Genomic DNA, 55,595 nt, shown 5'->3' with positions numbered 1-55,595 from the left:
CCCCTCCTCCTACCCGACCGCCCGGAGCCCCCTTTGCGTACCGCCGAGATCCGCACCCGCTTCCTCGACTTCTTCGCCGAACGCGGCCACACCGTCGTCCCCAGCGCGCCGCTGCCGACGCCGGACCCGACGCTGCTGTTCGTCAACGCGGGCATGGTGCCCTTCAAGCCGTACCTGACCGGCGAGGTGGCGGCGCCCTGGCCGCGGGCGACCAGCGTGCAGAAGTGCGTACGCACCCTGGACATCGAGGAGGTCGGGCGCACCACCCGGCACGGCTCCTTCTTCCAGATGAACGGCAACTTCTCCCTCGGCGACTACTTCAAGGAAGACGCCATTCGCTTCGCGTGGGAGCTGTCCACCTCGCCCGTCGCCGACGGCGGATACGGCCTGGACCCCGAGCGCATCTGGGTCACCGTGCACCACACCGACGACGAGGCCCGCACCCTGTGGCGGCAGATCGCCGGCCTGCCCGACGAGCGGATCGTCTCGCGCGGCGACGAGGACAACTTCTGGTCGATGGGTGTCCCGGGGCCGTGCGGGCCCTGCTCGGAGCTGTACTACGACCGGGGGCCGAAGTTCGGCCGGGCGGGTGGTCCGGAGGCCGACGAGGACCGGTACATGGAGTTCTGGAACCTCGTCTTCATGCAGTACGAGCGCGGCGAGGGCACCGGCAAGACCGGCTACCCGATCCTCGGCGAACTCCCCCGCCAGAACATCGACACCGGCATGGGCCTGGAGCGGATGGCCACCCTCCTCCAGGGCGTCGACAACCTCTACGAGATCGACGAGACCCGCCCGGTCCTGGACCGTGCCGCCGCGCTCGCCGGCGTCCGTTACGGCGACGACGAACAGAACGACGTACGGCTGCGTGTGGTCGCCGACCACGTCCGTACCGCCCTCATGCTGCTCGCCGACGGCACCACCCCCGGCAACGAGGGCCGCGGCTACGTCCTGCGCCGCATCCTGCGCCGCGCCGTCCGCTCCATGCGCCAGCTCGGCTACGAGGACCGGGCCCTGCCGGAGCTCCTCGCGGTCGCCCGCGACTGCATGGCCCCCAGCTACCCGGAGGTCGCCGAGTCCTACGACCGGATCGCCGACCAGGCGGCGGGCGAGGAGGACGCCTTCCGTGCGACGCTGCGCCAGGGCACCGCGGTCCTGGACACCGCCGTAACCAAGGTCAAGGCCGAGGGCAGCCGCTCCCTCCCGGGGAAGCAGGCCTTCCTCCTCCACGACACCTACGGCTTCCCCATCGACCTCACCCTGGAGATGGCCGCCGAACAGGGCGTCGAGGTGGACCGCGAGGGCTTCGCGGCCCTCATGCGCGAACAGCGCGAACGGGCCCGCGCCGATGCTCGCGCCCGCAAGTCGGGCGGCGCCGTGGACACTTCGGCTCTCCGCACCGTCCTGGACGAACACGGCCCCACCGACTGGCGCGCCTGGGACACCCTGGAGACCGACTCCAAGGTGCTGGCCGTACTCGGCGCCCAAGGGCCCGTTCCCGTGGCCCGTGAAGGCGAAATCGCCACCGTCATCCTTGACCGCACCCCCTTCTACGCCGAATCCGGCGGCCAGGACAGCGACGCCGGCCGTCTGTCCGGCACCTCGGTCGAGGCCGAGGTCCTGGACGTACAGCGCCCGCTCCCCGGCCTGGTCGGCCACCAGGTACGCGTCACCGCCGGCGAACTCGCCCTCGGCGACTCCCTCCACGCGGCCGTCGACCCCGAGTGGCGCCTCGGCGCGCGCCAGGCCCACTCCGGCACCCACGTCCTCCACGCCGCCCTGCGCGAAATCCTCGGCCCGACGGCCCTCCAGTCCGGCTCGTACAACCGCCCCGGCTACCTGCGCCTCGACTTCCCCTGGCGCGGCGGCCTGTCCACCACCGCCCGCAGTGAGATCGAGGAGGCCGCCAACCGGGCGCTCCGCCGCGACCTTCCGGTGGGCGTGAAGTGGATGACGCTCCCGGAGGCCAAGGAGCTGGGCGCGCTCGCCCTCTTCGACGAGACGTACGGCGAGAAGGTACGGGTCGTCGAGATCGGCGGCGCCTGGTCGCGCGAACTGTGCGGCGGTACGCACGTCAGCCACGCGTCCCAGGTGGGCGTCGTCGCCCTGACCGCCGAATCCTCCGTCGGCGCCGGAATGCGCCGCCTGGAGGCCTCCGTCGGCATCGAGGGCTTCGGCTACCTCGCCCGCGAGCGCGACCTGGTCACCCAGCTCGCCGAACAGCTCCAGGGCCCGCGCGCCGAACTCCCGGACCGGGTCGCCGGTTTGCTGGAGCGCTTGAAGGCGAGCGACCGCGAGAACCAGCGGTTGCGGCAGCAGGCCACCGTGGCGCGCGCTGCCGGGCTCGCCGATGCCGCCGCACAGGCAGGGGCCTTCCGCGTGGTCACGGCCACCGCAGACGGCGGCACCGACGCAGCCCGCGCGCTGGCCATGGCCGTACGCGACCGGCTGCCGGCCGGGCAGCCCGCCGCGGTGGCCGTCGGCTCGGCGGCGGACGGCAAGGCGGCCCTGGTGGTCGCCCTGAACAAGGCCGGCCGCGAGGCGGGCAGCTCCGCGTCCGACCTGGTCAAGCGCCTGCTGAACGGACGCGGTGGCGGATCGCCGGAACTGGCACAGGGCGGCGGGCTCCCGGCCGAACAGCTGCCGCAGACGCTGGCTGCGCTGCCGGGGCTGCTCGGGGAGTGACCCCGAGGGGGCGGCCCCTGCCCGGGGCCGCCCACCGCCGCCCCGGCTAGGGAACGTCCCCGTCCCGCCCCTCCCTGTCGAGCACGAACCACACGCCCTTACGGGAGCGGGTTTCGGTGTTGGGCCGGTAGATGCCCCACCGCGACGCCAGGCACTCGACAAGGAACAGCCCCCGCCCCGAGTCCCCCTCGGAAAGGGCGGGCAGGCCGAGGAGCCGGCTGCGCGGGGCGTCGTCCCACACGGCCACGCGTACGTAATCGGGGTTCACGGCCACATCGAGGCGTACGACGGCCGCCCGGGTGTGCCGGTACACGTTCGTGACCAGCTCGCTGACCAACACCCGGGCGTCATCGGCCAGTCCGCCGTTCCCGGACAGGGTCAACAGGTCGGCCACGACGGCCCGGGCGATTATCGGTGCGGTGACACCGTTGGGCAGCTCGAACCGGAACGAGCGACGTGCTCCGGCGAATGCGGGGGTTCGTTCCGGGGATGCGAGAGTCATGGCTACGTCTCCCAACGCGGTGTTACGCGCTACCCGCCGCCGTGGCTCTGACCTCCCGTACACATGCCCGAAGTCACGTGTGAGCGGCTGCACTTCGGTGACCCGGCGTGCGGCGCGGTGCTGCCAGGAACATAGGGTGAAACCCTGCACCGGTACAACCCTGTACCCCGAATATTGACCCTGAAGGTGGACCCGTACCGCCGTTCCCGGCACACTCATCGATGACAAGGGGAAGGGTCACATGCCACCGAGGGATAATCCGACCGCCCGCCAGGTCCGGCTCGGTGTCGAGCTTCGGAAGCTGCGCGAGCGGGCCGGCAGAACGGCGCGCGAGTCCGGCGGCCTGCTCTCTACCGATGCGGCCCGGATCAGCAACATCGAAGCCGGTCGCCTCGGGATCAGCGCAGAACGCATTCGTCGCTTGGCCACCTTCTACCAGTGCGATGACGAACCGCTCATCAGCGCCCTGTGCGGGATTGCCGCCGAGCGCAGGGGAACGCACTGGTTCGACGATTACCGGGGCATCCTTGCGCCCGGTTGGCTGGACATCGCCGAACTGGAGTTGCACGCGACGGCAGTCCGCACGTTGCAGTCGACCACCATGCCCGGACCGTTCCAGACGGAAACCTATGCGCGAGCCTTGTTCGAAGGCGTGACGCCGACATTGCCAGCGGACGAGGTAGCGGCTCGCGTCGAACATCGACTCAAGCGAAGAGCGACGTTCGAAGGCTCGACGCCGACCCGATACGCGGCAACCCTGCACGAGGCTGCCCTACGAATGCGGTTCGGCGGACGCAAGGTCGCACGCGAGCAGCTCGAATACCTCATCGAGGTCTCACACATGCCCGCCGTTACCGTACGGGTGATCCCGTTCACGAACGAGAGATTCATCGAGGTCACTCAGCCGGTCATGTACGCACACGGCACCGTCCCTCAGCTGGACACCGTACAGATCGACTCGGCCTCCGGCGGACGGTTCCTCGACGCGGAGGCCGAGTTGAAGAAGTACCACGGCCTGTTTGCCATCGCCGAACGCGCATCTCTCGATGAAACGAAGTCACGGCAGCTCATCCACCACATCGCACAAGAAATGTGAGACGAACAGCATGAGTGCAAGCGTCCCGGTCGCCTGGCGGAAATCTTCCTTCTCCGGCGGCGAAGGAGAGAACTGCGTCGAAGTGGCGCTACATGACGGCCATGTCATGATGCGCGAAAGCGACGAACCCGCCAGCACAATATCGACCACACGTACGGAGATGGCCTCGTTCCTCAAGGGTGTGAAGAACGGCGAGTTCGACCACTTCGGCGACTAGCTTCACCCACCGCACATCTGTGCGCTGCGAGCACACCCCCGCCCAGTCAGGTGGGGGTTTTTGCATATGCCGCTCTGCATGTTTGTACCGGTACACACTTGCAAGCCATATCCGTGCGGCGCTACGTTCACCGTGCGACGCCACCCCGACACCGCATTCATTGGGTGAGCGTCGATTTATGCCCCATCGCCGTACGGCATGAGGGACCCGCCCAGTTCCCGTGGATCGACCGGGAGCGGGCAACGCCATTCGCACGAAAGGCAGCACTGTGCCGCAAAGTCAGGTAACTCCCTGGGGCATGTCGCAACTTGCCCCGTACCCGAACACGACCCATCTCCCCCACAGTCGCATCGACATCGATCCTGCTACGCAGACCAGCCGATATTTCACGGCCGACGGTCACCGGCTCGACATGGCCAAGCACGGCACCGGCACGGATACCGCGAGCCGGACGCAGACCGGCGGGGACAGCGGCGGAAAGAACCCTGCGGCGCCCCAGGATGATGACCTGGTCCACGACACCGATTCCGACTGACGTGGGCGCGCCGCCCGTACTCGTCGTGACCGCCCTCGGCGACGTCACCGCGGACCTGGTGGTAACCGAACTGCACCGGCGCGGAGCGCCTGTTGTGCGGCTCGACCCGAGCGTCGACTTTCCGGCCGGCGCCCGCATGGCCGCGGCGTTCACCGACACCGGAACCAGAACCGGCGCCGCCCTGCACGGCACCGTCGAGACGTCCACGCGCAGGCTGGACCTGGCGTCCGTACGGTCCGTCTACTGGCGGCGCCCCACCCCGTACGGCAGTACCGGCCCCGGCGGACCCACCGCCACACGCTTCGCCAACTCGCAGTCCGGCGCCGGATACACCGGCGTCCTCGCCTCGCTCCCCACGGCCCGGTACGTCAACCACCCGTGGCGGAACCGCGACGCCGAATACAAACCCGCCCAACTCGCCTCCGCCGCCCGAACCGGCCTCACCGCCCCGCCCACCCTGGTCACCAACGACCCTCGTGCCGCCCGCCGCTTCGTCAGCGACCACTCCGCCGCCGTCTACAAACCCGTACGCGGCGTACATCTCCCCGCCGAGGACGGCACCGGCCGGACCATCTGGGTCAAGACCGTCGACCCGGACGAGATCGACGACCGGGTGAGCGCCTGCCCGCACCTCTTCCAGGCGTGCGTACCGAAGGTCGCCGACATCCGCCTCGCGGCCGTCGGCCACGAGGCCTTCGCCACCCGCATCGACACCACCGGCGAACACCTCGACTGGCGCCAACACCAGGACCTGCTGACCTTCACCCCCGTACCCACGCCCCCTGCCATCCGTACCGCCGTACGCGCCTACCTCGACACCTTCGGCCTGTCCTTCGGCGCCTTCGACTTCGCCCTGACCGCGGACGGGCAATGGGTCTGGCTGGAGACGAACCCGAACGGCCAATGGGCCTTTGTCGATCCCCCCACCTGCGCGGCCATCACGGCTGCCCTTGCCGACTGCCTCCAGAAAGGCACCACCCCATGAACGACCCCGGCGCCCAACGGCGCGCCCTCGCCGAGCGGCTCGTCGCTGACGAGTGGCTGCGTACGCCCGCGTGGCGTACGGCAGTTGAGGCCGTACCGCGTGAGGCGTTTCTCGGGCCCGCCATCTACCGGCCCAGTCAGCCTCCCGGCCCGACCACATGGACCCCGGCCCGCCGGAACCAGGCCGACCCCGCCCAGTGGTCGACCTGGGCGAACCAGAACACCACGTGGGTGACGCAGATCGACGGTGTCCTCGCCGAAGACGCCACCGCCCCCGTGCAGGGCGCACCCACCTCATCCTCGACGCTGCCCGGGCTCGTCGTGCAGATGATCGAGCAGGTCGGCGCCGAACCCGGCGACCGGGTGCTGGAAATCGGCACCGGCACCGGGTACTCCACGGCCCTCCTGTGTGCCGTGCTCGGCGCGCAGGACGTGACGTCCGTCGAGGTCGATCCCCGCGTCGCCGAGCGGGCCCGCAAAGCCCTCGCCACCCTCGACCAGCATCCGCACCTCATCGTCGGCGACGGCCTGCTCGGCCACCCCGGGCACGGCCCGTACGACAGACTCGTAGCGGCCTGCTCGGTCCGCCACATCCCCCACCGCTGGCTACAGCAGGTACGCCCCGGCGGCACCGTCCTGGTCACCTTGGGCGGCTGGATGAGCGGGCACGGCCTGGTGCGGCTCACCGTGGACGACGAGGGCGGCGCGTCCGGCAGGTTCCTGCCCGGGTACACCTCCTTCATGATCGCGCGTCCGCACGATCACCCACCGCACGGCACCATCGAGCTGCTGCCCGGCAGCGAACGCGAAACCCGCGTCTCCCCCGCGCTGCTCGACGACTGGACCGGACGGTTCGTCGCACAGCTCGCCGCCCCCTCCGCACACCGTCTCGGGGCCGGCGATGAGCAGCTTCTGATCGACGTGGCCACCGGATCGCAGGCACGCACCCGGCGCAGTCCCGACGGCGAGGGGTGGACCGTCGTCCAACGTGGCCCGCTCGCCTTGTGGGACCTGGTCGAGGCCGCCGTCGAAGCGTGGCAGGCCGCCGGCGCTCCGCATCAGTCCGGCTTCGGTATCACCGTCACCCCGGGCTGCCAACGCGTATGGCTCGGCTCCGCGGAAGGGCCGGGATGGAGGCTTCCCATCTGAGAACAGGCCCCCGTCTCCGAACGGTTCGACTCACGCACGGTGCGACTCCCGCCCCGATGGGAACGCTGCGGACCCCACCCCGCCCCCATCGCTGTACCTACTGGTATGTACAGTCGGCGTGATACGTCGCCGAACCCTCTGGAGGCCCCATGCCACTCGTCCGTATCGACGCCATGGGGTGTGACGCCCAGCGGCTGAAGGCACTGGGGCGGGCCGTCCAAGAGGCCCTGGGGGAGGCGATGGGGTTTCCGGAGGACGATCGTTTCCAGATCTTGAGCGGGCACGACGGGGAGCGCGGCGTGCTGCGGCACGGCACCTATCTCGGCGTGCAGCGGGACGACGGGATCGTGTACGTGGCGATCACCTTGCGGGGTGGCCGGCCGGCCGCGCAGAAGCGGGTGCTGTACCGGCGTATCGCCGAGCTTGCCCAGGAGTACGCGGGCACGGAACCGCGCAACGTGTTCGTCGTCCTGACCGAGAACAGCGACGCCGACTGGTCGCTCGGCAACGGGGAGGCCCAGTACCTCGACTGAGCGGGCGGGGCGGCGTCCCGGCGTGCGGATCTTTCCCGAGGTCCGGGTAGTGCAGCGGCCCGCGGGCCCTGTATGTCTTACCCGTATCTTTCGAATTATCCGAGGCAGTTCAACGGAGGGAACCCACCATGACCGCAATGCCCGCACCCAGCAGACGCACCCTGCTGGCCGCCGCGACGGCCACCGCCGCGGCACCCTTTCTCGCCGGGCTCGCCGCGCCGGACGCGTACGCCGCGACAGCCGCCGCGAGTGATGTGGAGATAGCGTCCAACACCGTCCTGTACGCGGACCCCTCGTTCGTCGAGGGCACGGACTACGCCCGCCGCCACCGCCGCCACGCGATGTTCGACGACAGCCACGCCGAGCGCCACGGGTTCGCCAAGTCGGTGATCCTCGCCCCGCACGGCGGCGGCATCGAGATCGGCACGTCCGAACTGTGCCTCGCCATCGCCGGATACGACCCCAAGGACAACGCGCCCAGGCCGGCCCAGGGCCCGGTCTACGACTACTGGATGTTCGAGGGCCTTCTCAAAGAGGACAACGGCAAGCTCCACATCACCTCCTCCAACTGCGACGACCACGTCGCCCGCGCACTGTGCGCCGGGAGCCTGAACGCCCTGAGCCTGCACGGCTGCAAGCCCGAGCAGGCCCAGCTGCCGAGCGGGACCCCGGCCGTGCTCGTCGGCGGCCGCAACGCCACGCTGCGGTCGTACCTGGTCGCCGAGTTCAAGGCGGTGGGCATCCGCGCCCAGGACGCCACCGGCATCCCCGCCCTCGCCGGCACCGACCCGGAGAACATCGTCAACCGCACGATGCCCGGCATGGGCGCCCAGCTGGAGATCACCACGGACCTGCGCAAGTCGATGTTCGTGCACAACACCGCCGACGGACGGAAGCTGGAACAGAAGCCGGTCTTCTGGGACTTCGTGAACGCCGCCCGCGCCGCCCTCAGGCGCCTGGAAGCGGGGCAGAAGATTCTCTGAGCCGCCCTCAGTCCGTCGCCGTCAGCGGCCCGTACGCGTCCGGGCGGCGGGTGGTGAGGAACGGGAACAGTTCCAGCCAGTCGCGGCGGGCGTCCAGGTCGAGGTCGGCCACCAGGACGGCGGGTTCGTCGCGGGGGGCCTGGGCCAGGACGCGGCCGTACGGGTCGATGATGAAGGAGCTGCCGTAGAAGGTCAGCGGGCCTTCGGTGCCGATGCGGTTCGGGACGATCATGAAGGTGGCGTTGGCGATGGCGTTGCCGGTGATCACCTTCTGCCACAGCGGCTGGGTGTCGAAGCCGGGGTGGCCGGGCTCGGAGCCGATGGCGGTGGGGTAGACCAGGACGTCGGCGCCGGCCAGCGAGTAGGCGCGGGCCAGTTCCGGGAACCACTGGTCCCAGCAGGTGGGCAGGCCGAAGGTGGCGTTCGCGACGGGGACGGTGGGGAAGGCGTCGGGGCCGGCCGGGCCGGGGCGGAACCAGTGGTCCTCGTAGTAGCCCTCGGAGACGGGGATGTGGGTCTTGCGCGTACGGGCCACGAGGGTGCCGTCCGGGGCGACGAGGACGGCGGTGTTGTAGCCGAGGCCGTCGGGGGCGGGGGCCGGGTCCGCGCGTTCGTAGAGGGAGGCGTGTACGTGGACGCCGTACTCGCGGGCCGCCTCGGTGGCGAAGGTGACGGTGGGGCCGGTGCGCAGGTCCTCCGGTTCGACGGGGGCCGGGTGGTCGGCCTTTCGGAGGACCGCGAAGTACGGGGAAAGGGTCAGTTCCTGGAGGCAGACGACGCGGGTGCCCTCGGCGGCGGCCAGTCGGATGCCTTCCTTGAGGGCTGCGCGGTGTTCGTCCGGGTCTTGGTGCCAGCGCTGCTGGACGAGGGCGACGCGCAGCGGGGTGCGCTCGGCCGGGCGGGTGCGGGTCGGCGAGGCGGGCGGGGTGAGGGCCGTGATCACACGCATGGGGGCTCCCGGGGAGGGGTGCGGAGGGGGCTGGGAGGCAGGTGCCGGAACGTTCCGGCAGGGGCAATGTAGGGCTTGCCGGAACGTTCCGGCAAGGGGGTGGGTGGAGGGCGGAGCTGGTGGCCCGGCGGCGTACGCGCGGCTTGGGGCCCGTACCCGTACGTCTAGACTTGCGCCCCGTGACCAGCCGCCGCACCGTGACCCTGCTCGACGTCGCGCGGGCCGCCGGGGTCTCCAAGAGCACCGTCTCCGACGCGCTCCAGGGCTCCGGCCGGGTGGCGGAGGACACCCGCCGCCGGGTACGCGACACCGCCGACCGGCTGGGCTACCGCCCCAACAGCGCCGCCCAGCGGCTGCGCCGCGCCAGCACCGGCGCGATCGGACTGCACCTGCCGCGCACCGCGACCCGGCTGGACTACTACATGACCCTCGCCTTCGGGGCGGTGCACCGCGCCCAGGAGGACGGCCTGGACGTGGTTCTGCTGGCCCCGGACGGCGGGGGCGCCGGGCGGCTCGCCTCGCGTGTGGACGGGCTGCTCGTGATCGACCCGGAGGCCGCCGACGCGACCGTGCCCGGGCTGCTCGACGCGGGCGTCCCGGTCGTCACCGGCGAGCGCTACCTGGGCACGGGCACCGCCCCGGCGGGCGCCGTGGTCTGCGACAACGCCGCCTCGCTGACCGCGCTGCTGGACCACGTACGGGAATCCGGCGCCCGGCGCCCCGCGCTGCTCGCACCTGCGGGCACCTCCGCGTGGGCCACCGCACTGCGCGAGGCGGCGGACGCCTGGGGGCGCGCGCAGGGGGCTCCTGGGACTTCCGGGGCTACTGAGATTCCTGGAGCCGCCGGGACCTCCGGGGCCGGGGCCGAAGTCGCCGTACGGACCGTGCCGTTCGCCGCCACTCCCGACGAGGCCGCGCAGGCCACCGCCGACCTGCTGACGGCCGACCCTTCCGTCGACGCGGTGGTCTGCGCGGCCGACGGAGCCGCCACCGGCGTCCTGCGGGCCGCCTCCGCACTCGGCCGTACGGTCGGGCGGGACCTGCTCGTCGCCTCCTGCGTGGACGGCGCGGCCCTGCGCGCCTGCGCACCGCCCGTGACGGCGATCGACCTGCGCCCCGACGCGTACGGGCGGGCCTGCGCCGCCCTGCTCTGCGACATCCTGGCCGGCCGCGCCGCGCCGCAGACCGTCCGCCACCACGGCTGGTCCCTGCGGGTACGGGCGTCCAGCCGCCCGTAGAGGGCGGTGGAGGGGCCGGGCCGTACGCCTGTCGTGAGGGACGCGCGAGACGGCGGCCGACGCCCGTGACGCGCCGCCGATCGCGATCCGTTCCGGTCTTCAACCGGTCGTACGAAGACATACTTCGATTACGTCCCGGTCGCGTCCCGCCATCATCCAGCTGATCACGCGCCCGGTGTGATCCCGGCACGCCCGCCCCGAAGACGCCGCCTTACCTTGGCATCCTCGCATGGACGGTGATGCACATGGCGTTCGGCTCCGCCCGGCCACCCCGCGGGAAACTGCCCGCCGAACTGACGAGCTTCGTCGGGCGGGCGGGTGAACTGGCCGCCGCTGAACACCTGTTGGCCACGGCACGCCTGGTGACCGTGCTGGGCCCCGGCGGCGTCGGCAAGACCCGGCTGGCACTGCGGGCCGCTGCGCGGGCGGCGGGAAACCACGCGCACGGCGCCCGCTTCGTCGAACTGTCGGGCCTGCGGGACCCCGGCCTGCTGCCGGAGGCCGTCGCCGGCACACTCGGAGTGGCCGGGCGGGCGTCGTGCCCGCCCGTGGACGCGCTGACCGCGTACCTGGCCGAGTGCGAGCTGCTGCTGATCCTGGACACCTGTGAGCACTTGCGCGACGCCTGCGCGACACTGACCGGCCTGCTGCTGGCCCAGTGCCCCGGCCTGACGGTCCTGGCCACCAGCCGGCAAGCGCTCGACGCGCCCGGTGAACATGTCCTGCTCGTACCGCCCTTGCCCCTCGGGGACACCGGTGGTGCGAGCGGTACGGGCGGTACGGGCGGTACGGGCGGTACGGGCGGTACGGGCGGTACGGGCGGTACGGGCGACAGTGACGCGCTGACGCTGCTCGTCCAGCGGGCCGCCGCCGTCGCGCCCGGATTCGCCCTGACCGACGGCAACCGCGCGCAGGCCGCCGCGCTCTGCCGCCGTCTGGACGGCCTGCCGCTCGCCATCGAGCTGGCCGCCCTGCGGCTGCGGGCCCTGCCGCTCGACCGGCTCCCGGCGCTGCCCGGCGACACCTTCGCGCTGCTCGGCCCCGGCCGGCCGGCATGCCTGCCACGGCACCGGACACTGCGCGCGTCCGTGGACTGGAGCCACGGACTGTGCACGCCCGCCGAACGCCTGCTGTGGGCGCGGCTGTCCGTCTTCGCCGGGCCCTTCGGCCTCGCCGCCGTCGAAGCGGTCGCCACGGACGCGGAACTGCCCGCGCGCGGCGTCCTGACGCACCTGGCCGGGCTCACCGAGAAGTCGGTCGTGCTGCGCCTGGACGAGCGCGGTGACCGGTATCGGCTGCCTGTCCATCTGCGCGAGTACGGTGCCGAGCAGCTGCGGGAACGGGAGCGGGGAACGGGCGGCAACAGGAGCGGCGGCAGGAAGTTCCGGCGTCGGCTCGTCGCCCACTACCGGGCGCAGTTGGGCGACTTCACCTCCGACTTCGCGTCCCCTGAGCAGCTCAGCCGCTACCGCACGCTGGCGGCCGAGCGGGAGAACCTGCTTGCCGCGCTCGCTTACGCCCGGGACGACGGCGGCCTGCTGGGCCTGACCGCCGTCATGTGGGCGTACTGGCTCTGCGCCGGGCAGCCCGCCGAGGCCACCGCCTGGATGACCACAGCCCTGCGACAGCATCAGCGGCAACGGCGACCACCCCGGCAGCCGACGCAGGAACGGGTCATGACGCTCGCCTGGTGCTCGATGTTCACCGGCAACCAGGGCGACCGGGCAGGCGCCGCCGCCCTCGCCGCCGAGGCGGCCGGCGCCGCGGACCGGCTGGGCGACGCGCGCGCCTCCGGGTGGGCCGCGCTCGCCGCCGCGGCGGCCCGCTTCCACGACGGCGGACCGGCCCACGGGCCCGTACTCGTCCGTGCCGCCGGTTCACTGCTGCACGAGGCCGGGGACCGTACGGGCCGGCGGATCGCCGCCCTGCACCTGAGCTTCGCCCACCTCCTCGCCGGACAGCCCGCGGCGACGCTCGGCACCGCGCGCACCACCCTGGACCTGCTCGGCGAGGGCAGCGAGGAGTGCTACGTACAGGGTTCGCAGCTGTCCACCTGCGGACTCGCGCACATGATGCTCGGCGCGCCGGACGAAGCCGCGCACGCCCTGCGCCGCGCCGTACAGCTCAAGGGCTGCCTGGAGGACCTGCTCGGCGTCGCGTCCGCGGCGGAACTGCTCGCCTGGCTGGCGGCCGACGAGGGACGGGCCCGGCGCGCGGCCCGGCTCTTCGGGGCCACCGCCGTGCTGTGGCAGCGGATCGGGCCGCATCCGATGGTCGGCAACACCCAGTTGCAGGCCCTGCACGACCAGTACGAGCAGCAGGCCCGTACCGCACTGGGCGTCCGGCGGTTCGCCGCGCTGTTCGCGGAGGGCGCGGCGTTCTCGCTCGCGCAGGCCGTCCGGTACGCCGCCGAGGACGAGCGGCAGCCACCCGGCACGGACCGCCACCGAGCCCTGACGGCCCGCGCCGACCCCGCATCCGGCGCCCTGACCCGGCGCGAACGCGAGGTCGCCGAACTGGTGGCCGCCGGACTGTCGAACCGGGAGATCGCCGAACGCCTCGTCATCTCCAAACGCACCGTCGACGCCCATGTCGAGCACATCCTCGGCAAGCTGGGGTACGCGTCACGGGCCCAGATCAGGGCCCTGCTGACGGGGGGCGGGAGAGGAGAGGGAGAGGGGGAGGGCAAGGGAGCGGGACGTGGTTGAGCGCCGGGGCGCGCGGCGCGCTCCCCGAGCGGGCGTGCGCCGCACCTAGGTATACCGATTCCGCAGGGCTACCGATGCCCGCACGGCACCGGTCGTTCCAGGCTTGCGGTCCCTCGCGTACCGACGTACGCCGGACCCCACCGCGGAGGCACGGCCCCATGCAGAAGTCCCGGTTCCACCGGCCGGCCAAGCTGCCCGGCCGGGACGCCGCGGCCGGCGAACTCGAAGCGCTGCTGCGGGCCGAACGCCTGGTCACGGTGACCGGCCCGGGCGGCGTGGGCAAAAGCGTCCTGGCCGCCGAGGTCGCGCACCGCATGGCGGACGGCCGGTGGGCCGCCACCGGGTCCGGCGACCTGGCCGCGCTGGACGACCCCGGCCTGGTGCCGCACCACCTCGCGCGCGCCCTCCGGGTCAACGGCGACCCCGCCCGCCCGCAACTCGACGCGTTCGCCCGCGCGGTGGGCAGCCGGCCGGTGCTGCTCGTCGTGGACACCTGCGAGCGGCTCGCCGGTCCCTGCGCCGAGGTCTTCGCGCGGCTGGTGGCGGAGTGCCCCGGCCTACACGTTCTGGCCACCAGCCGCAGCACACTGACCGGGCCGGGCGCCGCGTTCCCGCTGCGCCCGCTCCCGCTCGGCGCGGCCACCGCCCTGTTCCGGACGAGCGCCCGGCAGACCGGCGCCGAGGACATCGGCTCCGGGCCCGCCCGGGAGATCTGCCGTCTGCTGGACGGGCTGCCGCTCGCCGTACGGACCGCGGCCGCACAGCTGGGCCGACGGACCGCGGCGGACCTGCTGACCCGCCTGTCCCACCCGGAATACGTCCTCGACGTACCCGCCCCGATGCCCGGTCTGCCCGAACGCCTGCGCACCCTGCGCGGTTCGCTGCGCTGGAGCCTCCAGCTCTGTACGCCGCTGGAACGGCTGCTGTGGGCCCGGTGCAGCGTCTTCCCGTCCGCCTTCACGCCACACGACGCGGACGTGGTGTGCGGGGACGAGCGGCTGCCGGCCGAACCCCTGGCCGCCGCCTTCGCGGGGCTGGCGCGGCAGTCGCTGATTCTGCGGGAGGGGGGTACGGGGCAGGAGGCGGGTTCGGGGGCGGGGGCTGGGCCGGAGCCAGCGTCCGACGTGCCCTTTTACATGCCGCGCAGCACCCGGGCGTACGGCAGGCAGTGGCTCGTGGAGCTGGGCGAGGAGCGGGAGTTGCTGCGGCGCTGTCTGGCGTGGTCGCTCAGCAGCGAGTGAGCGAGTGATGGAGGCGGTCTGGTGGGCTCTTGCTGGGCCCTTGCCGGCCCCCTGCTGAATCGGCCTCCCGGAGTCCTGGCCCCCTCCTCCCCCTCACTCCGCCCAGTCGGACCCCCGAATCACCTCCACGAAGTCACCGCGCTCGAAGCCGGGGACGAAGTGGGCGAGGACATCGGCCTTCACATTGCCGAAGGTGGTGCCGGGGCGGTCCTTGATGCCGTCGGTGAAGGCGGCCAGGATGCGGTTCTTGAAGTCGGGCCGGGGGTGCGCCGCGACCACGGCGGCCCGCTGCTCGTCGGAGACGGCGTGGTAGCCGATGCCCAGGACGTCCAGTTCCACGCCCCGGGTGACCAGGGCCACCTCGGGCGCCATGCGCAGCGGGATCTCCGGGGTGGTGTGCAGGGCGATCGCCGTCCAGACCAGGTCGGCCTGGTCGCCGGTGATGCCGTGCCGGTGCAGGAAGCCGCGTGCTTCGTCGGCGCCGTCCATCTCGAAGCGCTGGTCGGTGCGGCGGTAGCGTGCGGTCAGTCCGAGGTCGTGGAACATCGCGCCGACGTAGAGCAGTTCCGGGTCGAATTCCAGCTTCTGCTCCCGGCCACGCAGCGCCCCGAACAGGAACACCCGGCGGGAGTGGTCGAACAGCAGCGGCGACGCGGCCTCGCGTACCAGTTCGGTCGCTTCCCGCGCCAGGGCGCTGTCCGGGATGCGCACATCGGCGATCACCTCGCTCATGACGTCCTCCTCTGTCTCGCTTCCACCTTCGCCCGGCGGCCCGTCCGGCACCACCCTGTCAGGTACGTTTCCGCCGTTACGCCTCACGCTGCGTCGCGACCCGGCTACGCTGGTGCGCTTCACGTGTCGCCACGCGAGCGGGGCCCCCGATGCCGCAGCTCCCCGTGGCCGGGACGGACGCCGCGCGCCGCGCCCCGGCCACCATCCCCCTCGGCCGCTTCCCCCGGCCGCCGCGCGGAACGTTTCCGCTCGATGTCGTGGCGCTCGCCGCCGTGGCGCTCTGCGTCGCCCTCGGCCACCTGCTCGGCCGCCCCCTCGCCTTCCTCTACCTGCTGCCCGCGGCCGCCGCCCTCCCCGCGCTCCGCCGCTCCAGCGCGCCGCAGGTCTACGCGGCGGGAGCCGCCGCGGTCGCGGGCGTGCCGGCCCTCGGCTGGGGCCGTCCGGCGCCGCTGATGCTGGCCGCGGCGACCGGGGTGCTCGCGGCCACCGCGCTGACCGGCCGGGCGGCCTCCCGTAACCGCTGCCAGGCCGCCCGCATCGACGACCTCGGGCAGCTGGCCCGGGTGACCCAGGCGGCGGTGCTGCCCCGGCCGCCCGCGTCGGTCGACGGGGTGCGGCTGGACGCCCGGTTCCTCGCCGCGGCGCCCGGGGCGACGGTCGGCGGTGACATCTGCGGCGCCGAGCGCACCCGTTTCGGTGTACGGCTGCTGATCGGCGATGTCTCCGGCAAGGGCCTGGACGTCGTCTCGGCGGCTGCCGAGACCCTGCACATCTGGCGCGAACTGGCGCACCACGAGACCAGCCTGGCGGGCATCGCGCTACGGCTGGACACGGCCGTCACCCGCATCCACCGCAGCGACGGCTTCGTGACCGCGCTGCTGCTGAACATCGGCGCGGACGGCCGCGTGGAGGTGCTCAACTGCGGCCATCCGCCGCCGCTGCTCGTGCGCCGGGGCCGGGCCTCGTGGCCGGCCGGGCCCGAGCCGGTACCGCCGCTCGGTCTGCTGCGGCTGGCCGACGATCACTGCCCGACCGCGGTGGTGCGGCCGCAGGCGGGCGACTGGCTGGTGCTGTGCACGGACGGAGTGGCCGAGTGCCGCAACGGGAACGGGGAGTTCTTCCCCCTCGCCGAACGGGTGACGGCCCTGTCCGTACTCGCACCGGAAGTGGTGCTCGACACCCTGGAGGACGACCTCGCCCGGCACCGCGGCGCCTCGGTGCGCGACGACGCGATGCTGCTCCTCATCCGGCCGCCCGCCCCCGGGGATCCGTCCGGCTGACGGGTCCCGCCCGGTGGCGCTGCGTCGCGTACGGAGCGAGCGCCGCCGTCACGGTCGCCTCCAGCACCTCGAAAGGGGCCCCCGTACGGGAACGGAGGTTGACCCCGTACGCGAGCAGGGCCAGCAGTTCGGCGGTGGCGTCCAGGTCCGTATCCGGAGTGAGCTGCCCGCGCCCTTCGGCCGTACGGAGCACTGCGCGCAGGGCGCCCACCAGCAGCCCGTGGTGGTCCTCCAGCAACCGCCGCACGTCCGGCTCGGCGCTGGACGGGCCGGTGTGCGCGTTGGCGACCAGGCAGCCCCACCGGGCGTACGGGCCGCGGCAGCGCAGGCGGATCAGCTCGGTGAAGAACTCGGTGACGGCGGGCAGGCCGCGCGGGTCCGCCGCCAGCCGCTCGAAGGCGGGCCGCGACCACTGTTCGACGTACCGGCGCAGGGCGGCGAGGTAGAGGTCCTGCTTGCCGCCGAAGGTCGCGTACAGGCTGGAGCGGCTGACGCCGGTCCGGTCGACCACGTCCTGGATGCCGGTCGCGGCGACGCCGCGCTCCCAGAACAGCCGGACCACGGCCTCCAGGGCCGCGTCCGGGTCGAAGTGCTTGATGTCCGGCATGGTTCCGGGCCCGCCGCCTCTCCTCGCCTGCTCTCGAACCTTCTTGAATCAGCCGTTCCAAGATAACGCCGCCCACCCCTTGGCAACGGGTCCGGCACCCGCGTAACTTGAAACGACCGTTCCAAGTTCCACGCGCCCAGATACCCGTACGGCCGCACGCCCGTATCACCCGCACGCCTTCAAGGACAGGTGGACGAACCCATGAGCCTCAGCGCCGAGTTGCACGCCTTCTTCGCATCCCGCTACCCGGAGATCCCGGCCGCCGCCCGGGCGGTCATGGAGCGCGCCGGACGCGAACTCGCCGAGTCCGGCCGGGCCGATGCGGCGCCGGGTCCCGGCGCGACGGCGCCCGACTTCACCCTGCCCGCGGCGGACGGGCGGAAGGTTTCCCTGAGCGCCCTCCTGGCCGACGGCCCGGTCGTGCTCACCTTCTACCGCGGCGCGTGGTGCCCGTACTGCAACCTCACCCTGCGGGCCCTCCAGCAGCACCACGACGCCATCACCGCGCGCGGCGCCCGCCTGATGGCCGTCTCACCCCAGATCCCGGACGAGTCCCTGAGCCTCACCGAGAAGCACGAGCTGGCCTTCGAAGTGCTGAGCGACGTGGGGTCCGAGGTCGCCGAGCGGTACGGCATCGCCTTCGACCTGCCCGAGGACCTGGCCGCCGTGTACGACTCGTTCGGCTTCGAGATGCAGCGCGTCAACGGCGGGCATCCGCGCACCCTGCCGCTCCCCGCCACCTTCGTCATCGACCGTACGGGGACGGTCCGCTGGACCTTCGCCGACCCGGACTACGTCAAGCGCGCCGAGCCGGCGGACATCCTGGCCGCCCTCGACGCGCTCCAGGACTCCTGACTCACCCCTCACCCGCCCCTCCCCCACAGGGACAAACCGTAAAATAAGTGGCAAACCAGGCCCCTGTCTGTCACCATCCCCCCCATGACCACACGCAGCTTCGACGACCTGGCGGCCGAGGCGGATTCCGTATCCGTCGAGGGCTGGGACTTCTCCTGGCTGGACGGCCGGGCCACCGAGCAGCGCCCCTCCTGGGGGTACCAGCGGTGCCTGGGCGAGCGGCTGGCGCGCGCCGCCGCCGCGCTGGACATCCAGACCGGCGGCGGCGAAGTCCTCGCGGGCGCCGGGCCGTTGGCGCCCGTCATGGCCGCCACCGAGTCCTGGCCGCCGAACGTCGCGAAGGCGACCGCGCTGCTGCATCCGCTCGGCGCGGTCGTCGTCGCCGACCCGGACGAGCCGCCGCTGCCCTTCGCCGACGGCGCCTTCGACCTCGTCACCAGCCGCCACCCGGCCACCGTGTGGTGGACGGAGATCGCCCGCGTGCTGCGCCCCGGCGGCACGTACTTCGCCCAGCACGTGGGCCCGGCCAGCGTCTTCGAGCTGGTCGAGTACTTCCTCGGCCCGCAGCCCGAGGAGGTACGGCGCCGACGCCACCCCGACGACGAGAGCCGGGACGCCGAGGCCGCCGGCCTGGAGATCGCCGATCTGCGCGCCGAATCGCTGCGTACGGAGTTCCATGACATCGGCGCGGTGATCTACTTCCTGCGCAAGGTGATCTGGATGGTGCCGGGCTTCACCGTGGACCGTCACCGCGACCGGCTGCGGGAACTGGACGCGAGGATCCGGGCGGAGGGCCCGTTCGTGGCCCACTCCACCCGGTTCCTCATCGAGGCCCGCAAACCGGCCTGACGAAGGCCGGGGCCCTCACGCCAGATCCACCAACTCCTCGTACTCCCGCCCCCACAGGTCCTCCGTACCGTCCGGCAGCACGAGCACCCGGTCGGGCCGGAGCGCCTCGACGGCGCCCGGGTCGTGGCTGACCATCACGATCGCGCCGGGATAGGTGCCGACCGCGCCCAGCACCTCGTCGCGGGAGGCAGGGTCGAGGTGGTTGGTCGGCTCGTCCAGGAGCAGGACGTTGGCGCGCGAGTGGACCAGACCGGCCAGCGCCAGCCGGGTCTTCTCACCGCCGGACAGCACCCGTACCGGCTTGTCGGCGTCGTCCCCGGAGAACAGGAACGAGCCGAGGACGTGCCGGGCCTCGCCGTCGCTCAGGTGCGGCGCCGCCGCGGCCAGGTTCTCCCGGACCGTACGCGCCGGGTCCAGCGTGTCGTGTTCCTGCGCGAAGTAGCCCAGCCGCAGGCCGTGCCCGGCGACGACCCGGCCCGCGTCCGGCGTCTCCCGGCCGGCCAGCAGCCGCAGGAGCGTCGTCTTGCCCGCCCCGTTGAGGCCGAGCACGACCAGCCGGCTCCCCCGGTCGACGGCCAGGTCCACGCCGTCCAGCACCCGGTGCTCCCCGTACGCCTTGGCCAGACTCACGGCGCCCAGCGGCACCCGGCCGCACGGCGCGGGCTCGGGCAGCCGGATGCGCGCGGTCTTCTCGCCGCGCCGGGCCGGTTCGAGCGCGGCCAGCATGCGGTTCGCGCGGCGGGCCATGTTCTTCGCGGAGACGGCCGTCGCGACGTTCGCACGCATCTTGTCCGCCTGGGTGTGCAGCGCCGACGCCTTCCGTTCGGCGTTGGCACGCTCCCGCGCCCGGCGCCGGTCGTCCGCGGCGCGCTGGGCGAGATAGGTGTGCCAGCCGGTGTTGTGCACGTCGAGGGCGGCCCGCGCCGGGTCCACGTGGAACACCCGGTTGACGGTGTCGGCCAGCAGCCCGGTGTCGTGGCTGATCATCACCAGTCCGCCCCGGTGAGCGGCCAGGAATCCGCGCAGCCAGGCGACCGAGTCGGCGTCGAGGTGGTTGGTGGGCTCGTCCAGCAGCAGTGTGCCGTGCCCGGCGAACAGGATGCGGGCCAGTTCCACCCGCCGCCGCTGCCCGCCCGAGAGCCCGCCCACCGGCTGGTGCAGCACCCGCTCGGGCAGCCCCAGCCCGTCGGCGACCCGCGCCGCCTCGGCCTCGGCCGCGTACCCGCCGAGCGCCTGGAAGGCGTCCTCGGCCCGCACGTACGCGGCCATCGCCTTCTCCTGCGCGCCCGCGCCCACGGCCCCGGCCAGCGCTTCCCCGGCCCGGTGCAGTTCCGCCGCGGCCCGGTCCAGGCCACGCGCGGACAGGATGCGGTCGGTGACGGTGACGGCCGGATCGGCCGCCCGGGAGTCCTGCGGGAGATACCCGAGGCTCCCCGTACGCACAATCTCCCCGGCGGCGGGCCGTACCCGCCCGGCCAGGGTGTCGAGCAGGGTCGTCTTCCCCGCCCCGTTACGGCCCACCAGGCCGACACGGTCGCCAGGGGCGACGTGAAAGGACACATCGGACAGCAGAAGCCGGGCCCCGACGCGCACGTCGGCACCACGAACGGTAATCATGATTTGACACTCCGGAACAGCTCAAGGACACACGGGTGGCGCGAAAGCGAGTGTCCGAGCTAGGAAATGCGGGGTGTCGACATGAACCCGAGGGTAGGCGGCGGGTCGGCGGAATGCATCCGGATTTCCGCGGGGCGCCGGGAGGAGCCGACGGATACGGGCCTGACGGCACCCCGGACCAGCGGCTAGAGGATGTCCGACGGGCCAGGGTCGGGCCCCTGATGCTTCCGGGGAAGAGCCCTCCCCCGCCCGGGCAGCTGCCCTCCCGGCGGCACGTACCGGAGCTTTCCGTCGGCGTCGGTCATTGCCGTGAACCCGGCCGCCCGGAGCATGGTGGCGTTCCGTTCCTTGGCGAGAGCGGAGAACTCGGGTCGTTTTGGACCCGGACGTCCGGAGGTCGTGCCGCGTCCGGAACATCCGGACATCCGCTGGTCCCGGCGCCTCCCGAAACACCTGATACGGGGCTAAGGTTCGCGGCGTACACACTGAGTTGTGCTGCATCGCAGGTCACCACGTAGCAGCCTGCCGGGTGTGCCCGTGCCCCTGGATGCGGCGGCATTTGTGGGGGCTCCATGCACGAGATGGTCAAGGGTGGCAACGTCGGACTCGCGGCCCTGAGCGAGGACACCGGTTCACTGATGGTGAGCCTGAGCTGGAGCAGCGCGTCGGGAGACGGCGACGCGGATGTCTCCGTACTGCTGCTGGGCGCCGGCGGCAAGGTGCGCGGCGACGCGGACTTCTTCTTCTACAACAACCCGGCCGCCGCCGACGGCAGCGTGCAGTTGCTGGGCAAGACGCCGACGGCCAACGGCAGCGAGGACCGCGTCAGCATCGACCTGACGGCGGTGCCGGACGAGGTCGAGCGCCTGGTGGTGGCGGCCAGCCAGTACGGCACGGGCCGCTTCGGGCAGCTGGACGACCTGCGGGTGACGGTCGCCGACCGGACGGGCGAGGTGCTGCTGGGCTTCTCGATCGCCGACGCCGGGGAGGAGAGCGCGTTCATCTTCGGTGAGCTGTACCGGCGGGGCGGTGAGTGGAAGTTCCGTGCGGTCGGGCAGGGCTACGAGACGGGGCTGGCGGGCCTGGCCACGGACTTCGGCATCTCCGTGGACGAGGAGGAGGAACCGGCCGCCCCGGTGGACGAGGAGGAGCCGGCCGCCCCCGGGGGCGCGGTGGGCGGGGCGGAGACGCCGGTGTCCGCCGGTCCGGTGGTGATTCCCGCGCCGGCGGGGGAGATATCGGTGGCCACCGAGGCGGATGCGGCGCCGGTCGCCGCGCCCGCCCAGTCGGCCGGGCCGGACCCGGCCACCGAGCGGCGGTCCCGCGGTCCGCGTACGGCGAAGAAGAAGATCACGCTGCCCAAGGTGGCGAAGAAGTCCCTTGCCGAGAACGACAACTGGCGGCAGGCCCGGCTGTTCCCGGCGCCCACGCTCAAGAGCGACCGGGAGCGCGAGATGCGCGCGACGTCGGTGCTGCTGGCCGTGCTGGCGCAGGTCCCGGAGTTCGGGCGGCGGCTGACCGCGGGCTTCGGCGCCCCGGCCGGCCGGATGCAGACGTTCACCGAGGTCACCCTGCCGAACGGGGACACGCCCCGGCGCCCCGACGGGGTGATCCGGGTGGAGCGGGCGGGCAAGCTGTGGACCGCGCTGGTCGAGACGAAGACCAACGGCAATCCCCTGAAGTCCGAGCAGGTCCAGGACTACATGGACATCGCGGCCCGGCGCGGCTACGAAGCGGTGATCACGCTCTCCAACGACGTGGCGCTGGAGGGCAGTCCGCTGGTCGAGGTGAAGACCGACGGGCGCCGCAAGCACAAGGTGTCGCTGTGGCACCTGTCGTGGGCGGAGGTGGCGCACCAGGCGCAGTTGCTGATCCGCCACGAGGGCGTGGGCAACGCGGCGCACGCCTGGCTGCTCCAGGAACTGCTGCACTACCTCCAGCACGAGAACTCCGGCTGCCACGGCTTCCAGAACATGGGCCCGGCATGGGTGCCGGTACGCAACGGCATCGACACGGAGACCCTCTGCCAGGGCGACGAGCGCGCCGTGGCCGTCGTCGAGAGCTGGGAGCGGCTCATCCGCCAGGTCTGCCTGCGGCTGGGCGGTGAGCTGGGGCAGAAGGTGCTGCCCGTACAGCGGGCCAAGCGCGGTACGGATCAGGTCAGCCGTCGCGCCGCGCTCGCCGACCGGCTCTGCGAGGAGGGCCGGCTGAGCGCCGAGCTGCGTATCGACACCACGCCCGGCATCCTCGCGATCACCGCGGACCTGCGGACCGGGAAGCTGCGTACGTCCATCGAGGTGCCGGCGCCCGAGCAGGGGTACCCGCTCAGCTGGGTCAAGCGCCTGGTCCGGCAGCTCGCCGAGGCACCGGCGGACCTGCACGTGGAGACGCTGGTGGAGGGCAACCGGGGACCGCGCGGCACGCTGGAGCGGCTGCGCCCGGAGCCGGGTGACCTGCTGCCCAAGGACGGGGTGCCCATCGACGGCTTCCGGCTGTCCCTGTTCAAGGGCATGGGCAGTACCCGCGGCAACGCCGAGTCCGGCTTCATCCGCAGTGTCGACGAGGCCGTGGACCGGTTCTACGCGAGCGTCGTCGCCCACCTCACGCAGCCCGGCAGCGCCGAGCGCCGCCCCGCGCGGCGTACGGCGGCGGGGCGGCCGGACGAGGCCGCTGCCGTGAGCTGAACCGCCGGCGCCCAGAATTCAGACGACGCGCGCCGGTCTTCGCGGGGTTTCCGCGGAGACCGGCGGGTGGGGGCCGGGAGTCACGTTTCGGCGGCTATCCAGGCGATGTGCCAGCCGTTCTTGGCGGCGTATTCGGGGTCGATGGGCTGGCGGTCGACGCGGCGCACGTAGATGCGGAAGCCGGTGGGGGTCGCTTTGTAGACCGTGTTTCCGCCGGTGGTCATCCACATGCGGTCGTCGCCGGTGAGGGCCGCGATATAGGCGGGGGTGTCGGTGAATTCCCCCGCACTGGTGTCGACGTCGATGTAAACGCCGTCGCCATTGCGGTCCGGGTAGTTCTGCCAGCCTTCGCCGGGGGCGGTCCTGCCGGAAAGGAACTTGCCGTTCAGCATTGCTTGCTCCTGTCGCGTTCTCGTAGGAATGCGAACCGGCGATCCATTGATCGGCGGCTAGGGCAGTCTGGGCCCGGGCGTCGGCCATGGGCAAGGCTGTTCGACAACGTTGGCCAGATGTGGGGAGTGGGCCCGGGCCCGGGGCCGGTGGCCGGAATGGAGGGTTGACCGGGCGGCGGGGCGGGCGTAGCCGGGCCGGGCGGTAGGGTTCATGATTCTTTTTTCGGGAGGGTACGGGAGGGTTGACAGCTTCCGGCCGCCTCACAAATCTAGGACCCAGCCATTTCCGGCGGCCCCGGTACGGCCGACGCATGAGGAATTCGCGATCCGGGCCTCGCGATCACAAACTCTCCGGTTCCGCGGCGTACACCGCCGCACCGGAGCAGCCGATACGGCCTCTGCGTCGAACGCCGACGACCTTTACGCGCCGCGCTCGCCGCACCTCTTCCCGGGCACGAGGCCGATGACGGGCTTTGGAGAGGGAAGTGGGGAAGATGGCGGATGGGCGGGCGCCGCGGGGCGCGTCGACGGGGCCGGGTGGTGGCCGGGCCGCGGGTTACACCTTCCGTACCGCCGCGGAATGGGCGGAATTCGGCGAGGTGATCGATCTCGCGTACGGCGGGCATCCGCACTCCCCGGCCCACAGTGCCGTGGTCGGCGCCCTCTTCGAACCGAAGCGTTCGCTGGTCGCGTGTTACGGCGGGCGCCCGTGCGCCACCCTCGCCGGATACGCGCTGGAGATGACGCTGCCGGGCGGCCCGGCTCCGGTGGCCGGGATCGGGTATGTGGCGGTGGCGCCGCCGCACCGCCGCCGGGGGCTGATGCGCGAGCTGCTGCGGCAGGCGCTCACCGCGCTGCACGAGGAGCGCGCCGAGCCGGTCGCGGTCCTGCACTCGACCGAGCCCGGGATCTACGGACGGTTCGGGTTCGGGCTGGCTTCCCAGGTGGTCGAGGTGTGTGTGCCGGCCGAGGCGCGGGCGTTCTCCGAGGAGGCGCCGCCCGCCGGGCTGACGCTGGATGTCGTGTCGCCCGAGGATGCCCTCGCTGCCGTGGCGGACGTGTACCGGGCCTGTCTGCCGCAGCGCCCGGGCCTGCTGCACAGGGACGCGGCCTGGCTGCGTCGCGCTGTCGAGGACGAGCCGGAGACCCGGCAGGGTGCGGGCCGGCTGCTGTGCATGGTGGCGTCGGGCCCGGGCGGCGAGCCGCGCGGGTACGCGCTGTACCGGATGCGGCCCGCCTGGGAGCGGTCCCGTCCGCGCTATTCCCTGTCCGTGCGGGAGGTGTTCGCGCGCGACCCCGCCGCCTACGCCTTCGTATGGCGGTCGCTGCTGGACACGGACCTGGCGGGGGCCGTCAGCGCAGCGGCCCGCCCGGTCGACGACCCGCTGCTGGCGCTGCTCGACGATCCGCGCAGCGCCGCGCCGACCGTGCGCGACCAGTTGTACGCCCGTGCCGTTGACCTGGACCGGGCCCTGACCGCCCGTACGTACAGCGCGCCGGTGGATGTGGTGCTAGAGGTCCGGGACGCGATGTGCCCGTGGAACGCGGGGTGTTGGCGGCTCGTGGCCTGGGCCGACGGCAGTGCCGAGTGCGTGCGGACGGGGGCGGCGGCCGATCTGGTGCTGTCCGCCCGTGACGTCGGCACGGTGCTGCTCGGCGGCGGTTCGCTGGTGCAGCTCGCGCACGCAGGCCGGGTCACTGAGCTGCGGCCCGGCGCGCTGAGCGCCGCCTCCACCGCCTTCCGCCACGATCCGGCGCCGTTCTGTCCGATGTCTTTTTGAGGTCCGTCAACCGTCCCCGGCCGACCGGTCATTGAGCCGTACGGCTTCGGCGGGCCGCGGCAGGCGGCAGCCGCCGGTCACCCACCACCGTTCTCCAAGGAGTCCCCCATGCCCGGACCCGGTTACGCCTTCTTCGGTGACGAGGAGCGCGACAACGTCCAGCAGGTGCTGGACACCTGGTCGCGTACGACCGCCGCGCACTCCTACCCGCTGGGCGACCTGACCCAGACCCGGCTGTTCGAGCAGGCCGCGGCGCACCGGCTGGGCAGCCCGTACTGCCTGTCCGTCAACAGCGGCACCTCCGCGCTCCTGGCGGGCCTCGCGGCGCTCGGCATCGGGCCCGGCGACGAGATCATCGTGCCCGGGTACCTGTACGGCGCGTGCCTCGCCGCCGTCGCGTACAGCGGTGCGACCCCGGTGCTGGCCGAGGTGGACGCCTCGCTCACCCTCGACCCCGGCGACGTACGGCAGCGGATCACGCCGCGGACGAAGGCGCTGATGCCGGTGCACATGCTCGGCGCGGCCTGTGACGTGGCCGCGCTGCGGGGGATCGCGGACGCGTACGGGCTGCTGATGCTGGAGGACGCCGCGCAGGCGTGCGGCGGTACGTACCGGGGGCAGGCGCTGGGCACGTTCGGGCAGGCGGGGGCCTTCTCGCTCAACATGTTCAAGGTCATCACGGGCGGGGACGGCGGCTTCCTGCTCACCGCCGACGAGCGGGTCTTCCAGCGGGCGTACGGCTTTCACGACCACGGCTGGTTCCCGTACCGGCGCGAGGACGGCCCCGGCGACCGGCTGTGGGGCCTCAACCTGCGGATGACGGAGCTGACGGCGGCCGTCGCGCGCGCCCAGCTCACCCGGCTGGACGCCGTGCTGGCCCGTACCCGGGGGCTGCGGGACGAGCTGCTGGAGCAGATTCCCGAACGGGACGGGCTGGTCCGCCGCCCGCTGCACGACGCGGCGGGCGACTGCGCGACCCTCCTGGTGCACGTCTTCGACGAGCGGTCCGACGCCGAGGCCGTCGCGAAACGGCTCGGCACCAAGACGCTGCTGCACTCGCCCAAGCATTACTACGGCGGCATCCCCGAACTCCCCGCGCTGGCAGCGCCGGACGGCTCCTCGTGCCCGTTCCGCCCGGCCGCCGAGGCCTGGCGGCGGGACGGCTGGCGGGCGGGCGCGCTGCCCCGTACCGACGACGTGCTGAGCCGGTCGCTGGCGCTGACCGTCGGCACCACGGACACCTATCTGGGCGCCGACTTCGGGGTGAACGTCTTCAGCGGTACGGACGAGGTCGCCGAGGTCGCCGAGCGGTTCCGGGAGACGGTCGGCGAAGTGCTCGGCTGACCGGCCGGAGCCCGTACCGGCCCCTGACCCGTCGCCCCCGCCCCAGCCAGTCGCATCCCCTCCCACCGACCCGAAGGACCGACATGCCCGCGACCCGAACGCCCGCGCAGCTCACCGCCGTGGCCGCCAGGCCCCTGGTCAGCGTGGTGGTGCCGTGCTTCGACGAGGCGGCCGTCATCGGGGAGACGCACCGCCGGCTCAGCGCCGTGCTGCGCGGTCTGCCGGAGTGCGAGCACGAGGTCGTGTACGTGGACGACGGCAGCCGGGACGGGACGTGGGACCGGCTCACGGCGCTCGCCGCGGGCGACGCGCGGGTCCGGCTGGTGCGGCTGACCCGCAATTTCGGGCACCAGCCGGCCGTCCTGGCGGGCCTGCGGGAGGCGGCCGGGGACGCCGTGGTGACCATCGACGCGGACCTCCAGGACCCGCCGGGGCTCATCGCCGACATGGTCGAACGCTGGCGCGCCGGCTGGCCGGTGGTCTCCGCGCGGCGCGCCGGCCGGGAGGGCGAGAGCCGCTTCAAGACCGGTACCGCGCACGTCTTCTACCGGCTGCTGGCGGCGGTCGCCGACCATCCGGTGACCCTCGACACCGGCGACTTCCGGCTGCTGGACCGCGAGGTCGTCCGCACCCTCGCCCTCCTCCCGGAGAGCGAGCTGTATCTGCGCGGTTCGGTGTGCTGGGCGGGCTTCCCGGAGACGAGCCTGGAGTACGGGCGGCGGCCGCGGCTCGCCGGCCGGACGAAGTACACGCTGCGCAAGATGGCGGGCCTGTCCCGGCGTGGCCTGCTCGCCTGCTCGTCGGCCCCGGCCCGGGTGCCCACCGCCGTCGGTCTGGCCTGGCTGGGCGGTACGGCCCTGGCCTCGGCCGTGCGGCGCCGCCCGCTGCCGCTGGCCGCGTGGACCTTCGGCTGCGAGGCGGTGCTGCTCGGGGTGCTGGGCGAGTACCTGCTGCTGGTCCACCGGGAGGTGCGCGGCAGGCCGCCGTACGTGGTCCGTCAGCGGTGGGCGGCCGGCGTCCCGGCACCGGCGGAGCTGACGGCCGCCGACGTGACCGGGTCACCGGAGGCGTGGACCGCCGGGAGCGCGCGGTGACGGCCGTGAACGGCGGCCGGGAGGTGGCGGACACGAGCCCCGGCGGCGCGGACCGGGACGTCATCGTCGTCGGCGCCGGGTTCACCGGCCTGGCCGCCGCGCACGAACTCGGCCGCGCCGGGCTGCGCTGCCTGGTCCTGGAGGCGGACGACCACGTCGGCGGCCTCGCGGGCACCTTCACCGTCGGCGGCCGGCAGCTGGAGCGCTTCTACCACCACTGGTTCGCCTCCGACACGGACATCTTCCGGCTCTGCGCCGGCCTCGGCCGCGCCGACCTCGTACAGCGCCACCACGGCCGCACCGGCTTCTACTACGCGGGCGGCATCCACCGCCTCTCCACCCCGCTCGACGTGCTGCGTTTTGCACCGCTGCCCCTTGCCGACCGGCTGCGTCTGGGGCGGTCGGTGCTGCGTGCCGGCCGGGTGCGGCACTGGCGTGAGCTGGAGGCGCTGACCGCCGAGGAGTGGCTGGTCGGGCTGGGCGGGCGGCGGGTGTACGACCGGGTGTGGCGCCCGCTGCTGGAGGGCAAGTTCGGCCCGTACGCGCCCGAGGTCGGCGCCACCTGGATGTGGACCAAGCTGCATCTGCGGGGCGGCAGCCGCTCCCGGTCCGGCCGCGAGGTGCTCCACTACCTGCGCGGCGGCTGCGGCGCCCTGCTGGACGCCTGGCTGCCCCGGCTGGCCGGGCTGGGCGTACGGATACGGACCGGCAGCCCGGTGACGGAGGTGCTGACCGGGCCGGGGGGCGTGCGCGGCGTCCGGTGTGACGGTGAAGTGATCACCGCGCCGCGCGTGCTGGTGACGTGCGCGCCCGGGCCCGCCGCCGCGCTGCTCGCCCGGTCCGCGCACCCGGCCGCACCGGCCCTGCGCCGCCGGCTCGCGGCGATCCCGTACCTGGCCAACCTCTGCCTGGTGCTGGAGAACGACCGGCCGCTGTCCGACACGTACTGGCTCAACGTCACCGACCCGCACTTCCCGTACGTCGGCGTCATCGAGCACACCAACCTCGACGCCCCGGAGCACTACGGCGGGCGGCACCTGGTCTACCTCTCCACCTACCTGCCCGCGGACGCCCCGCTCTACCGGATGAGCGACCCGGAGGTCTTCCGGTACAGCCTTCCGCACCTGCGGCGGATGTTCCCGGAGTTCCGTACGGAGTGGGTGCGCGCCCACCACGTCTGGCGTGCCGCGTACGCGCAGCCGGTGATCACCCGGCACTACTCGCGGACCGTGCCCGGCGTCGAGAACGCCGTACCCGGCCTCTACCTCGCCGGGATGGCCCAGGTCTTCCCCGAGGACCGGGGCACCAACTACGCGCTGCGGGGCGGGCAGCGCGCCGGGCGGCTGATCGCCGACCGCGTCCGTACGGCGGGCCGCCGCGCGGGCGCCGCCGCCCCTGCCCACGCCACCCACCGGACCGGAGCGCAGCATGACTGACCCCCACGCCCAGGAGACACGCCAAGCCCGGCAGGCCCTGTTCACCGTCGACGACTGCGAACGGATGCCCGCCCGCCAGGTGCACGACCTGTACCGGCAGTACGTCAGCCGCGCCCAGGTCTCGCTGCTCGGTTCCTTCGGCTTCGGCCAGGACCTGGTCGACCACGCCGAAGGCTGCTGGATCACCCTGCGCGACGGGCGGCGCATCCTGGACTTCACCGGCGGGATCGGCGTACTGAACCACGGGCACAACCACCCCAGGCTGCTCGCCGCGCGCCGCCGCTTCGCCGACCGGCGCACCATGGAGGTCCACAAGAACTTTCTGTCCCCCTATGTGGCCGCGCTCAGCCACAACCTGGCCCGGCTGCTCCCCGGCGACCTGGACATCAGTTACTTCCCCAACTCCGGTGCGGAGGCGGTGGAAGGAGCCGTGAAACTCGCTTACAAGTACCACCGGGGACACCGCGGCACCGTGCTGCACAGTGACATCTCCTTCCACGGCAAGCTCCTCGGCGCAGGCAGCCTCACCGTCTCCCCGGAGGTTGGCTTCCCGTACCCGGGCCTTCCCGGCACCGACCACTTCGCCTACGACGACCTGGAGTCCTTCGCCCTCGCCCTGGAACGGCACCGCACCGGGGACGGCAGCAGTGACGTGTACGCGGTGGTGCTGGAGCCGTTCAGCGCGTCGAGCGTGCGCGAGTGCTCGGCGGAGTTCCTGTACGAGGTGCGCCGGCTGTGCACCGAACGGGACATCGTGCTGGTCTTCGACGAGGTGTACACAGGCTGGGGACGGACCGGGACGCTCTTCCACTTCATGCGCCACCCCGGCCTGGTGCCCGACGCCCTGACCACCTCGAAGTCCTTCGGCGGCGGCAAGGCGTCCATCTCCGGCTACATCGCGCGCGAACCGGTCTTCCGCGCCGCGTACGACAATCTCGCCGACGCGACGCTGCACAGCACCACGTACTACGGCTTCGGTGAGGAGACCGCGACCGCGCTGGAAGCCGTCGCCATCGCCGTCGAGGATGACTATCCGAAGCGCGCCGTACGGATCGGCGAACGGCTGGGCGGCGGCCTCGCCGACCTCGCCGCCCGCCACCGTGCCCTGGTGTCCGGCACCTTCGGCAGGGGCGCGCTGCACGGCCTGTTCCTCAACGACGGCGCCCCCACGCTCGACCGGCTGCTGCGCATGATCCCCTCCTCCTTCGCCCGCGACCCGCGGGCCCGCCGCAAGCTCATCACCGCGGCCGTCATCGCCGCCCTGTACCGCGACTACGGCGTCCTGGCCTATTACGGTTCCAACCACGGCCTGCCGCTCATCGCCTCACCGCCGCTGGTCGCCGGGGAGACCGAGGTCGAGGTGTTCCTCCAGGCGCTGGACTCGGTGCTGGAGCAGGGGGCCGCGCGGCTGCTGGCCCGCTTCGCCAAGGACGTACTGGCGCAGCAGGTGCCCGTACGGGGCAAGGAGGCCAGGCAGCAGGCGGTGGCACGGTGAACGGCGCGCGCGCAGGCGACGGCGGCCGGATGGCGCGGGCCCTGCACGGGAGTGGGCTGCCCGGCCTGTGGGCCGCCCGCTACCCGGCACTCGCCGGACCGCTCGCCGGTGCGCGCGCTGCCGCGCACGTCAGCGGATCGCTGGAGCGGTTGCCGAAGCCGTATCGGATCGGTGCCGAAGTCGCCTTGCGGGCGACCCGGCTGGCGCTGGCGGGAAGCCCCGTAACCGCCGGGTACGACCGGCTCGCGCGGCTCCCCGGATTCGGCCGCCTCCTCGCCGTCACCGACTCCCTCGCGCTGTACGGCGGCCTGGACGGTGAGCCGGACACATGACCCCACGCCTCGCCCCGGCCCGCACCATCCCCTGCGACGCCCTGGTCATCGGCTCCGGCGCCGGCGGCTCGGTCGCCGCACTCGAACTGGCACGGGCCGGTCACCGTACCGTCGTCCTGGAGGAAGGCCCCCGGACGACCACCGCCGAGATCGCCGCGTCAGCGCCCGCCGCCAACCTGCGCCGCCTCTACCGCGACGCCGGACTCACCCCGATCCTCGGCAGCCCGGTCATCCCGTACGGCGAGGGCCGCTGCGTGGGCGGCAGCACGGTCGTCAACGGTGGAGTCCTGTGGGCACCGCCGGACGTGCTGCTGGAACGCTGGGCGCGGGTGATGGGCACCACCGACTACCGCGCCGGCCGGCTGGCGGAGCACGTCCGCACGGTGTCCGAGCGCCTCGGCGTCCACGAGCAGCCGCACGGCGACGGCAACGCGGACTCCCGGCTGCTGGCGGGCGCGGCCGACGCCCTGGGCTGGCGCTGGGCCGCCGCCCGGCGGGCCGCACCCGGCTGCCGCCACCGCAACCGCTGCCCGACCGGCTGCCCCAGCGGCGCCAAGCGCAGCATGCTCGTCAGCTACCTCCCGGAGGCCGAGCGGTACGGCGCGCGGATCGAACCCCGGACGCGGGCCGTGCTGCTGCGCCACGACGGCCGCACCGTGCACGGTGTGACGGCCCTCGGCGGCCCGGACGGCCGCACCCGCATCGACTACCGGCCGCGTACGGTCTTCCTCGCCGCCGGGGCCGTCGGCAGCGCCCTCCTCCTCCAGCGCAGCGGCATCCACCGCCGCCTCGCCGGGCGCGCCATGGGGTTCCACGTCAACTTCCGGCTCGTGGCCCGCTTCGCGGACCCGGTGCACGCCGCGCGGGGGACCATTTTCACCGCTCAGCTACGGGAGTTCGAGGACCTGGGCATTCACCTGATGCCCGCCAACCTCAGCGCCGGGTCGCTGGCGGCGGCGCTCGTCGGGCACGGTCCCGCGGTGATCAACGCGCTGCTGACGGACCTGGGGAAAGTCGCCGTGTTCACGGTGCAGGTACGGATGAGCGGGCGCGTCGCGATCCGGCAACGCGTCGGCGTCGGGCGGCTGTTACGGCACGCCATCACCCCGTACGACCACGGCCTGCTGCGTTACGCGCTCGGCCGGGCAGCGCGGCTGCTGTTCCGCGCGGGGGCCGTGGAACTGTACCCGCCGTGCCCCGGCGCGCTGGGCTCGGACGGCGCGGCGCAGGAGTTCGCCGCCCGGTCCGATCCGCGCGGGTGGAGCCTGGTCTCCGTCCACGCCATGGCCTCCTGCCCGATGGGACGGCCCGCACTCGGCGGATTGTGCGACCAGGACGGCCGGCCGTACGGCTTCACCAACCTCCGGCTGTGCGACGCGTCGGTACTGCCCGGACCGGCCGGCATCAGCCCCCAGGGCACGGTCATGGCCTTCGCGCACGAGATCGTCGCCCGCCACCTCTCCGCATCCCCCACTGCTCCCTCCGAGGAGGCACGGTGACAGCGACACCACCCCCCGACGCCACCGGGCGCCCGCGCGGCCTGATCCGCCCCACCGGGCCCGTCCTCGACTGCGACATCGCCGTCATCGGCTCCGGCATGGGCGGCGCCACCCTGGCGTACGCCCTGCGCGGCACCGGCGCGCGCGTACTGGTCGTGGAACGCGGCGACTTCCTGCCGCGGGAATGGCAGAACTGGTCGGCGCCCGCCGTCTTCACCGCCGCGCGCTACCGCAACGCCGAATCCTGGTACGACGCCGCCACGGGCCGGTTCTTCTCCCCCGGCGTGCACTACTACGTCGGCGGCAACACCAAGGTCTTCGGCGCCACCCTGCCGCGCTTCCGCGAGGCCGACTTCGGGCCCCTGGAGCACGCGGAGGGCGTCTCGCGCGGCTGGCCGTTCCCGTACGGCGTGCTCGAACCGCACTACGCGCGGGCCGAACGCCTCTACCGAGTGCACGGCACCCGCACCGCCGACCCGACCGACCCATGGCGCTCCGGTGACTACCCGTGGCCCGCCGTCCCCCACGAACCCGCGGTCGCCGCCCTGGCCGAGTCGCTGCGCGACCAGGGCCTGACGCCGTTCGCCCTGCCCACCGGCGTCGACCTCCGGGAAGGCGGTACGTGCCTGCGCTGCGGCACCTGCGACGGCTTCCCCTGCCTGGTCGAGGCCAAGAGCGACGCCGACGTGTGCGCGCTGCGCCCCGCGCTGGCCTCGGGTAACGTCTCGCTGCTCACCCGGGCCACGGTCACCCGGCTGGTGACCGGTGCATCCGGGCGGCGGGTGACCGAGGCGCTGGCCCGGTACGAGGGCGGTGAGCTGCGTATCCGCGCCGACCGGTTCGTCCTGGCCTGCGGTGCGGTCAACACGGCAGCCCTGCTGTTGCGTTCGGAGCCCGGCTCGTTACGTACGGGACCGGTACGGACCTCCGGCCTGGCCAACGGCTCCGGCCAGGCCGGACGCAACTACATGGTGCACAACAGCACCTTCCTCATGGCCGTCGACCCGCGCCGCGCCAACGACGCGATGTTCCAGAAGACGCTGGGCGTCAACGACTGGTACCTGGGCAACGGCGCGCACGGCCCGCTGGGCAACATCCAGGCCCTGGGCAAACTCCGCCCCCCGTCGGCGGGCGGCCTGTGGCCCCGGACGCCGCGCCCGCTGCTCGCCGCCGCCACCCGGCGCAGCATCGACCTGTACCTCACCAGCGAGGACCTGCCGGTGCCGGAGAACCGGGTGGCCGTCGGCACCGGGAGCCGGGTCGAGGTGCACTGGCGCCCGGTGAACCTGCCGCCGCACCGCGAACTCACCCGCCGCGCCGCGCGGATGATGCGCCGGGCGGGCTTCCCCCTGGTCCGCACCCGGCGCATGGGCATCGCGGTCAACTCGCACCAGTGCGGCACCGCGGTGGCCGGGGACGACCCGGCGACCAGCGTCGTCGACCCCGGGTGCAAGGCGCACGAACTGGGCAATCTGTGGGTCGCGGACAGCTCCTGGTTCCCGTCCTCGGCGGCGGTCAACCCGGCGCTGACGATCGCCGCCAACGCGCTGCGGATCGCGCCGGGAGTGGCGGGGCACGCGGATGGCGGCTCGGGGGCCGGCGGCCCGGGGGACGGAGGGACCGCGTCCCCATGATCGTCGACCACGCCTACGAACTGATCACCGACGACGTCTTCCTGCGCCTGGACGGCCTGCTGCCGCACGCCGAACTCTTCCTCAAGCTGGAAGGCCTCAACCCGGCCGGCTCGGTCAAGCTCAAGACCGCCACCGGCCTGGTCGAGGACGCCGAACGCCGCGGACTGCTGCGCCCCGGCGGCTCCCTGATCGAATCCTCCTCCGGCAACCTCGGCATCGCCCTGAGCGCCGTCTGCGCGGCCAAGGGCTACACCTTCACCTGCGTCACCGACCCGCACGTACCGCGGCAGAGCGTCGCGCTGATGCGCGCGTTCGGCGCGCACGTCTGCGTCGTGGACACCCCCGACGGCAACGGCGGCTACCTCGGCAGCCGGATCGCCCTGATCCGCAGCGCCCTGGACCTCGACCCGTCCCTGACCTGGCTCAACCAGTACGCCAACGCCGCCAACCCGGCCGTCCACGCGGCCCGCACCGCCGCCGCCGTACTGCGCGAGATCCGCGCCGTGGACCACCTTTTCGTCGGCGCCGGCACCACCGGCACCGTGATGGGCTGCGCCGCGTACTTCCGCCGCTGCTCGCCCCGGACCACGGTCGTCGCCGTGGACGCCGAGGGCTCGGTGACCTTCGGCGGCCCGCCCGGCACCCGCCGCATCCCGGGTCTGGGCACCAGCCGGGTACCGGAGATCTGCCGCCCGCGCGCCGTACACCGCGTCGTGTCCGTACCGGAACGGGACGCCGTACGGATGTGCCGCCGCCTCGCCCGCTCCCACGGCCTGGCCGTCGGCGGCTCCACCGGCTCCGTGCTAAGCGCCGTCCTGCGGCTGGCGCCCGGCATCCCGCCGGGCGCCCGCGTGGTGGCGCTCTCCGCCGACCTCGGGGACCGCTACCTGGACACCGTGTACGACGACGCCTGGGTCACCGAGCACTTCGGCGCCGCGGCGGCCGGCCGCTCCCGGTCGCCCGACGCCACGTACGCCACCCCAGAGGAGGTGCGTTGAATGATCCCGCCCGCCGTGAACACCGCCCCGGCCCCCGGCCGCCCGCGTTCCCCCGAAGCCGCGGAGGGCACCGGGAGCCTCCAGGACCTGTACTGGCCGCCCGTCCACCCCTTCGGCACCCTGGACCCCGCGCTCGTCCGCTTCCTGGCCGCTCCCCCGCCCGCCCAGGCCGCCTGGCTCGCCCGGCTGCGCACCGACCCCGAGGCCCACGGCCGCTTCCTCCACGACCACCTGGCCACCCTCTACGCCCACTCCTTCGGCTACCGCGACGGCCCGGCGGCACACGCCCCCGACGACGAACTGGAGATCGCGCTGTACGCGGCGCGCACCCGGCTGGAGCACGAGTTCCTGACGTACGGAACCTCCCCGGCGCCGGTACCCGACCTGCGCGCCCAGGAAGCCGCCGCCGACCACCTGGAAGCCCTGGCCGCCCACAACCCCGGCGCCTCCCACCCCCTCTTCCGCTTCCTCGCCACCGACGCCTCCCGCGAACAGATCGAGTACTTCCTGCGCTGCGAACTCATCCGCAACGAGGTCGTGGACGACGAGGTCGCCCTGCTCGTCGTCGGCCTCCAGGGACACCAGAAGGCCGTCGCGGCGGCCAACCTGTGGGACGAGTGCGGACGCGGCCGGCTGGAGAACTTCCACACGTACTGGCTGCGCCGCCAGCTCGGCTCCCCCGCCGGCTGGGAGGCGCTGGCCCGCTACCGCCACGGCCACCCCTGGTTCGCGAAGCCGACCTCCAACCTCTTCGCCGCGCTACTGCTGCGCCCGGCACGCGTCCAGGCCGCGTACGGCTGCTTCCTCGTCTTCGAAAGCTGGGTCGAACCGCACTTCACCCTCCTCCTGGAGGGAATGACGCGGGTGGGCATCCACGACGACGACATGCGCGTCTACTACTCCGCCCACACCCGCATCGACCCCCGTCACAGCCGGGAACTGTGCGACGGGCTGCGCGCCCAGCGCCCCCGCCTCACACCCCGGGAGGTGCGGGCCGCCCTGTACGGCGCCCATCTCGCGGTCGACACGGGTGTCCGGCAGTACGACCGCATCCGGCGTCACTTGGAGACCATGGGCCCGCGGAGCGCACGCGCACCGCGGCCCCAGGACCACTGAGGCCCGCCGCGATCGGAGGAACCATGACGGAACCGGACCGGAGCGCCCACCAGCGGGTGGGAGCGGCCGACGCCGTACTGACCCTGCCCGGCTCGAACCACACCACGGCCGGCCCCGGACGGGTGAACGGCGGATCCGGCGGCCCCGGCGGGCGCGGCGGTGTCACGCTCGGCCTCGACATCGGCGGCACCCTCGTCAAGTCCGCGCTGGTCGCCGCCGACGGCACGGTCCGGTACGAGAGCCGCTGCCCGACCCGCCCCGAGGACGGCCCCGACGCCGTGCTGCGCACCGTCCTCGGCCACGCCGCCGAGACGCTGGCCGCGGCCCGCGACGCGGGCGAGGACGTGCGCGCGGCCGGCCTCGCCTCGTGCGGGCTGGTCGACGAGGACGCGGGCACCGTCGTGTTCTCCGCCTCCATCCAGTGGCGTGACCTGCCGCTGCGACGGCTGGCGTCCGAGCACCTGGGCCTGCCGGTGGCGCTCGGCCACGACGTACGGTCCGGCGGCGTCGCCGAGGCGCGGCTGGGCGCGGGCCGCGGGCACCGGGTCGTCCTCTTCGTGCCCGTCGGCACGGGCGTGGGCGGGGCGCTGCTCCTCGACGGACGGCCCTTCCCGGGCAGTCACTGGCGGTCGGCGGAGGTCGGGCACGTCGTCACCCGCCCGGACGGCGAGGCCTGCCCGTGCGGCCAGCGCGGCTGCCTGGACACCATCGCGGGCGGCGTCGCCGTGGCGCGCCACTACAACGAGCGGCGCGGCGCGCTGCCCGCCGTGTCCGGCGCCGAGGAGGTGGCGAAGCGCGCGGCGGCCGGTGACCCGGCGGCCGCCCAGGTGTGGGACGAGGCGGCCGACGCGATGGCGCACACGCTGCTGGCGGCGATCACGCTCTTCGACCCGGCCGTCCTGGTACTGGGCGGCGGCCTCGGCCAGGCCGGGGAGCAGCTGCGCGCACCGCTGCGGCGCGGCCTCGAAGAGCGCGCCGCCTTCCAGGCCCTGCCCGACCTCGTCTTCGCCCAACTGGGTGAACGCGCGGGCCGGATCGGGGCCGGGCTGCTGGCTTGGGACCTCATCCCTGCTGACGAAGGAGTACGGACATGACCGTCCACGGCCGGACGGAAACGGACACGGCAGCGCCCGTACACGGGCACGGCGAACCCCAGCTCCGTACCCTCGTCGGCTGCCGACCCGGCCCTGACCGGCCGCCCGGCCCCCGCTGACCGGATCTGCCCGCGGCGCGCCGGGGCCCCGGGAAACGGGCATGTACACCGCAGTGGGCGCGGCGGACCGCCTCCGAGGGCCGTCAATCGGGTTCGCTCTTCCCAGCCGGGTTCTCCTCCCCTGAAAGGGGCCCGACCATGAAGCACCCCGCCTCCGGCGGCCCGGAACACCACCTCGTCGAAGGCCGCACCATCGACGCCGTACCGGAGACCGAACGGCACGGCCGCCCGCGCGACCTGTTCGCGGTCTGGTTCGCCGCCAACATCAGCCCGCTGACCATCGTCTCCGGCACCATCGCCCCGCTCGTCTTCGGCCTCGGCCTGTGGCCCGCCATCGCCGCGGTGACCCTCGGCAACCTGCTCGGCGGCTTCCTGATGGCCCTGCACGCGGCCCAGGGCCCCCGGCTCGGCGTCCCGCAGATGATCCAGAGCCGCGGCCAGTTCGGCAGCCACGGCTCGCTGCTCGTCACGCTCGTCGTCGTCTTCATGTACGCGGGCTGGTTCGCATCCAACCTGGTCATCGCCGGACAGGCACTGAACCGTTCGGTGCCCGCCGTGGACACCTCCGGCTGGCTGGTGCTGTGCGCGCTGGCCGGGCTGGTCGTCGCGGTCGTCGGTTACCGCCTGATCCACCGCGTCGGCCGCTGGGCCACCGTCATCACCCTCGCGCTGCTCACCCTGTGCGCCGTACGGGTGTTCACCACCCCCGGCGTCCTGGAACGCGCCACGAACGCCACCGGCTTCACCCTCTCCGGCTTCGTCGGCATGACCGCGATCGGCATCCTCCTCCAGATCACCTACGCCCCGTACGTCTCGGACTACACCCGCTACATGCCGGCGCACGCCGCGTCCCGCCGCTCCACCCTGTGGTTCACCTACTGGGGCAGCGTCCTGGGCAGCGTCCTGCCGATGTTCCTCGGCATCGTGATGGGCCTGGCGGTGGCCGACGACGCGATCGCCGGGCTGGACGCCATCCTCGGCGGCACCCTGTCCGCCGTCGTCCTGTGCTCCTTCGCCGTCATCGTCGTGCACGTCAACTCCATGAACCTGTACGGCACCTCGCTGTGCCTGGTCACCGCCGTCCAGACCTTCCGGCACCGCTGGCTGCCGGGCCGGCTGACCCGTACGGCGCTGATCGCGGGCCCGCTCGCCCTCGGCCTGACCCTCGCCCTGGCCTTCCAGGACACCTTCCTCGCGTCGTACACCGACTTCCTGGCGATCCTCCAGTACGTGCTGATCCCGTGGACCGCCATCAACCTCGTCGACTACTACCTGATCCGGCGCGGCCACTACCACGTACCGTCCTTCTTCGCCCCCGGCGGCGGCGTGTACGGACGCGTCAACGGCCCGGCCGTCCTGGTCTACGCCGTCAGCTTCGCGCTGGAGGTCCCCTTCATGCACACCTCCGCCTACACCGGCCCGGTCGCCGGAGCCCTCAACGGGATAGACCTCTCCTGGGCCGTGGGCCTGCTGATCCCCAGCGTCGCGTACTGGCTCATCGCCCGCCGCCGCACCGCACCCGACGTCCGCACCACCACGGCTCCCGCCCCGGCCCCCGCCCTCCCGCAGGAAGGCTCCTGACCATGCCCGCAACCGGCCCCGCGGCCTCCGCCAACCCCGGCTTACGCACCGAGGCGGCCCGACTCCTGCACACCAACCGCTACCTCACCCTCGGGACCGCCACTCCCGAGGGCACCCCCTGGGCCGTCCCCGTCACCTACGCATGGGACGAAGCGGACCACTTCTACTGGTGGTCCGCCTCGGACGCGGTGCACTCCCGCAACATCGCCGCCAACCCCGCCGTCTCCCTCCTGGTCTTCAACTCCCAGACGTCCGACGCCGAGGCGCAGGCCCTCTACGGCCAGGGCATCGCACACGCGCTCGCCCCCGCGGACCTGCCGGCCGCCCTCGCGGTCTTCTACGCACAGCGCTACCCGGACCCCGCCACCCGCGCCCGCAAGGCCCGCGGGCCCGCCGAGTTCCAGGGCGACTCCCCCAAACGCTTCTACTGCGCCACGGTCCGCGCCTACTCGGTCCTCACCTCGGCACCCCACCCGCTGCACGGCAACGCGGTGCCGCACCGGGTCGCCTTCCCCTTCACCACGGCATGGGCGAAGACGTACGCATCGGAGTGAGCCGGGCCACCCAGCAGGCCGAACCTGACGCCTCGCAGCGGCAGTTCGGCAAACATTGCCTCAACGGCACTTCCGCAGCCAGGCGAGCAACGCCACGAGCCCGATCGGCGCGGCCACGGCGGCCTTGACCGCCAGTTTCGTCCCCAGGAAGGCGTAGCCCGGGCTCCACCAGTCCATCCACCAGGCCAACCACAGCGCCAGCACCGCCACCAGAAGGGCGCTCACCACGCCCACCCCTATGCGGGCGGCCCGGCTGCCGAGCTGCTCCCCGCTCTCCCCCTCGATCATGGGTGCGAGTGTAGCTACGCGGGGTGACGGACGCGGTCTCACGAGCCGATCTTGCCAAGGGTGTCCGGATGCCGTCGGCCGTGTCCCGTGGCCCCTTCGTACGCGGCGCCGACCCGCAGAACCGCCAGGTCCGCGCGCGGCGGGCCGACGATCTGCAGGCCCACGGGGAGGCCGCCCGGGGTGAAACCCGCCGGTACGGACAGTGCGGGCGCGCCCAGTACGGACACGAAGTAGGCCGAACGCATCCAGTCGATGTACGTGTGCTGCGGCTGCCCGTCGACCATGGCCGGATACTCCGCCTCCGCGTCGAACGGCACGACCTGCGAAACCGGGGCCAGCAGCACGTCGTAGCGGCTGAAGAAGTCGACCGTGCGCCGATACAGCCGCGCGCGGCCGGCCGTGGCACGGGCCAGGTCGGGGCCGGTCAGGCGGCGCCCCTGCGCGATGTTCCAGGCGAGGCTCGGCTTCAGGTCGTCGGGCGACGCGTCGAGCACCGCGCCGAGCGCCAGATCGAAGTGGTGGGCCCGCAGGATACGGAAAACGTCCTCGGCCTCGTCCAGGTCCGGGCAATCCTCCTCGACCCGGCAGCCGAGCCGCCGGAACACCTCCAACTGCGGCTCCAGCACCTCCCGTACGCAGGAGTCGACCGGCACCCGGCCGCCCAGATCGGGCGTCCACGCCACCCGCAGCCCGGCGATGTCCCTCTCCAGCGGCTCACGGAACGGCGCGCCCGGCGCCTCCAGACCGACCGGGCACCGCGGATCGGGCCCCGCCATCACCGACAGCAGCAGCGCGGCATCGGCGACCGTACGGGCCATCGGTCCTGGCACGGTCAGCGTGTCCCACGGGTTCCACGCCGGGTACGACGGCACCCGGCCGGGCGTGGGGCGCAGCCCGACGACGTTGCAGAACGAGGCGGGATTGCGCAGCGAGCCGCCCATGTCGGAACCGTCGGCGAGCGGCTGCAGCCCGGCGGCCAGGGCAGCCGCCGCCCCGCCACTGCTGCCGCCCGCCGAACGGCCGAGGTCGTACGGGTTGCGGGTCACCCCGAACACCGGATTGAACGTGTGCGAACCGGCCCCGAACTCCGGCACATTGGTCTTCCCGATACGGATCGCCCCGGCGGCCTGGATACGCTGCACGACCAGCTCGTCCTCGTCGGGGACGGTGTCCGCGTGCAGGGGCGAGCCGTACGTGGTGCGCATCCCCCGGGTGAGATGGGTGTCCTTGAAGGCGATGGGCAGCCCGTGCAGCGGCCCCGCCGGCCCGCCGCGCGCCAACTGCTCGTCAGCGGCCGTGGCAGCCGCCATCGCCCCTTCGGGGTCGAGCGTGACGATCGCGTTCACCTGCGGGTTGACGCTGTCGATGCGGTCCAGGTGGGCCTGTACGACTTCCCGCGCGGACACCTCGCGGCGGCGGATGCGGGCGGCGAGATCGGTGGCGTCGGCGTACGTCAGGTCAGTGTCACCACTCATACCCGCAACCCAACACCGTCCATCAGCGCCCCCACCACCCCCCGGGCCCGCGCGACCGCTTCCGCGTCGCCCGTCCGCAGGCCGTACGTCCAGGCCTCCGCGGCGTCCAGCGCGGCGAGCGCCGGCAGCACGTACCGCTCCGCGTCCGTCAGCTCCCGCCCGTAACCGCGCAGGAAGGCGGCGCGCAGAGCCGGGTCGGGCAGCCACGCGCCGTATGCCATCCGTACGAGGTCCTCCGCCGCGCACCCCGGCCGCGCCTGCGCGAAACCGGCGAGGGCCAGCCGCCGGCCCGCCGCGTCCCACAGAAAGTGATGCTCACCGGCATCGCCGTGCAGAAAGCCCGCGGGCAGCGGTGGGAGCAGATGGAGCACCGCGGCGCGGTCGAGGATGAGCCGCCGCTCCGCCGCGTCGAGTGCGCCCGCGGCCGACAGTTCCGCCACCCGCGCTTCGGCGGCGGCGTACCGTCCGGCGGCCCACCGGTCAGCGCCGACCGCCGGGCCCGCCGCTCCCGCCGGGCCGCACGCGTCGTGCAGACGGCGCAGCAGGCCACCTGCCTGCCGGTACAGCTCGGTACGGCCGGCCCGGCCCAGCCCGTCGGCGGGCGCACCGGCTCCGGGCACGGCGGCCCCGGGCACGGCGGTGAGCAGCAGGGCGAGCCGGCCCGGGTCGCTGTCGACGAGGACCGGCGCGTGTGCGTGGCCGAGGGCGGGGACGGCATGGCGGTACGCGTACGTCTCGCGCGTGTAGCGGTCCGGCGTCGGAGCCACCTTGAGGAAGAACCGGGCCGCGTCCGCACGCGTCAGCTCCCACACCCGCGCCCCGGCCCGCCGCCACGAGACCTCGCGGACCTCGGTGATCTCGCCGCCCACACGACGGCGGGCCCAGGCACCGATGGTGTTCGGGACGGTTGGCACAGTTCCTCCTCGGTTGACGCCGGTTCGGACGGGTGCTCGCAGAACGAGGCCCGCGGACCGTCCGTCACGGTCCCATGAGGGCGCCCTCCCGGTCGAAAGTTCGACCACCCCGTCAACACACGGCCCGGCACGGGTCGCGCGGAACGCGATTCACCCGGCCGTGAACAACCACCCGATCCGGGGATTGCGGGGCTGCCGGGTGGCCGGAAGTCGGCAGCGAAGGGGCGGCGGCCACCCTACGGAGTTGTACAGTTGCGCAATCCAGCAACTTAATCAGCGCTGCGCGGGAGCGCACCGATCCGCCAGGGGGATCCCATGCCAGGCACCGACTCCCTACGGGCCGACGAAGACGCCGTCTTCACGCACACCCTCAGCAGGGCGCTCGACTCCCCGCAGGTCAGGGAAGCGCTGCGCCGCTCCCCGGGAGCCACCGACCGCGAACGGCTGCGCCTCCGGGCCCACCGGGAACGCGACACCCTCTGCGCCGCGGCCGCGCCCGAGTACCAGGCGTACGCCCGGCTGCGCTCCGCGGACGACGGCCACACGGACCCGGATTCGCTTACGGCCGCGGACTCCGGCGGCGGCCTGCTGCCCGCCCTCGCCGTCCTCGTACCGAGTCTCGGCGCGGTGGCCGCGGTCCTCTTCCTCCTGATCGGCTTCGGGATGCGGCTCGTCGGCTTCCACCGGGAGTTCGCCGACGAACTGGTGTACGCGGGCTGGCTCGCCGCGGGCATCGCGGCGGCGGCGACCGTGATCGGCCTGGCCTGGATGCTGGTGACGGCGGCCCGCAACCGCTCGACCACCCCCGCACCCGACACCACCCCGGAGTCCGAGACGGCACAGGCCCGCGCGGCCTGGCAACTCGCCCTGCTGGAACGCGGCATCCTCCCGTTCCTGCTGGACCGTATCCGCGAAGAACAGTCACGCACCGGCGCGACGACACCCCCGTCGACCACCCGCACCCGCCCCGGCTACTCGTCCCCCGAGTACGCGGGGCCGGAGTACGCCAGCCCGGGCTATGGGCGGCCGGGGTACGGGAGCCCTGCGTACGAGAGCCCCGATCGCTAGGGCGCACCCACGGCGGCGATCCGGCTTATCCACAGGGGTGGTTGTGAGCCACACCACACGGCACTATGGGCGCATGAGGAGGGCCACCAGCTTTGCGCCACCGGGGCCGCCGCAGCCGTCGCCGCGGCGGCGCAACGTCGTGCTGCGGTTGTACGACGTGCCGCTGCACCGGGACTGGGCGTTCTGGTTCACCGTCGCCCTCGCCTCCCTGGAGGCCCTCGGACTCGCCGCGGGCCCCGAGCAGACGACCGGCCTCCCCCGCTGGCTGAACGTGACGCTCGCGATGCTCGTCGCCACCGTCCTCTTCGGGGCGCTGCCCGCCTGGATCAGGCTCGCCTTCCGCCGCTGGCAGCGCCGCAGCCACCACCCCCGGCCGACACAGTCGGCCGCCTACACCCCAACCCCACACACCGCTCCCCCCCTGGGCACACCCCCACCCCCACGCACCGCTCCACCCCCAGGCACACCCCCGCCACCGCAGCCCTCACCCCTCCGGGAATCCGGCCCACCCCGGGCCGCCGCCCCGCCCCGCGAACCCGCCCGGCCCGAGACCGCGTACCCACCCGCCCCGGACCCCCTGGCCACCGCCCGCCGCACCCTTCCGCACCCCGTGGCCCGGACCGTTCACGAGATGCAGCGGGCACATACACACAAGGACCGGCACGAGGCGCTGCTCGAAGCCGGCGAGACGCTGGCCGCCACCGTCGCCGTCACCGCGGCGGGGCTGCTCGCGGCGCACGGCATCGGCGTGCGCAACCTCGCACACCTGCGCACCGCCCTCGCCTCCGGCGGGGGCACCACCTTCGGCACCTGGACGGTGTGGCTCCACCAACTGTGCCGGGTCGTGCGGGAACACACGGACGTGATTCCCGGCCTCGCGGAAGTCCTGCGGGACGAGTCCGACATGGCCGCCCGGCCGGACGACCCCGGGCTCGTCCAGTTGCTCGACCGCCTCAAGGGCGAACGCAACCGCACCCGGCATGGCGACAAGCCACGGACACAGGAGGAGGCCGCCCTGCGCGTCGCCGAGCACCAGATCACCCTCGAACGGGCCCTGATGCGCGCCCAGTTCCTCAACGGACTGCCGTGGCTGCTCACGGCCTCGTGCGACTACCAACGCCGCAGCGGTACGTACGAGGTGGTGGCGGACCATCTGATGGGCGACCACCCGGACTTCGACCGGCTGGCTTTCCCCTGCCCGACCCCGGTCTCCCACGACACGGTGTACGCGCTCAGCCCCGCGGGCCCGGTCGCCCTGTCGCCGTTCGTCGCCAGCCTGTACTGCGCGCAGTGCCGACGCCGCGAGATATGCCACGCCAACAACACGGGGCGCCCAAGCCGTCCGGCGGCCTACAAGAGCTTCGGCTGCGGGCACGTCATCCCATGCCCCGAGCTGGACGACGAGATAGCCGCCCTCCCCGGCACGCAGCCACCCGGTCCGGGACGCCGTCGACCCTAATTAGAAATGGGACCCATTTTCATATAGCCTCGTCCGGCACCGCGCCATCGGCACCGGCACGTGCTCGCGTACGCCCGCCCGGCGTCCCGCGCGCCCGTCAGCGCCGGTGTCCTGCCCCGCGCCCCAGGAGAGGTTTCCGGATCATGGCCGTTCCCAAGCGGAAGATGTCCCGCAGCAACACCCGCCACCGCCGCGCCCAGTGGAAGGCCCGTACGCCCGCCCTGGTCCCGGTGACCGTCGACGGTTCCGTGTACCAGGTCCCGCGCCGCCTGGTGAAGGCGTACCAGCGCGGCCTGATCCGCCCGGAGGACTGACCGCCGATGGCACCGCCCATGGCCGGGCCCCTGCCCGTCACCGTGCTCTCCGGATTCCTCGGCGCGGGCAAGACCACGCTGCTCAACCACGTCCTGCACAACCGGGCGGGCCTGCGCGTCGCGGTGATCGTCAACGACATGAGCGAGGTCAACATCGACGCCGCGCTCGTCCGCGGCGGCGACGCGGCCCTGTCCCGCACCGAGGAACGGCTGGTCGAGATGACCAACGGGTGCATCTGCTGCACCCTGCGCGACGACCTCCTCGAAGAAGTCGACCGGCTGGCGCGCGAGAACCGCTTCGACTACCTGCTCATCGAGTCCACCGGCATCTCCGAGCCGATGCCGGTGGCCGCCACCTTCGCGTTCCCGCGCAACGACGGCGCGACACTGGGCGACCTGGCCCGGCTGGACACCATGGTCACCGTCGTCGACGCCGCCGGCTTCCACGCCGAACTGGCGGGCGGCGACGGCCTCACCGAGCGCGGCCTCGCCCCGTACGAGGACGACGAACGGACCGTCAGCGACCTGCTCATGGACCAGGTCGAGTTCGCCGACGTCATCGTCGTCAACAAGCTCGACCTGGTGGACGAGGACCGGTCCGCGCGCCTGCGGGCCACTCTGGCCCGGCTGAACCCGGCGGCCCGGGTCATTACCGCCCGGCACGGCCGGGTGGCGCCCGCCGACATCCTCGGCACCGGCCGCTTCGACCTGGAGCGCGCCCAGCAGGCGCCCGGCTGGGTCATGGAGCTGAACGGCGACCACGTACCGGAGACCGAGGAGTACGGCATCTCCAGCACGGTCTTCCGCGCGGCGCGCCCCTTCCACCCCGGCCGGCTCTGGCAGTTCGTCACGGAGGGCATGGACAGCGGGGCGTACGGGAAGATCCTGCGCTCCAAGGGGTTCTTCCGCCTCGCCGGGCGGCCGCGGGTGACCGGCTTGTGGTCGCAGGCGGGGTCGGTCGCCCGCTTCGAGCCGTCGGGGGCCGCGGGATCCGCTGAGGCGTCGGGGGCCGCCCGAGCCCACGCCGCGACCGGGGACGGCCGTCCTGGGGACGAGCCGGACGGCCGCCCCGAGGACATCCAGGAACTGGTCTTCATCGGGACCGGCCTGCGGGCCGAGGCCCTGCACGCCGCCCTGGAACGCTGTCTCGTCACGGACGCCGAGACGCTGGGGGAGGCGTACGGCACCGACCCGTTCCCGGCCTGGGCCACCTACACAGCGGACGACACCTGTGAGCACGAGGACGAACCGGCATGGGCGGGCGGCTGACCCGACAGCGCGCCTCCGTCCTGCGCGTCCTCACCGGATGCCAGGACTTCGTCTCGGCGCAGGAGTTGCACGTACGCCTGGTCACCGCCGACGTCCCCGTGGGCCTGTCCACCGTCTACCGCACCCTGCGCGAGCTGGAGCGGTCCGGACAGGTGGACGTCGTACGGGACGAGGCGGGGGAACGCCTCTACCGGCCGCGGCCCGCCGACGGCCACCGCCACTACCTGATCTGCCGCCGCTGCGGCCGCAGCCGCCCGCTCGACTCCGACGTGGTGGAGCGCTGGGCGGAGCGGGTCGGCGCGGAGAGCGGCTTCAGCGCCGTCGAGCACACCGTGGAACTCAGCGGCATCTGCGCCCGCTGCACCGGGCTGTGCGCGTAGCCCCGCCGGGCCCATGGCGGCCCGGCGGGCCCGTACTGCGATGCGCCAGGCGCCGGAACGCGGGAGACTCGGAAGAGGGGACGCGCATCCACGGCGAGCATCCACGGCGAGGAAGGAAAGAAGGTTCCTGCCATGACGGCCACCACCCACGCGCCGCACCCGAACCACACCCACGAGCACGGCACCGGCTGCGGCCACGTGTCCGTACCGCACGGCGACCACGTCGACTATGTGCACGACGGCCACCTCCACCGCCCGCACGGGGACCACGCCGACGAGTGCGAGCCCGACGGCCACACCGTCCACGAGGGCCACGACCACGACCACCGCCCCGGCTGCGGCCACGTCGCCGTACCGCACGGGACCCATGTCGACTTCGTCCACGACGGCCACCGGCATGCCGCGCACGAGGACCACTGGGACGATCACTGAGCGGGAGACGCCGAGACGCGCCCAGCGGGCCCCGCAGCCGGTCGCGACCCGCTGCCGAAGAAACTTCCGCCTCACCGGCAACCCCGGCCGCTCCCGCACGTCGTGACGGGTGAGGGCGCCATCCGGCGCCGTCCCGCCGATCGTGGAGCAGCCACCGTGAACGACTCTCGCCGCACCTCCGCCTCGTCCCTCCCGCACCGCCCGCCCACCAGCCCGTACGCGCTCTCCGGCAGCGCCGGGCGCGGAGCCCGCAGCCGGGTACGGAGTGCCGTGACCGCCGGGCTGCTGGTGGCGGTCGCCCTGCCCGCGCTCTCCCTGACCGGTGTCGGTACGGCGCACGCCGAGGAGCGCGCCACGAACGCGAGCCCGGCCAACCCCGCGAGCCCGGCCGACCCCGCACCGCGGGAAGCGGGCGCCGCCGCCCCCAAGCCGGCCCCCGAGGCCGCCGCCCCGCGCTCTTCCGCCTCGCGCCCGAGCGCCGCGCCCAGTGCCGCACCGAGTGCCGCTCCCAGCGCGGCGCCGAGCGAGGGCTCGGGCAGCGCCGAGGCCTCCGGGGCGCCGGGCGACTCCCGGGCGAAGCCCGCGCCCGCCGCCCCGTCCGGCAAGGACGAACTCGCCGAGACGGGCGCCTCCACGGCCACCACCGTGGCGCTGGGCGCCGGCGCCGCCCTGCTGATCGCCGGGGGCGGCGGTGCCGTGTACGCCGCCCGCCGCCGTAACGGCGCCAACTGAGCCACCTCGAACGCCCGACGGCCGAGGAACCGATGGAGTTCACCGCCGCCGCGTCTCCCGCCCCGGTACGGCCCGCCGTACCGGGGCCTTGGCGCGCCCTGTGCCAATTGCTGCAACGCGCCGCGACGCCGCGGAACGCGTACCGAAGCGGCCACCCGGCTCACAGCCACTCCGCTCACAGCCCCGGCACCGACCCCGAAGCCGGCCCCGGCCCTGGCACCGGCCCCAGCCCGAGCCCGAGCATCACCGCCCTCTACCACGCCCACCGGCTGTCCATGGTGCGGCTGGCGGTGCTGCTGGTGGACGACCGGGCCACGGCCGAGGACGTCGTCCAGGACGCGTTCGCGGCCCTCTACAAGCGCCACGGTGAGCGGCTCGACGAGGTCGACAACGCCCTCGCGTACCTGCGTACCGCCGTCGTCAACGCGGCCCGCTCGGTGCTGCGGCGCCGGCGCACGGCCCGCGACTACACACCCCCGTACGAGCTGGACGCCCCCTCCGCCGAGGAACGCGTCGTCCTCGACGAGGAGCACCGCGAGGTCCTCGCCGCCCTCGGCCGCCTGACCGCCCGCCGCCGCGAGGTCCTCGTCCTGCGGTACTGGGGCGAGCTGACCGAAGCGCAGATCGCGGCCACGCTCGGCATCAGCCGCGGTGCGGTGAAGTCCATCGCCAGCCGCGCGCTGGACTCCCTGGAAAAGATGCTGGAGGCGCGGTCATGACACACCACGGACCCGGGGACGGGGAGACCCGCCCCGTCGAGGCCCGGCTGCGGAACGCCTTCGCGGCCCGTACCGGGCAGATCGGCCTCCGTGACCTGCGGCCCGCCGCGCCCCCGGGGCCGCACCTGCGCCGCGGCCCGTTCCTCGGCCGGCGGCTGCGGTGGATCGCCCTGCCCCTGGCCGCGGCGGCCACGGTGGCCGCCGCCGCGGTGGGGTACCTGGCCCTCACCCCCGACACCCCGTCGCGCCCCGCGCCCGCCTCCACGCCCAGCCCCGTACCGAGCCGTTCCGTTCCCTCCCCGTCGCCCCCCTCCGGGTCGTCCGACTCATCCGGATCGTCCGAGTCATCCGGCTCGCCCACGCCCGTTCCCCCGCCTCCCGCCAACTCCGAGCGGTCGCCGTCTCCCGACCCCCGGCCCGACGTATCGCCAGGCTCCGCCGCGGAACCCGTCACGCCCGCCCCGAGTACGCGCCCCAGCGGGTCGCCCGGGAACACCCCGCCCACGGGCGCGCACCGGCGGGCGTCATCCGCGCCGCCTCCGGACGAGGCGGACCGCTCGGCGGCGACGCCCAGGACGCCACTGCCGGGCCGGACGGCGTCGCTGCCCTCCGCAGCCGGCCGCTGAGTCCGGCCCGGGGGGCTCCTCCCACCTACCACCCACCCCGGCCCGCGGCCGCCCGGCGCGACGGGCGGTACTCCGATCGTGTCGAATTCCCCCACACCCCACGCTTCACGGACTTTGCGGAATTCGGCTCTCTTTACGCCCCGCCCCGAGCGCCCGCTCCGTCCACCCCGACCCGCCGAACGCTCATTTCCGGCCGTCCTCGGGAGCACGTCGCGTCACATTTCCGCGGCGGCTGCCGCCTTTCAGCGAACGCGGCAACCCTTCCCCCACCGTGGCCGGGCGGGACGCGCAGCACCCTCCCCACCCCGCCTCCTCATTCGGCTCCGCCGCATCTCGCTCCGGAAATGCCCCTCTTTGCCGTCTTCGCACTCCGACCGCATGGCTGCGCCCGGCGCCAGTGGCCCGGTAGGCTTTCCGTGTGATCTTCAAGCGCATCGGAAATGGGCGGCCGTACCCGGACCACGGCCGGGAAAGCACCCGCCAGTGGGCGGATGTTGCCCCTCGCCCGGTACGCCTTGACCAGTTGGTGACGACCAAGCAGCAGCTCGACCTGGAGACGCTGCTCGCCGAGGACTCCACCTTCTACGGCGACCTCTTCGCGCACGTCGTGAAGTGGCAGGGCGACCTCTACCTGGAAGACGGGCTGCACCGCGCCGTACGCGCGGCCCTCCAGCAGCGGCAGGTGCTGCACGCCCGCGTCCTGGAACTGGGCTGACACCCCTCAGCGAGCCGCCCCCTAGGCACCTCGGCACGACCGGCCGAGCCCACCCCGGCGCGACCGACCGCGCCCACCCGGCATGACCGGCTGAGCCCGCCCGACACGGCCCATCCCCCTGATCGGCGGACCATATTGGCCCTTTCGGGTGGGGTCTCGCGCCACGCGTTGATCATTTAGTAGGCATGGGACCGGCCCCGCACTACGCTGCGGATATGAGCATGCTGACGCCCCCTGGCATGGGCGGTAAGAAGTACCGCATCACGGGCGACAGATATCCACGGATGCGCCGCCCCCGTCACCGCCGGCGGATCACCCTGTTGATCACCGCCGCCGTCGTCGCCCTCGCCCTGGCCGGCTGGGGCACGTTGCAGCTCATCGACGTCTTCGGCGGCAAGGGCGGTACGGCCCAGGCCGCACAGGACAAGAAGAAGTGCCCCGGCAAGGGCGGCACGAAGCAGGCCGGCGCCCTGGCCTCCGGTACGGGCAAGCCACTGCCCGAGCCCGCCGACGTCACCGTCAACGTCCTCAACGCGACGGCGCGCGGCGGGCTCGCCAAGTCGACCGCCGACGAGCTGAAGAAGCGCGGCTTCAAGGTCGGCAAGGTGGGCAACGCCCCGCCCGCCTACGACAAGAAGGTCAAGGGCACCGGCATACTGCTGGGCGCGCAGAAGACGTCCGAGGGCGCCCAGAAGGTCCTGGGCACGCAGCTCGACGGCGCGGAGCCGAAGACCGACACCCGTAAGACGGGCGACGTCGACCTGATCATCGGCGACACGTTCAAGGCCTTGGCCGAGCCGGCCGCCGCCCAGAAGTCGCTCACCGCGCTGACGGCACCGTCCAGGACGGACCCGCACTGCCCCAAGTGACCCGCCAGGGCCGGGCCCCCGTCCCGCCCCTGCGCCGTCCTGCCCTGTCGCTACGCCCTTCGGCTCACCGCCTCCGGCTCGCGGCCTTCAACCGTCCTCAGCCGGCCGTGCCGTACATCCGGTCGCCCGCGTCACCCAGGCCGGGGACGATGTAGCGGTCGGGGTTCAGGCACTCGTCCACGGCCGCCGTGACGACCGTCACCGGCGCGCCGGCCAGCTCGCGCTCCATCACCTCGACGCCCTCGGGCGCCGCCAGCAGGCAGATCGCGGTGACGTCGTCCGCGCCACGGTCGATCAGTTCCCGGATCGCCGCGACCAGGGTGCCGCCGGTGGCCAGCATCGGGTCGACCACGTAGACCTGGCGGCCCGAGAGGTCGTCCGGCATCCGCGTGGCGTACGTGTGGGCCTCGTACGTCTCCTCGTTGCGGACCATGCCCATGAAGCCGACCTCGGCCGTGGGCAGCAGCCGGACCATGCCGTCCAGCATCCCCAGCCCGGCGCGCAGGATCGGCACGACCAGCGGGCGGGGGTGGGACAGCCGCACTCCGGTGGTCGCCGTCACCGGGGTGTCGATGTCGACCTGCTCGGTCCGCACATCGCGGGTGGCCTCGTACGCGAGCAGGGTGACCAGCTCGTCGGCGAGACGCCGGAAGGTCGGGGAGTCGGTGCGCTTGTCGCGCAGGGTAGTGAGTTTGTGCGCCACCAGCGGGTGGTCGACGACGTGGATCCGCATGACATCGACAGTAGCCGAGGTCTCGGGCGCCGGTGCCCGCCCGTCGGTGCCGCGCGGGCCGGGAAACGATTCCGCCCCCGTTGGCATCGGACCACCGGTCCGGGGGAAAGTGGGCACAAACGCCCGGTCCGTCGCACCGGCGCCGGGCATGGACCTCGTCCCAAGGCGGTGTACGGCGTGCCCGACGGGAATGGGAGCGGAAACGGTACCGGAACCGGCCGCGGCGGGAGCGGCAGCGGGAACGCGAGCCGGCGCCGGACCAGCAGGGGCGCCGGCCCCAGGCCCGTGCGCCCCACCGCGGAACCGACGGGACCGGGCACAGCAACGCCCACGGAACCGGCCACGGCAACGCCCACGGAACCGCCGAAAGCCTCCGCGGGACAACCCACCCCCTCCCCCCACCCCGACGAAGGCGCCACCGGCGGTGAGAACGACGCGGCGCGCCGACGTCGGCGCGCCCAGTTCCTGCGTGATCTCAGCGAGGCCAAGGAGCTGCGCGACCGCGTCCAGCCGCGCCGCGCCCGGGCGGCACGGATGCGGCAGGCCATGAGAATGCGCACGTTCCGCTGGTAGCCGAACGTCACTTCCGCACCATCAGAACCTCTCGCCCCTCAAGACGTGACCCACATCTCTCGGAACGGCCGCACGACGCAACGCCGAAGACCCCGCGCAATCGCGTTGTTTCTGCCACGATTCCGATGGGCGGGGACCTGCGGCGCCGAGGCGCCGCCCCGTCCGGCCCGGCACGCCTATGACCAGTGGGAGAGTCACGGTGTACTTCGCCGCACTGCTCGCGCGCACCGAAGACGGGTGGGAAGCGAGCGACACGGAGCTCGACAATGTGGAGACCCTGACCGATCTGGCCGACCTGGCCCGTGAGGCCTCGGTCGACGACGACACGGTGGTGGCATACATCGAGCAGGAAGGCACGTGGTTCGGCGTCGTCCGTGTGGACGGCGAGGACGATCCGCGGATCTTCATCTCGAACGCCGCCGCCGCTGCCCGCAGCTCGTACGGTGCGATGCTCACCGACGAACTGCTCGGCCGCGACGAGGACGGCACCGACGACCTCGACAGCCTCGACCTGGACGGTACGGAGGACGGCGAACCCGACCCGGCGGACGGTGAAGGCGAGGGCGAGGAGACGGCGACGGCCTCCGACGCCCCCGCGCCGCCGCCCGGCCCGCTCGGCGACCCGGGCCTGCTGGCCGACCTGGGCATCGGCGACAAGGAGCTGCTCACGCTCGACGCCGACGCGCTGTCCGAGATCGCCGACGCCCTCGGCTGCACGGACGTCCTGGAGGCCGTGAGGTAACCCCCGTCACGGACACTGGGAGGCATGACCGCCTCCTTGCCCGACCCCCTCCCCACCCCGGCGCCCGACCCGCTGCGCGACCCCTGGACCGCGGCGATGCGACGGGCGCTGGACGAGGCTGCCCGCGCCCCCGGGACCGGCGACGTCCCGGTGGGCGCCGTCGTGCTGTCCCCGGACGGCACGGTCATCGGCACCGGCCACAACGAACGCGAGGCCACCGGCGACCCCACCGCCCACGCCGAGATCCTCGCCATCCGCGAGGCCGCCCGCACCCTGAGCGGATCTCCCCGGAACGACGGACGACGGGCGGGCGACTGGCGGCTCACCGGCTGCACGCTCGTCGTCACCCTGGAGCCGTGCACGATGTGCGCGGGCGCCATCGTGCTGTCCCGCCTGGACCGCGTCGTCTATGGAGCGGCCGACGAGAAGGCAGGCGCCGCCGGCTCCCTCTGGGACGTCGTACGCGACCGCCGCCTCAACCACCGCCCCGAAGTGATCACCGACGTCCTGCCCGACCCCTGCGCCACCCTCCTCACCACCTTCTTCCGCACCCGCTGACCCCCACCCGCCCCCCCGTATACCACTGCCGGACACCGCTTCCGGCCCCGCCACCGGATACCGATTTCGGCGTACGGGCCCCCGTGGGCTAGAGTTCCTCTCGGTAGCGTGTCCGAGCGGCCGAAGGAGCGCGCCTCGAAAGCGCGTGAGGGGGCAACCTCTCCGTGGGTTCAAATCCCACCGCTACCGCTTGTAACACCCCTCTGATCTGCGGAAACGTGGTCAGGGGGGTGTTTTGCGTGGTGCATGTGCAGCACGCGAGCCACCCCCTGCCCCCTACGGCCGCGCCTGCGTGGGCAGGGTGAGAATTTCGGCTCCCTCGTCGGTGATGGCGATGGTGTGCTCGCTGTGCGCGGTCCGGCAGCCCGTCGCGCTGCGCAGCGTCCAGCCGTCGGCGTCGGTGACGAGTGTGGCGGTGTCGGCCATGACCCAGGGCTCCAGGGCGAGCAGCAGTCCGGGGCGCAGTTTGTATCCGCGGCCGGGACGTCCGGTGTTCGCGACGTGTGGGTCCTGGTGCATGGTCGAGCCTATGCCGTGGCCTCCGTACTCGGTGTTGATCGGGTAGCCCGCCTTGCTGAGGACCGTGCCGATGGCGTGGGAGAGGTCGCCGATGCGCGCCCCGGGCTTGGCGGCGGCGATGCCGGCGGCGAGCGCGCGTTCGGTCGTCTCGATCATCGCGACGCTCTCCGCCGGCCTGGCCTTGCCCACCAGGAAGCTGATCGCGGCGTCCGCGGCCACCCCGCCCTTGGCTATGGCGAGGTCGAGCGTCAGCAGGTCCCCGTCCGCCAGCGTGTAGTGATGCGGCCGCCCATGGAGCACTCCGTCGTTGACGGCCGTGCAGATGTAGTGGCCGAACGGGCCGCGCCCGAAGGAAGGCGCGTAGTCGACGTAGCAGGACTGCGCTCCCGCCTCGGTGATCATTTCCTTCGCCCACTGGTCGATGTCCAGCAGGTTCGTCCCGACCGTGCTGCGCTGCTTCAGCGTGTGCAGGATGTCTCCGACCAGGGCGCCGACGCCCCTCGCCCGCTCAAGCCGCGCGGAGTTCAGAATCTCGATCATGGGAGACCTCTCGTGCATGTCCAATAACTATACCGGTCTGACTATACCGGTATTAGAATGGGGGCCATGGTCAGGTTGCCGCTCACCCCCGCCGAGGTAGAACGCGGACAGCGCCTCGGCGCCCTGCTCCGCCGAGCCCGGGGCTGCCGCTCGATGCTGGATGTGGCGCTCGCTTCGCACATCTCGCCGGAAACTCTGCGGAAGATCGAATCCGGCCGGGTGGCCACCCCCGCCTTCCCGACGATCGCAGCGATCGCCGACACCCTCGGCCTCTCTCTCGACACCGTCTGGGCCGAGATGAGCCGGACGGAACGAACCGTCGAGGACCAGCCGGCCCCGCCTGTCACACGGCACCCGTCGCTGGTTTCGTAACGCCGTATTCGGGGGCAGCTGCACGAGACGCATCCGGCTGAGAAGACCGCGAGCCTCGGCCATGGCGGCCTGATCGGGACGAGACGGCACTTCTGGGTGCGCGCGGTGAAGTCCGGGCGGGTCGCCGAAGCATGGTTCGCCGGTGATCCCGATATGTGGGCGTCGTCGCGGCCCCTGGGCCACGGCACCTCCTGTGGGTCGCCCAACGGGAGGCGACGGACTCCCGCATGGAGACGGGGCGCCTCGTAGGGCGCCCCGTGTGGGAGTGGGCTGAGGTGCTGAGGTCGGGCGGGGTCAGCCGATGGGGTTGACGAAGGTGGCGGGGTGGGTGGCGCCGTCCTGGTGGGTGAGGGGGCCCCAGGGCCACTTCAGGGTCAGGGAGGTG

Annotated in this window: 54 protein-coding genes and 1 tRNA gene; 44 read left to right on the top strand and 11 right to left on the bottom strand. The window is 73.1% G+C overall.

The features are described from left to right. Nucleotides 1–33: 33 nt before the first annotated feature. Nucleotides 34–2,685: an alanine--tRNA ligase gene (alaS, locus tag ACZ53K_RS15535; RefSeq protein ID WP_468836081.1), complete on the top strand. Its 2,652-nt coding sequence runs from the start codon at nt 34–36 to the stop codon at nt 2,683–2,685. Nucleotides 2,686–2,731: 46 nt separating this feature from the next. On the opposite strand, the gene ACZ53K_RS15530 is transcribed toward alaS, so the two are convergent. Further along, the gene (locus tag ACZ53K_RS15530) at nt 2,732–3,187 is read right to left on the bottom strand and encodes an ATP-binding protein (RefSeq protein ID WP_468836079.1); all 456 of its coding nucleotides are present in this window, start codon (nt 3,185–3,187) and stop codon (nt 2,732–2,734) included. Between the two features lie 241 nt (nt 3,188–3,428). Here ACZ53K_RS15530 and ACZ53K_RS15525 point away from each other — a divergent pair, with 241 nt between their 5' ends. The 7 genes from ACZ53K_RS15525 (at nt 3,429) to ACZ53K_RS15495 (ending at nt 8,684) form a co-directional block, all read left to right on the top strand. Continuing rightward, nucleotides 3,429–4,283, top strand: coding sequence for a helix-turn-helix domain-containing protein (locus tag ACZ53K_RS15525; RefSeq protein WP_468836076.1), 855 nt, complete (start codon nt 3,429–3,431; stop codon nt 4,281–4,283). A gap of 10 nt (nt 4,284–4,293) precedes the next feature. Beyond that, on the top strand, nt 4,294–4,500 hold the full coding sequence (locus tag ACZ53K_RS15520; protein ID WP_468836074.1) for a DUF397 domain-containing protein: 207 nt from the start codon (nt 4,294–4,296) through the stop codon (nt 4,498–4,500). Between the two features lie 220 nt (nt 4,501–4,720). Beyond that, a complete protein-coding gene (tgmA, locus tag ACZ53K_RS15515; protein WP_468836072.1) occupies nt 4,721–5,035 on the top strand; it encodes a putative ATP-grasp-modified RiPP in 315 nt (104 codons plus the stop codon). A gap of 1 nt (nt 5,036) precedes the next feature. Next, entirely contained in the window at nt 5,037–6,020 is a 984-nt protein-coding gene (tgmB, locus tag ACZ53K_RS15510) for an ATP-grasp ribosomal peptide maturase (RefSeq protein ID WP_468836069.1), read from the top strand. Beyond that, nucleotides 6,017–7,168, top strand: coding sequence for an ATP-grasp peptide maturase system methyltransferase (tgmC, locus tag ACZ53K_RS15505; RefSeq protein WP_468836066.1), 1,152 nt, complete (start codon nt 6,017–6,019; stop codon nt 7,166–7,168). The genes tgmB and tgmC overlap by 4 nt, the downstream gene beginning before the upstream one ends. Before the next feature lie 149 nt (nt 7,169–7,317). Further along, on the top strand, nt 7,318–7,701 hold the full coding sequence (locus tag ACZ53K_RS15500) for a tautomerase family protein (protein ID WP_468836064.1): 384 nt from the start codon (nt 7,318–7,320) through the stop codon (nt 7,699–7,701). Nucleotides 7,702–7,829: 128 nt separating this feature from the next. After that, nucleotides 7,830–8,684 (top strand): poly-gamma-glutamate hydrolase family protein, encoded by an 855-nt coding sequence (locus tag ACZ53K_RS15495; protein ID WP_468836062.1) that lies wholly within the window; start codon nt 7,830–7,832, stop codon nt 8,682–8,684. 7 nt (nt 8,685–8,691) lie between these two features. Here ACZ53K_RS15495 and ACZ53K_RS15490 read toward each other — a convergent pair whose 3' ends face one another. Then, entirely contained in the window at nt 8,692–9,633 is a 942-nt protein-coding gene (locus tag ACZ53K_RS15490; protein WP_468836060.1) for a carbon-nitrogen hydrolase, read from the bottom strand. A 179-nt stretch (nt 9,634–9,812) separates the two neighbouring features. Here ACZ53K_RS15490 and ACZ53K_RS15485 point away from each other — a divergent pair, with 179 nt between their 5' ends. From ACZ53K_RS15485 to ACZ53K_RS15475, 3 genes are all read left to right on the top strand, one after another. Then, a complete protein-coding gene (locus ACZ53K_RS15485; RefSeq protein ID WP_468836058.1) occupies nt 9,813–10,871 on the top strand; it encodes a LacI family DNA-binding transcriptional regulator in 1,059 nt (352 codons plus the stop codon). Nucleotides 10,872–11,116: 245 nt separating this feature from the next. After that, the gene (locus ACZ53K_RS15480) at nt 11,117–13,579 is read left to right on the top strand and encodes an ATP-binding protein (RefSeq protein ID WP_468836055.1); all 2,463 of its coding nucleotides are present in this window, start codon (nt 11,117–11,119) and stop codon (nt 13,577–13,579) included. A 158-nt stretch (nt 13,580–13,737) separates the two neighbouring features. Further along, nucleotides 13,738–14,820 (top strand): ATP-binding protein, encoded by a 1,083-nt coding sequence (locus tag ACZ53K_RS15475; protein WP_468836052.1) that lies wholly within the window; start codon nt 13,738–13,740, stop codon nt 14,818–14,820. Nucleotides 14,821–14,913: 93 nt separating this feature from the next. Here ACZ53K_RS15475 and ACZ53K_RS15470 read toward each other — a convergent pair whose 3' ends face one another. Beyond that, a complete protein-coding gene (locus tag ACZ53K_RS15470) occupies nt 14,914–15,552 on the bottom strand; it encodes an HD domain-containing protein (RefSeq protein WP_468836050.1) in 639 nt (212 codons plus the stop codon). Nucleotides 15,553–15,701: 149 nt separating this feature from the next. On the opposite strand from ACZ53K_RS15470, the gene ACZ53K_RS15465 reads away from it, so the two are divergent. Beyond that, a complete protein-coding gene (locus ACZ53K_RS15465; RefSeq protein ID WP_468836048.1) occupies nt 15,702–16,832 on the top strand; it encodes a PP2C family protein-serine/threonine phosphatase in 1,131 nt (376 codons plus the stop codon). Here the strand turns inward: ACZ53K_RS15465 and ACZ53K_RS15460 are convergent. Then, on the bottom strand, nt 16,795–17,439 hold the full coding sequence (locus ACZ53K_RS15460) for a TetR/AcrR family transcriptional regulator (RefSeq protein WP_468836046.1): 645 nt from the start codon (nt 17,437–17,439) through the stop codon (nt 16,795–16,797). The two genes, ACZ53K_RS15465 and ACZ53K_RS15460, sit on opposite strands and share 38 nt — an antisense overlap. Before the next feature lie 201 nt (nt 17,440–17,640). On the opposite strand from ACZ53K_RS15460, the gene ACZ53K_RS15455 reads away from it, so the two are divergent. Further along, nucleotides 17,641–18,294, top strand: a complete 654-nt coding sequence (locus ACZ53K_RS15455) for a peroxiredoxin-like family protein (protein WP_468836044.1) — start codon at nt 17,641–17,643, stop codon at nt 18,292–18,294. An 84-nt stretch (nt 18,295–18,378) separates the two neighbouring features. After that, nucleotides 18,379–19,143 (top strand): class I SAM-dependent methyltransferase, encoded by a 765-nt coding sequence (locus ACZ53K_RS15450; RefSeq protein WP_468836042.1) that lies wholly within the window; start codon nt 18,379–18,381, stop codon nt 19,141–19,143. A 15-nt stretch (nt 19,144–19,158) separates the two neighbouring features. Here ACZ53K_RS15450 and ACZ53K_RS15445 read toward each other — a convergent pair whose 3' ends face one another. After that, the gene (locus ACZ53K_RS15445; RefSeq protein WP_468836040.1) at nt 19,159–20,760 is read right to left on the bottom strand and encodes an ABC-F family ATP-binding cassette domain-containing protein; all 1,602 of its coding nucleotides are present in this window, start codon (nt 20,758–20,760) and stop codon (nt 19,159–19,161) included. A 581-nt stretch (nt 20,761–21,341) separates the two neighbouring features. Between ACZ53K_RS15445 and ACZ53K_RS15440 the strand changes: the two genes are divergently transcribed. Beyond that, a complete protein-coding gene (locus ACZ53K_RS15440; protein WP_468836519.1) occupies nt 21,342–23,444 on the top strand; it encodes a TerD family protein in 2,103 nt (700 codons plus the stop codon). 80 nt (nt 23,445–23,524) lie between these two features. On the opposite strand, the gene ACZ53K_RS15435 is transcribed toward ACZ53K_RS15440, so the two are convergent. Next, nucleotides 23,525–23,836 (bottom strand): hypothetical protein, encoded by a 312-nt coding sequence (locus ACZ53K_RS15435; RefSeq protein ID WP_468836038.1) that lies wholly within the window; start codon nt 23,834–23,836, stop codon nt 23,525–23,527. 494 nt (nt 23,837–24,330) lie between these two features. On the opposite strand from ACZ53K_RS15435, the gene ACZ53K_RS15430 reads away from it, so the two are divergent. The 13 genes from ACZ53K_RS15430 to ACZ53K_RS15370 all read left to right on the top strand — a co-directional run bounded on the left by ACZ53K_RS15430 (nt 24,331) and on the right by ACZ53K_RS15370 (nt 39,913). Then, nucleotides 24,331–25,617 (top strand): GNAT family N-acetyltransferase, encoded by a 1,287-nt coding sequence (locus tag ACZ53K_RS15430; RefSeq protein ID WP_468836036.1) that lies wholly within the window; start codon nt 24,331–24,333, stop codon nt 25,615–25,617. Nucleotides 25,618–25,725: 108 nt separating this feature from the next. Further along, entirely contained in the window at nt 25,726–26,961 is a 1,236-nt protein-coding gene (locus ACZ53K_RS15425; RefSeq protein WP_468836034.1) for a DegT/DnrJ/EryC1/StrS family aminotransferase, read from the top strand. 83 nt (nt 26,962–27,044) lie between these two features. Then, nucleotides 27,045–28,055 (top strand): glycosyltransferase family 2 protein, encoded by a 1,011-nt coding sequence (locus ACZ53K_RS15420; RefSeq protein ID WP_468836032.1) that lies wholly within the window; start codon nt 27,045–27,047, stop codon nt 28,053–28,055. Next, the gene (locus ACZ53K_RS15415) at nt 28,052–29,491 is read left to right on the top strand and encodes an NAD(P)/FAD-dependent oxidoreductase (RefSeq protein WP_468836029.1); all 1,440 of its coding nucleotides are present in this window, start codon (nt 28,052–28,054) and stop codon (nt 29,489–29,491) included. Before ACZ53K_RS15420 ends, ACZ53K_RS15415 begins: the two co-directional genes overlap by 4 nt. After that, nucleotides 29,484–30,986: an aspartate aminotransferase family protein gene (locus ACZ53K_RS15410; protein WP_468836027.1), complete on the top strand. Its 1,503-nt coding sequence runs from the start codon at nt 29,484–29,486 to the stop codon at nt 30,984–30,986. The genes ACZ53K_RS15415 and ACZ53K_RS15410 overlap by 8 nt, the downstream gene beginning before the upstream one ends. After that, nucleotides 30,983–31,318, top strand: a complete 336-nt coding sequence (locus ACZ53K_RS15405) for a hypothetical protein (protein WP_468836024.1) — start codon at nt 30,983–30,985, stop codon at nt 31,316–31,318. Before ACZ53K_RS15410 ends, ACZ53K_RS15405 begins: the two co-directional genes overlap by 4 nt. Next, the gene (locus tag ACZ53K_RS15400; protein WP_468836021.1) at nt 31,315–32,817 is read left to right on the top strand and encodes a GMC family oxidoreductase N-terminal domain-containing protein; all 1,503 of its coding nucleotides are present in this window, start codon (nt 31,315–31,317) and stop codon (nt 32,815–32,817) included. Before ACZ53K_RS15405 ends, ACZ53K_RS15400 begins: the two co-directional genes overlap by 4 nt. Beyond that, complete coding sequence (locus tag ACZ53K_RS15395; protein ID WP_468836019.1) at nt 32,814–34,451, top strand: FAD-dependent oxidoreductase; 1,638 nt, start codon at nt 32,814–32,816, stop codon at nt 34,449–34,451. Before ACZ53K_RS15400 ends, ACZ53K_RS15395 begins: the two co-directional genes overlap by 4 nt. After that, nucleotides 34,448–35,449, top strand: a complete 1,002-nt coding sequence (gene sbnA, locus ACZ53K_RS15390; RefSeq protein ID WP_468836016.1) for a 2,3-diaminopropionate biosynthesis protein SbnA — start codon at nt 34,448–34,450, stop codon at nt 35,447–35,449. The genes ACZ53K_RS15395 and sbnA overlap by 4 nt, the downstream gene beginning before the upstream one ends. Further along, entirely contained in the window at nt 35,450–36,565 is a 1,116-nt protein-coding gene (locus ACZ53K_RS15385) for an iron-containing redox enzyme family protein (protein ID WP_468836014.1), read from the top strand. It abuts the gene before it with no gap. Nucleotides 36,566–36,588: 23 nt separating this feature from the next. Then, the gene (locus ACZ53K_RS15380; protein WP_468836011.1) at nt 36,589–37,659 is read left to right on the top strand and encodes an ROK family protein; all 1,071 of its coding nucleotides are present in this window, start codon (nt 36,589–36,591) and stop codon (nt 37,657–37,659) included. Nucleotides 37,660–37,916: 257 nt separating this feature from the next. After that, nucleotides 37,917–39,359, top strand: coding sequence for a purine-cytosine permease family protein (locus tag ACZ53K_RS15375; protein WP_468836009.1), 1,443 nt, complete (start codon nt 37,917–37,919; stop codon nt 39,357–39,359). 2 nt (nt 39,360–39,361) lie between these two features. Beyond that, complete coding sequence (locus tag ACZ53K_RS15370; RefSeq protein ID WP_468836006.1) at nt 39,362–39,913, top strand: pyridoxamine 5'-phosphate oxidase family protein; 552 nt, start codon at nt 39,362–39,364, stop codon at nt 39,911–39,913. Nucleotides 39,914–39,973: 60 nt separating this feature from the next. On the opposite strand, the gene ACZ53K_RS15365 is transcribed toward ACZ53K_RS15370, so the two are convergent. Genes ACZ53K_RS15365 through ACZ53K_RS15355 form a run of 3 tightly spaced genes read right to left on the bottom strand, consistent with a single transcriptional unit; the run spans nt 39,974 to nt 42,590 of the window. Continuing rightward, nucleotides 39,974–40,201, bottom strand: coding sequence for a hypothetical protein (locus tag ACZ53K_RS15365; protein WP_468836004.1), 228 nt, complete (start codon nt 40,199–40,201; stop codon nt 39,974–39,976). Between the two features lie 38 nt (nt 40,202–40,239). Beyond that, nucleotides 40,240–41,676 carry an amidase gene (locus tag ACZ53K_RS15360; RefSeq protein ID WP_468836002.1) on the bottom strand — a complete coding sequence of 479 codons (1,437 nt, stop codon included), beginning with the start codon at nt 41,674–41,676 and terminating at the stop codon, nt 40,240–40,242. Continuing rightward, the gene (locus ACZ53K_RS15355; protein WP_468835999.1) at nt 41,673–42,590 is read right to left on the bottom strand and encodes a phosphotransferase; all 918 of its coding nucleotides are present in this window, start codon (nt 42,588–42,590) and stop codon (nt 41,673–41,675) included. Before ACZ53K_RS15355 ends, ACZ53K_RS15360 begins: the two co-directional genes overlap by 4 nt. A 315-nt stretch (nt 42,591–42,905) precedes the next feature. On the opposite strand from ACZ53K_RS15355, the gene ACZ53K_RS15350 reads away from it, so the two are divergent. The 11 genes from ACZ53K_RS15350 to ACZ53K_RS15300 all read left to right on the top strand — a co-directional run bounded on the left by ACZ53K_RS15350 (nt 42,906) and on the right by ACZ53K_RS15300 (nt 51,173). Next, nucleotides 42,906–43,658, top strand: coding sequence for a hypothetical protein (locus ACZ53K_RS15350; protein ID WP_468835997.1), 753 nt, complete (start codon nt 42,906–42,908; stop codon nt 43,656–43,658). Nucleotides 43,659–43,731: 73 nt separating this feature from the next. After that, nucleotides 43,732–45,117 carry a hypothetical protein gene (locus tag ACZ53K_RS15345; protein ID WP_468835995.1) on the top strand — a complete coding sequence of 462 codons (1,386 nt, stop codon included), beginning with the start codon at nt 43,732–43,734 and terminating at the stop codon, nt 45,115–45,117. A gap of 143 nt (nt 45,118–45,260) precedes the next feature. After that, on the top strand, nt 45,261–45,431 hold the full coding sequence (gene rpmF / locus ACZ53K_RS15340) for a 50S ribosomal protein L32 (protein ID WP_468835992.1): 171 nt from the start codon (nt 45,261–45,263) through the stop codon (nt 45,429–45,431). Between the two features lie 18 nt (nt 45,432–45,449). After that, nucleotides 45,450–46,700 carry a GTP-binding protein gene (locus tag ACZ53K_RS15335; protein ID WP_468836516.1) on the top strand — a complete coding sequence of 417 codons (1,251 nt, stop codon included), beginning with the start codon at nt 45,450–45,452 and terminating at the stop codon, nt 46,698–46,700. After that, nucleotides 46,685–47,080 carry a Fur family transcriptional regulator gene (locus tag ACZ53K_RS15330; RefSeq protein ID WP_468835990.1) on the top strand — a complete coding sequence of 132 codons (396 nt, stop codon included), beginning with the start codon at nt 46,685–46,687 and terminating at the stop codon, nt 47,078–47,080. Before ACZ53K_RS15335 ends, ACZ53K_RS15330 begins: the two co-directional genes overlap by 16 nt. Before the next feature lie 132 nt (nt 47,081–47,212). Beyond that, a complete protein-coding gene (locus ACZ53K_RS15325; protein WP_468835987.1) occupies nt 47,213–47,512 on the top strand; it encodes a hypothetical protein in 300 nt (99 codons plus the stop codon). A gap of 156 nt (nt 47,513–47,668) precedes the next feature. Next, nucleotides 47,669–48,244 (top strand): LAETG motif-containing sortase-dependent surface protein, encoded by a 576-nt coding sequence (locus ACZ53K_RS15320; protein WP_468835985.1) that lies wholly within the window; start codon nt 47,669–47,671, stop codon nt 48,242–48,244. Nucleotides 48,245–48,276: 32 nt separating this feature from the next. Continuing rightward, nucleotides 48,277–48,963, top strand: coding sequence for an RNA polymerase sigma factor (locus ACZ53K_RS15315; RefSeq protein ID WP_468835982.1), 687 nt, complete (start codon nt 48,277–48,279; stop codon nt 48,961–48,963). Next, entirely contained in the window at nt 48,960–49,589 is a 630-nt protein-coding gene (locus ACZ53K_RS15310) for a hypothetical protein (protein WP_468835980.1), read from the top strand. The genes ACZ53K_RS15315 and ACZ53K_RS15310 overlap by 4 nt, the downstream gene beginning before the upstream one ends. Nucleotides 49,590–50,007: 418 nt before the next feature. Continuing rightward, nucleotides 50,008–50,304 carry a type II toxin-antitoxin system VapB family antitoxin gene (locus tag ACZ53K_RS15305; RefSeq protein WP_003986294.1) on the top strand — a complete coding sequence of 99 codons (297 nt, stop codon included), beginning with the start codon at nt 50,008–50,010 and terminating at the stop codon, nt 50,302–50,304. A gap of 215 nt (nt 50,305–50,519) precedes the next feature. Next, on the top strand, nt 50,520–51,173 hold the full coding sequence (locus tag ACZ53K_RS15300) for a LytR C-terminal domain-containing protein (RefSeq protein ID WP_468835976.1): 654 nt from the start codon (nt 50,520–50,522) through the stop codon (nt 51,171–51,173). A gap of 97 nt (nt 51,174–51,270) precedes the next feature. Here the strand turns inward: ACZ53K_RS15300 and upp are convergent, their stop codons facing one another. Further along, the gene (gene upp / locus ACZ53K_RS15295) at nt 51,271–51,906 is read right to left on the bottom strand and encodes a uracil phosphoribosyltransferase (RefSeq protein ID WP_360125044.1); all 636 of its coding nucleotides are present in this window, start codon (nt 51,904–51,906) and stop codon (nt 51,271–51,273) included. Between the two features lie 285 nt (nt 51,907–52,191). On the opposite strand from upp, the gene ACZ53K_RS15290 reads away from it, so the two are divergent. From ACZ53K_RS15290 to ACZ53K_RS15275, 4 genes are all read left to right on the top strand, one after another. Further along, on the top strand, nt 52,192–52,479 hold the full coding sequence (locus ACZ53K_RS15290) for a hypothetical protein (protein ID WP_468835972.1): 288 nt from the start codon (nt 52,192–52,194) through the stop codon (nt 52,477–52,479). 199 nt (nt 52,480–52,678) lie between these two features. After that, on the top strand, nt 52,679–53,221 hold the full coding sequence (locus tag ACZ53K_RS15285; RefSeq protein WP_468835969.1) for a tRNA adenosine deaminase-associated protein: 543 nt from the start codon (nt 52,679–52,681) through the stop codon (nt 53,219–53,221). A gap of 24 nt (nt 53,222–53,245) precedes the next feature. After that, a complete protein-coding gene (gene tadA, locus ACZ53K_RS15280) occupies nt 53,246–53,779 on the top strand; it encodes a tRNA adenosine(34) deaminase TadA (protein ID WP_468835966.1) in 534 nt (177 codons plus the stop codon). Nucleotides 53,780–53,881: 102 nt separating this feature from the next. Continuing rightward, nucleotides 53,882–53,968, top strand: a tRNA-Ser gene (locus ACZ53K_RS15275). Nucleotides 53,969–54,055: 87 nt separating this feature from the next. Here the strand turns inward: ACZ53K_RS15275 and map are convergent. Further along, on the bottom strand, nt 54,056–54,838 hold the full coding sequence (gene map, locus ACZ53K_RS15270) for a type I methionyl aminopeptidase (RefSeq protein WP_468835964.1): 783 nt from the start codon (nt 54,836–54,838) through the stop codon (nt 54,056–54,058). Nucleotides 54,839–54,904: 66 nt separating this feature from the next. Between map and ACZ53K_RS15265 the strand changes: the two genes are divergently transcribed. Then, nucleotides 54,905–55,210, top strand: coding sequence for a helix-turn-helix domain-containing protein (locus ACZ53K_RS15265; RefSeq protein WP_468835962.1), 306 nt, complete (start codon nt 54,905–54,907; stop codon nt 55,208–55,210). The last annotated feature ends 385 nt before the right edge of the window (nt 55,211–55,595 follow it).

It is taken from the genome of Streptomyces sp. NPDC033221, from assembly GCF_055577005.1.
Note: the sequence above shows the minus strand (reverse complement) of the source record. Positions and strands in the feature narration are given on the sequence as shown.

Bases quoted from the DNA above. Each gene is read 5' to 3' on its own strand.
- ACZ53K_RS15455 (WP_468836044.1), top strand. From the start codon at position 17,641: ATGAGCCTCAGCGCCGAGTTGCACGCCTTCTTCGCATCCCGCTACCCG.
- ACZ53K_RS15465 (WP_468836048.1), top strand. From the start codon at position 15,702: ATGCCGCAGCTCCCCGTGGCCGGGACGGACGCCGCGCGCCGCGCCCCG.
- ACZ53K_RS15440 (WP_468836519.1), top strand. From the start codon at position 21,342: ATGGTCAAGGGTGGCAACGTCGGACTCGCGGCCCTGAGCGAGGACACC.
- ACZ53K_RS15300 (WP_468835976.1), top strand. From the start codon at position 50,520: ATGAGCATGCTGACGCCCCCTGGCATGGGCGGTAAGAAGTACCGCATC.
- ACZ53K_RS15450 (WP_468836042.1), top strand. From the start codon at position 18,379: ATGACCACACGCAGCTTCGACGACCTGGCGGCCGAGGCGGATTCCGTA.
- ACZ53K_RS15335 (WP_468836516.1), top strand. From the start codon at position 45,450: ATGGCCGGGCCCCTGCCCGTCACCGTGCTCTCCGGATTCCTCGGCGCG.
- ACZ53K_RS15480 (WP_468836055.1), top strand. From the start codon at position 11,117: ATGGCGTTCGGCTCCGCCCGGCCACCCCGCGGGAAACTGCCCGCCGAA.
- ACZ53K_RS15475 (WP_468836052.1), top strand. From the start codon at position 13,738: ATGCAGAAGTCCCGGTTCCACCGGCCGGCCAAGCTGCCCGGCCGGGAC.
- ACZ53K_RS15380 (WP_468836011.1), top strand. From the start codon at position 36,589: ATGACGGAACCGGACCGGAGCGCCCACCAGCGGGTGGGAGCGGCCGAC.
- sbnA (WP_468836016.1), top strand. From the start codon at position 34,448: ATGATCGTCGACCACGCCTACGAACTGATCACCGACGACGTCTTCCTG.
- ACZ53K_RS15410 (WP_468836027.1), top strand. From the start codon at position 29,484: ATGACTGACCCCCACGCCCAGGAGACACGCCAAGCCCGGCAGGCCCTG.
- ACZ53K_RS15530 (WP_468836079.1), bottom strand. From the start codon at position 3,187: ATGACTCTCGCATCCCCGGAACGAACCCCCGCATTCGCCGGAGCACGT.
- ACZ53K_RS15345 (WP_468835995.1), top strand. From the start codon at position 43,732: ATGAGGAGGGCCACCAGCTTTGCGCCACCGGGGCCGCCGCAGCCGTCG.
- ACZ53K_RS15400 (WP_468836021.1), top strand. From the start codon at position 31,315: ATGACCCCACGCCTCGCCCCGGCCCGCACCATCCCCTGCGACGCCCTG.
- ACZ53K_RS15365 (WP_468836004.1), bottom strand. From the start codon at position 40,201: ATGATCGAGGGGGAGAGCGGGGAGCAGCTCGGCAGCCGGGCCGCCCGC.
- ACZ53K_RS15325 (WP_468835987.1), top strand. From the start codon at position 47,213: ATGACGGCCACCACCCACGCGCCGCACCCGAACCACACCCACGAGCAC.
- ACZ53K_RS15420 (WP_468836032.1), top strand. From the start codon at position 27,045: ATGCCCGCGACCCGAACGCCCGCGCAGCTCACCGCCGTGGCCGCCAGG.
- ACZ53K_RS15360 (WP_468836002.1), bottom strand. From the start codon at position 41,676: ATGAGTGGTGACACTGACCTGACGTACGCCGACGCCACCGATCTCGCC.
- ACZ53K_RS15430 (WP_468836036.1), top strand. From the start codon at position 24,331: ATGGCGGATGGGCGGGCGCCGCGGGGCGCGTCGACGGGGCCGGGTGGT.
- rpmF (WP_468835992.1), top strand. From the start codon at position 45,261: ATGGCCGTTCCCAAGCGGAAGATGTCCCGCAGCAACACCCGCCACCGC.
- upp (WP_360125044.1), bottom strand. From the start codon at position 51,906: ATGCGGATCCACGTCGTCGACCACCCGCTGGTGGCGCACAAACTCACT.
- ACZ53K_RS15265 (WP_468835962.1), top strand. From the start codon at position 54,905: ATGGTCAGGTTGCCGCTCACCCCCGCCGAGGTAGAACGCGGACAGCGC.
- ACZ53K_RS15495 (WP_468836062.1), top strand. From the start codon at position 7,830: ATGACCGCAATGCCCGCACCCAGCAGACGCACCCTGCTGGCCGCCGCG.
- ACZ53K_RS15330 (WP_468835990.1), top strand. From the start codon at position 46,685: ATGGGCGGGCGGCTGACCCGACAGCGCGCCTCCGTCCTGCGCGTCCTC.
- map (WP_468835964.1), bottom strand. From the start codon at position 54,838: ATGATCGAGATTCTGAACTCCGCGCGGCTTGAGCGGGCGAGGGGCGTC.
- ACZ53K_RS15370 (WP_468836006.1), top strand. From the start codon at position 39,362: ATGCCCGCAACCGGCCCCGCGGCCTCCGCCAACCCCGGCTTACGCACC.
- ACZ53K_RS15500 (WP_468836064.1), top strand. From the start codon at position 7,318: ATGCCACTCGTCCGTATCGACGCCATGGGGTGTGACGCCCAGCGGCTG.
- ACZ53K_RS15435 (WP_468836038.1), bottom strand. From the start codon at position 23,836: ATGCTGAACGGCAAGTTCCTTTCCGGCAGGACCGCCCCCGGCGAAGGC.
- ACZ53K_RS15520 (WP_468836074.1), top strand. From the start codon at position 4,294: ATGAGTGCAAGCGTCCCGGTCGCCTGGCGGAAATCTTCCTTCTCCGGC.
- ACZ53K_RS15470 (WP_468836050.1), bottom strand. From the start codon at position 15,552: ATGAGCGAGGTGATCGCCGATGTGCGCATCCCGGACAGCGCCCTGGCG.
- ACZ53K_RS15460 (WP_468836046.1), bottom strand. From the start codon at position 17,439: ATGCCGGACATCAAGCACTTCGACCCGGACGCGGCCCTGGAGGCCGTG.
- ACZ53K_RS15385 (WP_468836014.1), top strand. From the start codon at position 35,450: ATGATCCCGCCCGCCGTGAACACCGCCCCGGCCCCCGGCCGCCCGCGT.
- tgmC (WP_468836066.1), top strand. From the start codon at position 6,017: ATGAACGACCCCGGCGCCCAACGGCGCGCCCTCGCCGAGCGGCTCGTC.
- ACZ53K_RS15525 (WP_468836076.1), top strand. From the start codon at position 3,429: ATGCCACCGAGGGATAATCCGACCGCCCGCCAGGTCCGGCTCGGTGTC.
- ACZ53K_RS15375 (WP_468836009.1), top strand. From the start codon at position 37,917: ATGAAGCACCCCGCCTCCGGCGGCCCGGAACACCACCTCGTCGAAGGC.
- ACZ53K_RS15445 (WP_468836040.1), bottom strand. From the start codon at position 20,760: ATGATTACCGTTCGTGGTGCCGACGTGCGCGTCGGGGCCCGGCTTCTG.
- ACZ53K_RS15350 (WP_468835997.1), top strand. From the start codon at position 42,906: ATGCCAGGCACCGACTCCCTACGGGCCGACGAAGACGCCGTCTTCACG.
- ACZ53K_RS15490 (WP_468836060.1), bottom strand. From the start codon at position 9,633: ATGCGTGTGATCACGGCCCTCACCCCGCCCGCCTCGCCGACCCGCACC.
- ACZ53K_RS15310 (WP_468835980.1), top strand. From the start codon at position 48,960: ATGACACACCACGGACCCGGGGACGGGGAGACCCGCCCCGTCGAGGCC.
- ACZ53K_RS15425 (WP_468836034.1), top strand. From the start codon at position 25,726: ATGCCCGGACCCGGTTACGCCTTCTTCGGTGACGAGGAGCGCGACAAC.
- ACZ53K_RS15315 (WP_468835982.1), top strand. From the start codon at position 48,277: ATGGAGTTCACCGCCGCCGCGTCTCCCGCCCCGGTACGGCCCGCCGTA.
- tadA (WP_468835966.1), top strand. From the start codon at position 53,246: ATGACCGCCTCCTTGCCCGACCCCCTCCCCACCCCGGCGCCCGACCCG.